General features: G+C 59.0%; 46 protein-coding genes and 1 pseudogene (1 of these 47 cut by a window edge). 16 read left to right on the top strand and 31 right to left on the bottom strand.

Annotated features, from left to right (window positions below):
- Positions 1-87: 87 nt before the first annotated feature.
- From dacB to CK911_RS09970, 8 genes are all read right to left on the bottom strand, one after another.
- Positions 88-1,524 carry a D-alanyl-D-alanine carboxypeptidase/D-alanyl-D-alanine-endopeptidase gene (dacB, locus tag CK911_RS10005; RefSeq protein WP_098969817.1) on the bottom strand — a complete coding sequence of 479 codons (1,437 nt, stop codon included), beginning with the start codon at positions 1,522-1,524 and terminating at the stop codon, positions 88-90.
- Between the two features lie 123 nt (positions 1,525-1,647).
- Complete coding sequence (locus tag CK911_RS10000) at positions 1,648-3,408, bottom strand: DEAD/DEAH box helicase (RefSeq protein ID WP_098972585.1); 1,761 nt, start codon at positions 3,406-3,408, stop codon at positions 1,648-1,650.
- 114 nt (positions 3,409-3,522) lie between these two features.
- Positions 3,523-4,560, bottom strand: coding sequence for an HlyD family secretion protein (locus CK911_RS09995; protein ID WP_098969816.1), 1,038 nt, complete (start codon positions 4,558-4,560; stop codon positions 3,523-3,525).
- 3 nt (positions 4,561-4,563) lie between these two features.
- The gene (locus CK911_RS09990) at positions 4,564-4,902 is read right to left on the bottom strand and encodes a DUF3302 domain-containing protein (protein ID WP_098969815.1); all 339 of its coding nucleotides are present in this window, start codon (positions 4,900-4,902) and stop codon (positions 4,564-4,566) included.
- A gap of 214 nt (positions 4,903-5,116) precedes the next feature.
- Positions 5,117-6,538 carry a carbon starvation protein A gene (locus tag CK911_RS09985; protein WP_098969814.1) on the bottom strand — a complete coding sequence of 474 codons (1,422 nt, stop codon included), beginning with the start codon at positions 6,536-6,538 and terminating at the stop codon, positions 5,117-5,119.
- 140 nt (positions 6,539-6,678) lie between these two features.
- Positions 6,679-7,383 carry a two-component system response regulator BtsR gene (btsR, locus tag CK911_RS09980; RefSeq protein ID WP_098969813.1) on the bottom strand — a complete coding sequence of 235 codons (705 nt, stop codon included), beginning with the start codon at positions 7,381-7,383 and terminating at the stop codon, positions 6,679-6,681.
- Complete coding sequence (locus tag CK911_RS09975) at positions 7,380-9,050, bottom strand: sensor histidine kinase (protein WP_098969812.1); 1,671 nt, start codon at positions 9,048-9,050, stop codon at positions 7,380-7,382. Before CK911_RS09975 ends, btsR begins: the two co-directional genes overlap by 4 nt.
- Before the next feature lie 353 nt (positions 9,051-9,403).
- Positions 9,404-10,639: an HD-GYP domain-containing protein gene (locus CK911_RS09970; RefSeq protein ID WP_098969811.1), complete on the bottom strand. Its 1,236-nt coding sequence runs from the start codon at positions 10,637-10,639 to the stop codon at positions 9,404-9,406.
- A 230-nt stretch (positions 10,640-10,869) separates the two neighbouring features.
- Between CK911_RS09970 and CK911_RS09965 the strand changes: the two genes are divergently transcribed.
- The gene (locus CK911_RS09965; RefSeq protein WP_098969810.1) at positions 10,870-12,486 is read left to right on the top strand and encodes a phosphoethanolamine transferase; all 1,617 of its coding nucleotides are present in this window, start codon (positions 10,870-10,872) and stop codon (positions 12,484-12,486) included.
- Positions 12,487-12,709: 223 nt separating this feature from the next.
- Here the strand turns inward: CK911_RS09965 and CK911_RS09960 are convergent, their stop codons facing one another.
- From CK911_RS09960 to nagB, 3 genes are read right to left on the bottom strand one after another with little or no spacing between them, the layout of a single operon-like run.
- Entirely contained in the window at positions 12,710-13,924 is a 1,215-nt protein-coding gene (locus tag CK911_RS09960; RefSeq protein ID WP_068977550.1) for an ROK family protein, read from the bottom strand.
- 4 nt (positions 13,925-13,928) lie between these two features.
- Positions 13,929-15,074 carry an N-acetylglucosamine-6-phosphate deacetylase gene (gene nagA / locus CK911_RS09955; RefSeq protein ID WP_098969809.1) on the bottom strand — a complete coding sequence of 382 codons (1,146 nt, stop codon included), beginning with the start codon at positions 15,072-15,074 and terminating at the stop codon, positions 13,929-13,931.
- 9 nt (positions 15,075-15,083) lie between these two features.
- Positions 15,084-15,884: a glucosamine-6-phosphate deaminase gene (gene nagB, locus CK911_RS09950; protein ID WP_042018761.1), complete on the bottom strand. Its 801-nt coding sequence runs from the start codon at positions 15,882-15,884 to the stop codon at positions 15,084-15,086.
- A gap of 273 nt (positions 15,885-16,157) precedes the next feature.
- Here nagB and nagE point away from each other — a divergent pair, with 273 nt between their 5' ends.
- From nagE to glnS, 3 genes are all read left to right on the top strand, one after another.
- Positions 16,158-17,636, top strand: coding sequence for an N-acetylglucosamine-specific PTS transporter subunit IIBC (nagE, locus tag CK911_RS09945; RefSeq protein ID WP_042018764.1), 1,479 nt, complete (start codon positions 16,158-16,160; stop codon positions 17,634-17,636).
- 121 nt (positions 17,637-17,757) lie between these two features.
- Positions 17,758-20,421 carry a beta-N-acetylhexosaminidase gene (locus CK911_RS09940; RefSeq protein ID WP_098969808.1) on the top strand — a complete coding sequence of 888 codons (2,664 nt, stop codon included), beginning with the start codon at positions 17,758-17,760 and terminating at the stop codon, positions 20,419-20,421.
- A gap of 348 nt (positions 20,422-20,769) precedes the next feature.
- A complete protein-coding gene (glnS, locus tag CK911_RS09935) occupies positions 20,770-22,431 on the top strand; it encodes a glutamine--tRNA ligase (RefSeq protein ID WP_098969807.1) in 1,662 nt (553 codons plus the stop codon).
- 133 nt (positions 22,432-22,564) lie between these two features.
- On the opposite strand, the gene fur is transcribed toward glnS, so the two are convergent.
- Positions 22,565-22,993, bottom strand: coding sequence for a ferric iron uptake transcriptional regulator (gene fur / locus CK911_RS09930; RefSeq protein WP_042018769.1), 429 nt, complete (start codon positions 22,991-22,993; stop codon positions 22,565-22,567).
- A gap of 242 nt (positions 22,994-23,235) precedes the next feature.
- On the opposite strand from fur, the gene CK911_RS09925 reads away from it, so the two are divergent.
- Complete coding sequence (locus CK911_RS09925; RefSeq protein ID WP_042018770.1) at positions 23,236-23,709, top strand: DUF4442 domain-containing protein; 474 nt, start codon at positions 23,236-23,238, stop codon at positions 23,707-23,709.
- 65 nt (positions 23,710-23,774) lie between these two features.
- Here the strand turns inward: CK911_RS09925 and fldA are convergent, their stop codons facing one another.
- From fldA to CK911_RS09905, 4 genes and pseudogenes are all read right to left on the bottom strand, one after another.
- Entirely contained in the window at positions 23,775-24,299 is a 525-nt protein-coding gene (gene fldA, locus CK911_RS09920) for a flavodoxin FldA (RefSeq protein WP_042018772.1), read from the bottom strand.
- Between the two features lie 39 nt (positions 24,300-24,338).
- Positions 24,339-24,635 (bottom strand): LexA regulated protein, encoded by a 297-nt coding sequence (ybfE, locus tag CK911_RS09915; protein ID WP_042018773.1) that lies wholly within the window; start codon positions 24,633-24,635, stop codon positions 24,339-24,341.
- 20 nt (positions 24,636-24,655) lie between these two features.
- Complete coding sequence (locus tag CK911_RS09910; RefSeq protein ID WP_042018776.1) at positions 24,656-24,877, bottom strand: DUF2788 domain-containing protein; 222 nt, start codon at positions 24,875-24,877, stop codon at positions 24,656-24,658.
- Between the two features lie 55 nt (positions 24,878-24,932).
- A pseudogene (locus CK911_RS09905) lies at positions 24,933-25,696 on the bottom strand (alpha/beta fold hydrolase).
- 292 nt (positions 25,697-25,988) lie between these two features.
- Between CK911_RS09905 and seqA the strand changes: the two are divergent.
- Positions 25,989-26,498, top strand: a complete 510-nt coding sequence (gene seqA, locus CK911_RS09900; protein WP_172953996.1) for a replication initiation negative regulator SeqA — start codon at positions 25,989-25,991, stop codon at positions 26,496-26,498.
- Between the two features lie 58 nt (positions 26,499-26,556).
- Complete coding sequence (gene pgm, locus CK911_RS09895; RefSeq protein ID WP_098969804.1) at positions 26,557-28,206, top strand: phosphoglucomutase (alpha-D-glucose-1,6-bisphosphate-dependent); 1,650 nt, start codon at positions 26,557-26,559, stop codon at positions 28,204-28,206.
- A gap of 144 nt (positions 28,207-28,350) precedes the next feature.
- Here pgm and CK911_RS09890 read toward each other — a convergent pair whose 3' ends face one another.
- Complete coding sequence (locus CK911_RS09890; RefSeq protein WP_098969803.1) at positions 28,351-29,868, bottom strand: HD domain-containing phosphohydrolase; 1,518 nt, start codon at positions 29,866-29,868, stop codon at positions 28,351-28,353.
- 323 nt (positions 29,869-30,191) lie between these two features.
- Here CK911_RS09890 and CK911_RS09885 point away from each other — a divergent pair, with 323 nt between their 5' ends.
- The 6 genes from CK911_RS09885 (at position 30,192) to CK911_RS09860 (ending at position 37,216) form a co-directional block, all read left to right on the top strand.
- A complete protein-coding gene (locus tag CK911_RS09885; protein WP_042018786.1) occupies positions 30,192-30,995 on the top strand; it encodes a siderophore-interacting protein in 804 nt (267 codons plus the stop codon).
- 278 nt (positions 30,996-31,273) lie between these two features.
- A complete protein-coding gene (locus tag CK911_RS09880) occupies positions 31,274-33,241 on the top strand; it encodes a TonB-dependent receptor (protein ID WP_098972583.1) in 1,968 nt (655 codons plus the stop codon).
- Positions 33,242-33,350: 109 nt separating this feature from the next.
- Positions 33,351-34,367, top strand: coding sequence for an iron ABC transporter permease (locus tag CK911_RS09875; RefSeq protein ID WP_098969802.1), 1,017 nt, complete (start codon positions 33,351-33,353; stop codon positions 34,365-34,367).
- Positions 34,368-34,374: 7 nt separating this feature from the next.
- Entirely contained in the window at positions 34,375-35,412 is a 1,038-nt protein-coding gene (locus CK911_RS09870) for an iron chelate uptake ABC transporter family permease subunit (protein WP_098969801.1), read from the top strand.
- A complete protein-coding gene (locus CK911_RS09865; RefSeq protein ID WP_098969800.1) occupies positions 35,412-36,215 on the top strand; it encodes an ABC transporter ATP-binding protein in 804 nt (267 codons plus the stop codon). The genes CK911_RS09870 and CK911_RS09865 overlap by 1 nt, the downstream gene beginning before the upstream one ends.
- Positions 36,216-36,298: 83 nt before the next feature.
- Entirely contained in the window at positions 36,299-37,216 is a 918-nt protein-coding gene (locus tag CK911_RS09860; protein WP_098969799.1) for an iron-siderophore ABC transporter substrate-binding protein, read from the top strand.
- Between the two features lie 119 nt (positions 37,217-37,335).
- On the opposite strand, the gene CK911_RS09855 is transcribed toward CK911_RS09860, so the two are convergent.
- The 4 genes from CK911_RS09855 to CK911_RS09840 form a co-directional block, all read right to left on the bottom strand.
- Positions 37,336-37,698 carry a copper-binding protein gene (locus tag CK911_RS09855; protein ID WP_098969798.1) on the bottom strand — a complete coding sequence of 121 codons (363 nt, stop codon included), beginning with the start codon at positions 37,696-37,698 and terminating at the stop codon, positions 37,336-37,338.
- A 60-nt stretch (positions 37,699-37,758) separates the two neighbouring features.
- Positions 37,759-40,899, bottom strand: a complete 3,141-nt coding sequence (locus tag CK911_RS09850; RefSeq protein ID WP_098969797.1) for an efflux RND transporter permease subunit — start codon at positions 40,897-40,899, stop codon at positions 37,759-37,761.
- Positions 40,900-40,972: 73 nt separating this feature from the next.
- Positions 40,973-42,505, bottom strand: coding sequence for an efflux RND transporter periplasmic adaptor subunit (locus CK911_RS09845; protein ID WP_172953995.1), 1,533 nt, complete (start codon positions 42,503-42,505; stop codon positions 40,973-40,975).
- Between the two features lie 301 nt (positions 42,506-42,806).
- Positions 42,807-43,313, bottom strand: coding sequence for a hypothetical protein (locus CK911_RS09840; protein ID WP_098969796.1), 507 nt, complete (start codon positions 43,311-43,313; stop codon positions 42,807-42,809).
- A gap of 398 nt (positions 43,314-43,711) precedes the next feature.
- Between CK911_RS09840 and CK911_RS09835 the strand changes: the two genes are divergently transcribed.
- From CK911_RS09835 to CK911_RS09825, 3 genes are all read left to right on the top strand, one after another.
- Positions 43,712-44,899, top strand: a complete 1,188-nt coding sequence (locus tag CK911_RS09835; protein WP_098969795.1) for an OmpP1/FadL family transporter — start codon at positions 43,712-43,714, stop codon at positions 44,897-44,899.
- 186 nt (positions 44,900-45,085) lie between these two features.
- A complete protein-coding gene (locus CK911_RS09830) occupies positions 45,086-45,541 on the top strand; it encodes a hypothetical protein (RefSeq protein ID WP_042018803.1) in 456 nt (151 codons plus the stop codon).
- On the top strand, positions 45,538-46,623 hold the full coding sequence (locus CK911_RS09825; RefSeq protein ID WP_042018805.1) for an HlyD family secretion protein: 1,086 nt from the start codon (positions 45,538-45,540) through the stop codon (positions 46,621-46,623). The genes CK911_RS09830 and CK911_RS09825 overlap by 4 nt, the downstream gene beginning before the upstream one ends.
- Before the next feature lie 56 nt (positions 46,624-46,679).
- On the opposite strand, the gene CK911_RS09820 is transcribed toward CK911_RS09825, so the two are convergent.
- The 10 genes from CK911_RS09820 to CK911_RS09775 all read right to left on the bottom strand — a co-directional run.
- Complete coding sequence (locus CK911_RS09820; RefSeq protein ID WP_098969794.1) at positions 46,680-49,784, bottom strand: efflux RND transporter permease subunit; 3,105 nt, start codon at positions 49,782-49,784, stop codon at positions 46,680-46,682.
- A 9-nt stretch (positions 49,785-49,793) separates the two neighbouring features.
- Positions 49,794-50,993 carry an efflux RND transporter periplasmic adaptor subunit gene (locus CK911_RS09815; RefSeq protein ID WP_042018810.1) on the bottom strand — a complete coding sequence of 400 codons (1,200 nt, stop codon included), beginning with the start codon at positions 50,991-50,993 and terminating at the stop codon, positions 49,794-49,796.
- Between the two features lie 205 nt (positions 50,994-51,198).
- A complete protein-coding gene (locus CK911_RS09810) occupies positions 51,199-51,951 on the bottom strand; it encodes an energy-coupling factor ABC transporter ATP-binding protein (RefSeq protein WP_098969793.1) in 753 nt (250 codons plus the stop codon).
- Positions 51,938-52,756: an energy-coupling factor ABC transporter ATP-binding protein gene (locus CK911_RS09805; RefSeq protein ID WP_098972579.1), complete on the bottom strand. Its 819-nt coding sequence runs from the start codon at positions 52,754-52,756 to the stop codon at positions 51,938-51,940. The genes CK911_RS09810 and CK911_RS09805 overlap by 14 nt, the downstream gene beginning before the upstream one ends.
- Entirely contained in the window at positions 52,753-53,454 is a 702-nt protein-coding gene (locus CK911_RS09800) for an energy-coupling factor transporter transmembrane component T (RefSeq protein WP_098969792.1), read from the bottom strand. Before CK911_RS09800 ends, CK911_RS09805 begins: the two co-directional genes overlap by 4 nt.
- Positions 53,454-54,032, bottom strand: a complete 579-nt coding sequence (locus CK911_RS09795) for an ECF transporter S component (RefSeq protein WP_098969791.1) — start codon at positions 54,030-54,032, stop codon at positions 53,454-53,456. The genes CK911_RS09800 and CK911_RS09795 overlap by 1 nt, the downstream gene beginning before the upstream one ends.
- 8 nt (positions 54,033-54,040) lie before the next feature.
- Entirely contained in the window at positions 54,041-54,472 is a 432-nt protein-coding gene (locus CK911_RS09790; RefSeq protein ID WP_098969790.1) for a PPC domain-containing DNA-binding protein, read from the bottom strand.
- Positions 54,473-54,616: 144 nt separating this feature from the next.
- Positions 54,617-55,423, bottom strand: coding sequence for an exodeoxyribonuclease III (gene xthA, locus CK911_RS09785; protein WP_098969789.1), 807 nt, complete (start codon positions 55,421-55,423; stop codon positions 54,617-54,619).
- A 138-nt stretch (positions 55,424-55,561) separates the two neighbouring features.
- Complete coding sequence (locus CK911_RS09780) at positions 55,562-56,524, bottom strand: ion channel (RefSeq protein ID WP_098969788.1); 963 nt, start codon at positions 56,522-56,524, stop codon at positions 55,562-55,564.
- A gap of 66 nt (positions 56,525-56,590) precedes the next feature.
- Positions 56,591-57,671: the 3' portion of a tetratricopeptide repeat-containing response regulator gene (locus CK911_RS09775; protein ID WP_098969787.1), read on the bottom strand. Its footprint extends 566 nt past the window's final position; 1,081 of the gene's 1,647 nt are visible here — the last part of the coding sequence; its start codon lies off the right edge, out of view; the stop codon is at positions 56,591-56,593.

The raw sequence follows: 57,671 nt of genomic DNA, 5'->3' as shown, positions 1-57,671 counted from the left end.
ATGAGGCAGGCAACAGCATAGCCCTGCCTCGTGGCGACTTGAAGCCGAAATTATCGATATCGTGATTCGAGTGGGCCTATTGCGGCGTCACTGCGGCTCGGCAATCTGGATCGGCTGCTGCTGATAGATGCCCTCCAGCACCCCCTTCTCGAATACAGTCCAGGGCCACGGCGCCTTGCTGGCACGGTAGCGCTCATGGGTGGCAGGGTCTTGGGACAGGCCACGCTGGAACATCACGAACGCCTTGCGCTGGCCGCCTGCGGTATCGATAAAGCCGGCCAGATTGGAGGTGCCGGTGATGGTCCCCGTCTTGGCGTGGACCTTGTTCTTCATCATGGGGGCGGTGACGCTGCGGCGCCACGCCAGGGTGCCATCCACCTGAGAGCTTGGCAGCAGCTTGATCAGGCCGAGCTCGGCATCGTTTTTCTGGATGAAGTTCAGCACCGACAGCATCTGACGGGCACTGATGAGATTGTGAGCGGAGAGGCCGGAGCCGTCGGCCAGGGTGGCGTTGCCCAGATCGATCCCGTTCTTGGTCAGGATGGCGCGCACTGCCATGGTGCCGCTGCGATAGCTGCCCGGCTTGTTGTAGTAGTGACGGCCCACGGTTTTGAGGAAGGTGTCGGCGTAGAGGTTGTCCGATTTCTTCAGCATCTTGGCCAGCATCACCGGCAGGGAGACCGAGTAGTGGGTGCCGAGGGTCTCGGCACCGATCGGTGCCTTGTGGGTGACCCGCAGCAGGCCATCATGCTTGATCCCCGCCCGGCTCATGGCCCAGCGGATGTTGTCCCAGCCCCAGGCTTCCACGTCGTGGATGGCAAACCGCAGCCCCTGTGGCTCCTTGTTGGGGGTGATGCAACCCTTGAGCTCGTAGAAGTTGCCCTTGGCCATGTCCACTTCCAGCGCACAGAACTGACGCGCCATGTCGCCGTAACTCATCACTTCCACATTGTCGGCGCCGATGCCGATGGCCACGCCGGTGGCGACATTGCCGGTGGCCGGTTTGCCGATCTGGGTGGCGGTGACGGTGCCGTAGGCGCAGTTTTTGTCGATGATCACCGACGAGACAGGGGCGGCGAAGCAGAGGGTCTGATCCCCCCACGACCAGCCGTTGCCGCGCTCGTAGCCGTTGTAGGCGCCGGTGTTGACGTAGACATTGCCCTTGATGCTGGTGACGCCAAGCTGCTTGAACAGGGCCAGCAGATCCATTCGGGAGAGGGTGGGGTCGCCGACGAAGTTGATCCAGATATCGCCGTTGATGGTGTCACCCTGTTTGGCGCCGGGCTGGGCCTGAATATCGGTGGCGAAGCGGAAGTCGGCACCCAGCTCAAGGCGGGCCGCCAGCGCAGTGAGCACCTTCATGGTGGAGGCGGGGGCGATCATCTGATCGGCATGGCGGGCGAACTCAACGCCGTTATTGCCCTGCACTATGATGGCGTACTGGCCACCCTGCGGGGGCGTCAGCGGGGCGGCCTGAGCCGCCAGAGAAAAGAGAGCACAAAAACCAATCAACAGCCGCTGCATAACATCCTCTAACGTGACGAAGGGGTCTGGCAGTGCTGCCAGTCCTGATAAATCAACCTTGTTTCACCTGTCGATGGAGCATCGACAGTCGTAAAGCAATCCATTCTGTTATGCCGGTCGCCATTACGCCATCGAGTTGGCGGTGCGATAGCGGCCGTCATAATCAAAAATTTTCTCTTTTATCTGCCAAAAACGGCCCGATTTGCGGGCGATGACAAAATCCGGATGACGGAACTGGCTTTGTGCGGCCAGCACGCTCGCCAGGGTGGTGAATTCGGGCTCCAGCCCCGGGGCGGGCCAATGATGACGCACAAAGCGCTGTTGAAACAAGCGTTGTGCGCCCGGGGAGTGAAAACCGAAGTATTCGCTGAGGGTCAGCCCATCCTCATCGTGGTAGGTCACCTCCAGCCGCTCCCCCTGTTTGCCGCGCCCTGCGGTGAGGGTCAGTCCCGCGCAGCGAATGACCATGCAATCCTTGAGATTGAGCGCCTCTTTGAGCTTGTCGTCAGGGTCTACCAGCAGCTGATCGCAGCTCTGGCAGCGGCGGGCTGCAATGTCGTTATCCGCGCCGCAGGCGGGGCAGATCTTGGCGCGAAAGCGGTAGTCACACTCCTCGCGGTTGCCCTCGTCATCTTCAAACAGTCCCTGACAGCGGCGGCCGTAGTGCTCGATCACCTTGCCATCCTCGTCGGTCTTGCCCCAGAAGGTGTTGGCAAAACCGCAGGCGGGGCAGGGCACCTGCACCGGCTCGGTGCCCGCGTGGGGGCGGGGTTCCCCCACCTCGGGGGCAAACAGGTTGAAGTTGTTGCCCGCATAATCGAGCACCAGACAATCCTCTTTGCCCGGTGAGAGGCGCAGACCCCGGCCCACAATCTGCTGATAGAGCGACACCGACTCGGTGGGGCGCAACATCACGATAAGATCGACATGGGGGGCATCAAAACCGGTGGTGAGCACCGCTACGTTGACCAGAAACTTGATCTCGCGGGCCTTGAAGGCGCTGATAAGGGCATCGCGCTCTGGCCCCGGGGTTTCGCCGGTGATCAGGGTTGCACTCTGGGATTGGGCCTGCAGCAGCCCTTGAATTTCCCGGGCGTGCTCGACGGTGGCGGCGAAGATCATCACCCCTTGCCGATCGGCAGCATACTCCAGCACTTGGCTCAAGATATGGGGGGTAACCCGCTGCTGGCGCTTGAGCTCGCCATTGAGATCCGCCTCGCTGAACAGGCCGTTCTCCCGTGCCACCAGCTTGCTGAAGTCGTAGTGGACTATGGGGGCATCCACCATGCGTGGCGGCGTCAGATAGCCGTTTTTGACCATGAAACGCAGGGGCAGTTCGAACACGCAGTCGCCAAACAGCCGCTCGCCGTGACTCTTTACCATGCCGTGGTAGTGGCGCCGGTAGATCCAGCCCAGCCCCAGCCGATAGGGGGTGGCGGTGAGACCGAGGATTTTGAGGGCCGGATTGGTTGCTTTGAGGTGGTCTAACACCTGATGGTACTGGCTGTCGTCATCGAGCGAGACTCGGTGGCACTCGTCGATGATCAGCAGCGAGAAAGCGCCGTCGAAGGCCGCCAGATTGCGGGCGACCGATTGCACCGAGCCGAACACCACCTGGGCACTTGCCTCCTTGCGGGCAAGGCCTGCGGCGAAGATGTCGGCCTTGAGCCCCCACGCCTCGAACTTGCCGTGGTTCTGCTCCACCAGCTCCTTGACGTGGGCCAGCACCAGCACCCGACCACGGGCCTTGCGGGCCAGCTCGGCGATCACCAGACTCTTGCCCGCTCCAGTGGGCAGCACCACCACGGCGGGATCCGGGTGTTTGCGAAAGTGGCTGATCACGGCGTTGACGGCGTCGGTTTGATAGGGTCTGAGAACGAACATGAGGGTGTGGTGTTTGGGCATGGTGCGGCGCAGGATGGCGCCATTATAGGGATCTTGCTGCCACAAAAACAGCGGGCCGGCATGATGCCGGCCCGCTGGGAGGGATTGTGCTGATTAATGGAACGGGAAGATGTAGTTCATCCAGCTTGCCATGCGCAGCAGTATTTTCCGCATGATGGAAACATGGTGGAAGTAGTGGGTATAGACAGCAGCCTGCCCGCTGGAGCCTGCAATCACCTGATACTTGGCCCACTCGGGGTCGGTGATGGAGATCAGCACCGGCATGCGACCCGGACGCACCGCGGTCATCTGATCCAGCAGACCGGCGTTGGCCTGCACGTTACCGGCGGCAATGGCCGGGATCACCGCGGTTACCTTGCCTTTGAAGATCTTGCCGGGTACGCCATCGATCACCACTTCGGCCTCATCGCCCACCGCCAGTCGCTGCATGCTGTTCTGCCAGAACCAGCCGACGTAGGCGGTGTCATCCTTGTGAACAAAGGTCATCACCGGACGGAACATGAAAGGGGTCGCAATCATGCCCGGGCGCAGGGCCAGCTGCACCACATGACCATCTGTCGGGGCATAAACCACGGTTTGGGCCTGCTGATATTTGGCTTCCTGCAGTTGGGATTGCAGATCGTTCAGGTTGGCTTTCTGCTGGTCAATCTGGGCTACGATGTCGTCCACATTGGCCTGGCTCACGTCCAGATCACGCTGTTTACCGACACCGCGCTGCATCAGTTCTCTGGCGCGATCCCGATCCAGCTTGGCGGAGCGCAGTCTCGCCTCGATAGATTTGAGGTGTTCGCGGTTTGACTCGAGTCGTGCGGTGAGGCTGTCCGCTTTCAGGCGGAACGGTTCATCATCGATACGAAACAGCACATCCCCTTTCTTCACCGGCTGGTTTGGCTGCACCGGGACTTCGGTAACCCGGCCCTTGACCAGCGGTACTATGGGGGTGGAGACGTAGTAATTACGCGCCATCTCTGAGTAGGGGTGGTTGTAGTTCATCAGCATGATCAGGGTGCCGATGAGGATGATGCCACCCAGTGCTGCGGTCGGCACTGTCCACTTGTTGAGCGGGATACGGAAGATTTTAAATACGGCTACGCACAGTGCCGTATAGGTCAGGATCAATAGCAGGTCCATGGTTTACCCCTGTTGCTCACTCTGTTCGATAGTGTTGATACGGCTCTTCAAATCGGCCAGTTCATGCTTGAGGGCTGCCAAATCCTCTTCATCTTTTTGCAGCCGCTGGCTAAAGCCCCAGCCACGATCGGGACGGTAGAGAGTGGCCCAGATCCAGAGGAATGGCCACAGCACATGAAGGGTAAACAGGCTGACCCAACCGGCGACGTGAATGGCATCCTGATGAGGATGGTCGCGATGTTTGGCAATCTCGTAAGGAATATCGTGGATCACGATAACCCCATAAAAAATGACCAGCCCGACAAAGACGAGCAGGCCAAGAGCAAAATATTCAAGGGCCATATATAACCTCCACTGGCTTGTTGCGCAGCTTGTTCATGGGTATTAGCAAGGTCTAAAGTGACTAATAATCACATGTTTATCGTCAATTCGCACCAAATCTTAAGGCTTTTGGCTGTATCAGGGCTGAAGGGAGTAAATGGTTATTTTGTTTGTGGTTTTATTATTAAAGAAAAGGCGCCATAAGGCGCCTTTTCTTTTATTTTTGCATGCAATATCACCCTTCACTGGTACTGCTGACCAGCGGCTGGCGGAATTTCACCAGGAAGGCCACGGTAATCGCTGCTGTTGCAGTCAGACCTATGATGGTGGAGATCCCCATCTCCAGCCCGAACCCGATGGGGGCGTTGGCCAGATAGGTGAATACCACGGCAGTCATAAACATGGCGGGGATGGTGCAGACCCAGTGCAGCTTGCCCTCTTTGATGAGGTAGGCGGCGGCGGCCCACAGCATGATGACGGCGGTGGTCTGGTTGGCCCAGCCGAAGTAGCGCCAGATCACCCCGAACTCGGCCTTGGAGATGATGAAACCAAGGATGAACATGGGGATGGCGATCAGCAGACGCTTCATCAGCGGCTTCTGGGTCATCTTCAGGAAGTCCGCCACGATCAGGCGGGCACTGCGAAACGCGGTGTCGCCAGAGGTGATGGGCAGGATCACCACGCCGAGGATGGCCAGAATGCCGCCCACGGTGCCGAGCAGGCTGGTGGAGACTTCGTGTACCACAGCGGCCGGGCCGCCGTTGGCCATGGTGGCGTTGAGCGCTTCGGTGCTGTCGTAGAAGGAGAGACCCAGAGTGCACCAGATAAGCGCGATAACACCTTCACCGATCATTGCGCCGTAGAAGATGAAACGGCCGGATTTCTCGTTTTGCATGCAGCGCGCCATCAGCGGTGACTGGGTAGCGTGGAAGCCCGATACCGCGCCACAGGCGATGGTGATAAACAGCAGCGGCCAGAGCGGCAGCTCGGTCGGGTGCAGGTTGGAGAAATCCATCCCGGTGTTGTAGAAGCCTTTACCGGAGACGATAAGGCCAATGATCAGGCCAACTGACATGAACACCAGCAGGGCACCGAAAATGGGATAGAAGCGGCCGATGATCTTGTCGATGGGAACTATGGTCGCGAGGATGTAGTAGGCAAAAATCGCCATGATCCAGTAGACCAGATCGGTAGAGGTGAGGTTGGCCAGCAGGCCTGCCGGGCTGAGCACGAACACCACGCCCACCAGCATCAGCAGCACCACGGCGAACAGGTTCATGAAGTGCTTGGCAACCGTGCCAAGATGCTCACCGACCACGGTCGGTACCGAGGCACCTTTGGCGCGTACCGACAGCATGCCGGAGAAGTAGTCGTGCACCGCGCCAGCGAAGATGCAGCCGAAGACGATCCACAGCATGGCGACCGGGCCGTAGAGGGCGCCCAGAATGGGGCCAAAGATGGGGCCGACGCCAGCGATGTTGAGCAGTTGCACCAGATAGACTTTCTTGTCCGACATGGGGACATAGTCCACCCCGTCAGCCATGGTGATGGCGGGGGTTTTCAGCTCAGGTTTCGGGCCGAATATCCGTTCGATGAACTTGCCATAGATGAAATAGCCAGCGACAAGTAAGCCGACACAGAGGAAGAACCAGATCATTGCTACGCTCCTGCATTGTTATTTTTTGATTTGCGCAGCGAGTCTAAAACGATTGCTCTGCTCTGGCAGGTGAAACGGCCCGAGCGGCGGCATGGCGCGCCGAGTGGTCGGCGGCTGTGATCCGGCGCACACTCCACGGCTCAGTCCAGCCCCAGCTGATCCTTCAGCTCCTTGAGATAACGACGGCTGACCGGCACCCTGGCTCCGCTTGGGGTGACGATCTCCGCCAGCTGGTTATCCAGCAGCTGGATCTCGAAGATGGCGTTGGGGGAGACCAGATACTGGCGATGGCAGCGCAGCAACGGGCTCTTCTCCTCCAGGGATTTGAGGGTGAGCTGGGTGTGGAACAGCTCCCCCTGACTGGCCACATGGACGCCGCCAAGATCGGAGAAGGCATACTCCACCTGTGCGATGGGCAGCAGCCTGACCCGGTTGTGCAGATAGCCCGGAATATGTTCGATGGCGGGGGCCAGCCGCTCGACCGGCTGCGGGGAGATATCCTGCTTGAGGCGGGCGAGGGTCTTGGCCAGCCGGGCGGGCTCCACCGGCTTGAGCAGGTAGTCGAAGGCATTCTCCTCGAAGGCCTGAATGGCGTACTCGTCAAAGGCGGTGACAAAGACGATGCGGGGCAGGGGGTCGAGCATGGCCACCAGCGCCATACCGCTCAGCTTGGGCATCTGGATATCGAGGAATACCACGTCGGGCTTGAGCCGCTGGATCAGCGGCAGCGCCTCGATGGCGTTGGCCGCTTCCCCCACGATCTCGATGGCGGGATCGCAGGCCAGGTGCAGCTTCAGCTCTTCGCGGGCGTAGTGTTCGTCATCGACAATCAGGGTGCGGATCATGGTTGCTCCTTGGGGATGGTGAACGACACCCGGGTCCACTGCTCCGGTTCGCACGCAATGGTCACGCCGTAGCGTTCGCCAAAGGCGCTCTTCAGTCGCCGGTCGACGATGGTCATGCCAAGACCGTCACCGGCCGGGCGCGCTTGCCAGGTGCCGGCATTATCTTCCACATGGATGGTGACGCTGGCGGGCTGCTCCTCGGTATAGAGGCGAATACGCCCCTGCTCCAGCAGGGTTGAGGTGCCGTGCTTGATGGCATTCTCGATCAGCGGCTGCAGGGTGAAGCTGGGTAACCGGAGTGTGGCCAGATGGGGCGGGATCTCGTTGATCACCGTCAATCGGTCGCCAAAACGGGCCAGTTCGATCTCCAGATAGGATTGGCAGTGCTCCTGCTCCTCCTGCAGGGTGGCAAGGCCGCTCTGGCGCTTGAGGTTCTTGCGAAAGAACAGCGACAGGTGCAGCAGCAGGTCTCGCGCCTTGTCCGGATCGCGCCGGGTGATGGCACTGATGGTATTGAGGGTGTTGAACAGGAAGTGGGGGTTGATCTGCGCCTGGATCAGCTTGAGTTCGGATTGCACCAGCAGCCGCTGATGCTGCTCCAGCCGACCGGCCAGCAACTGCTGTGACAGCAGGTTGGCAATCCCTTCCCCCAGGGTGTGGTTGATCTTGAGAAACAGCCGCTTCTTCGGCTCGTAGAGCTTGATGGTGCCGATCACCCCCTTGTCACCCTGCAGCGGGATCACCAGCACCGAGCCCAGCTGGCAAGCGGGTGAGAGGCTGCAGCGATAGGGCTGGCTGTTGCCATCGGCAAACAGCACCTTGTTGCGGGCGATGGCCTGCATGGTGATGGCCGACGCAATGGGGGTCCCCGGCAGGTGGTGATCTTCCCCGGTGCCGATAAAGGCGAGGATCTTCTCGGTGTCCGTGATGGCGACCGCACCCACGCCGGTCTCTTCCTGAATGATGCGGGCAATCTTGCTGCTCGCCTCTGGCGTAAAGCCCTGACTCATTATCCCTACGGTGCGGTTGGCGATGTTGAGCGCCTTGGCGGAGAAGACCCGGGAGAACTTCTCATACATCTGCTGCTGATCGCGGATCATGCTGATAAAGAGCGCGGCGCCGCAGGAGTTGGCCAAAATCATCGGGGTGGCGATGGTGCGCACCAGCAGCAGGGATTTATCGAACGGGGTGGCCACCAGCAGGATGATCACCATCTGCATGATCTCGGCATAGAGGGTGGTAAAGAAGGCGATGCGGGGTTGAAACAGGGCATCTGTTCGCCCCGCGCGCATCAGCCGCCAGTGCACCACTCCGCCGAGTAAGCCCTCGCAGGTGGTGGAGATGGCGCAGGCGAGATCGGTAAATCCTCCCAGCGTGTAGCGGTGCAGGCCACCGGTCAATCCCACCAGAAATCCCACCAGCGGGCCCCCCAACAGCCCTCCCAACACGGCGCCGACCGCCCGGGTGTTGGCGATGGCATCGTCGATATCGAGGCCGACATAGGTGCCGAGGATGCAAAAGCTGGAAAAGATGATGTATATCAGTATCTTGTGAGGTAGTCTCACCGAATAGTTGGCAAGCGGGCGCAGCAGCGGACTTTTCGAGAAGAGATAGGCGATCACCAGGCTGACGCTCATCTGTTGCAGCAAGGAGAGGACCAACTGCATAAAAAACGTTCCTCATAAGGCGGGTGAAAAAATAACCAGCCCGTGAATAAGTGTGATCAAGATCTTGTTCTGTTGGCCAAAAGGGCTGCAACGGGCCGTCAGTTTGCCAGAACAGGTGGATAAAACCATATTAAATCAGCATGTTAAATTGATATTTGTGTAAGCGGCCGCAGGTTGATATTGATGGGTAGAGCATGGAAGTATCCGCTGGATACGCCACACGGAGGTGGCATGCTCCGCCCAGCCCCATGGCTGGGCGTTTTTTATACATGGTCAGATGGCAACCTTGGGATAGGGATTCGAGCAATTATTCCGGTTTGTCCAATGAGTTATCCCCAGCTTCTGGGGATAACTCAGAATGCAAAGTAGTAGCAGAAGCGGCGGGTCAGGTTGAAGAACTGCCGTTGTCCCTCATCCAGCTCTTCCTGTTTGATAAAGGCGGTGATGGTGCGCTCGTCTTCCCGCAGGTCGATCATCGCTACCGCTTCCGGGCGCTGGGCCTTGATATAGGGCAGGATCTTCGGCTTGAGGGGCATGGTGGGCTCGGTGGAGAGCACCAGCGCTATGCTCTCATCGGAGAGTTTCACCAGAGATCCCGGCGGATAGACCCCCAGCACCTTGATCAGCAATTTGACCAGATTCTGGTCGAATTTTTTCTGGGATAGTTTGTAGAGCTGGCTGATGGCCTGGCTCGGTGCTGCCGGGTTGCCGCTGCTGCGGGGGTGCAGTAGCTCATCGTAGTAATCCACCAGTCCTATGATCCGTGCCAGCGGCGGGATCTCTCCCCCCTTGATCCCCAGTGGATAACCGCTGCCATCGAGCCGCTCGTGGTGCTGATGGGCGACCTGACGGATTTTCGGTTCAAAGGCGTTGAGATGGGTCAGCATCTCCAGCCCGTACTGGGGGTGCATATTGAGGAAGTTCTGCTCTGCCTTGCTGAGATCCCCGCGCTTCTGGGTGATCTGGCTCGGGATTTTAAGCTCGCCGATGTCGTGGATAAGTCCGGCAAGCCCGGTCTCCTCCAGTTCGATGGGGTTCATGCCCAGTTCGCGCGCCATCAGCATAGAGATAAAGGCGACGTTGAGGCTGTGCTGCAGCAGGATATCGGTGTGAGGGCTGCGAATAAGGTGCAGCCCGAGGGGGCCTTCGTGTTGACTGAGGGCGGCTGCTGCGTTTCGGACAATCTGCGCCGTATTGGCCAGCCCCTCATCCGGTTTGAGGTTCAGGGCTCCAAGCGCATCGCGCAGCTCGCTCATGGACTGGCCAAAGGCCTTGTCGGCAGCGCGCATGGATCGGCGAAAGGCTTTCTCGTCAAAAGGGGGCGGGCCCGAGGCAATCAGCTCTTCCAGCTCTTCGAGATCAGGGCCCGCATCCGGCATATCCCCGCGCAGCAGCGGCTCGATCGGCAGATCGCTCTTGTCGGGGTCAACCATTAACAGGGTGAGATCAAGATGACGGATAATGTCGAGTTGCTGCTGATCCTTGATTTTGAACGTATTGAACATGAACGGATGGTTGGTCCAGCCGGTCGGAAGGTGGATAAAGTGGCCTACTCTCAGCTGCTCTATCGAGGCTTGGATCAGTGCCATCAGTGAACCTGCATTTCGTGAATGCCTACTCAACAAGCTAGCAAAATCCAAGGGATAGACAACTAAAAATCCATTGTAAGTGAGGTGATTACCCCACGCTGTGATGGCGCGCACTAGCACCACGCTTCCCTTATTAATTCGCTCTTAAGTTTTACTTCCTACGCTGGCCCCGTCGTTTCTGTTGGCTTGACCGGGTCCTCTCTCTGTAGGCCGGTATGTAGGAGTTGTTTATGCGTATAACGCTCGGTGTACTGCAGACCAATCTGTTGCTGGTGCTCTTTTTCGCTCTGGTACTGAACTGGCCAATCTTTTTGCATTTCTATACGGTGCTCAGTGGTCTGACCCATGTCAAAGCCGGGTTTGCCATCTCGATCCCGTTGGTACTTGTCGCGGCACTTAATGCCGTGTTTATCCCTTTTACGTTCCGTTTTTTGCTCAAGCCATTTTTCACCGTGCTGATCCTGAGCGGCTCCATCGTCAGCTACGCCATGCTCAAGTACGGCGTCATCTTCGATGCCGGCATGATGCAGAACATAGTGGAGACCAACAGTGGCGAAGCTGGGGCCTATTTGAATGGCTCGGTTGCGCTCTGGTTTCTGCTGACCGGGCTGCTACCCGTGCTGGTGCTTTGGTCGATCAAGATCCGTTATCCAGCTCGCTGGTATCAGGGGCTGGCGTTGCGGGCAGGTGCGCTGGCCATCTCCCTGCTGTTTATCGGGGGCGTTGCCGCACTTTACTATCAGGATTACGCCTCGGTCGGGCGTAACAACAAGCCGCTGGCGAAAGAGATTGTGCCCGCCAACTATGTCCACGGCCTCTACAAATATGGGCGGGATGTGCTGTTTGCCACCCCGATCCCCTACCAGCATCTGGGGACCGACGCCAGGGTGGTGGCCCGGGGAGGCAAGCCGACCCTGATGTTTCTGGTGGTGGGGGAAACCGCGCGCAGCCAGAACTACTCCCTCAATGGCTATGGCAAGGCAACCAACAGCTTCACCTCGAAAGAGCAGGGGGTGGTGTCGTTCAAGGATGTGCGCTCCTGCGGCACGGCCACTGCCGTCTCGGTGCCCTGCATGTTCTCCAACCTCACCCGCCGCGGCTACGATGATCAGCTCGCCAGCTCCCGTGATGGCCTGCTCGATGTGCTGCAACATGCCGGAGTGTCGGTGCTGTGGAAAGAGAACGATGGTGGCTGCAAAGGGGTGTGCCGCAATGTGCCGACCATCGAGATCCTCCCCAAATCCTATCCGGCGCTCTGTCAGGGGGAGTCTTGCTATGACGAGGTGTTGCTGGAGGGGCTGGATCAGCAGATTGCCGGGATGAAGGGCAACAAGCTGGTGGCTTTTCACCTGATGGGCAGTCATGGCCCGACCTATTTCCGTCGTTATCCCGCCAGTGAGCGCGCCTTTGTGCCGGACTGCCCGCGCAGCGACATCGAAAACTGCAGCAACGAAGAGCTGGTCAACACCTATGACAACACCATTCGCTACACCGACAAGGTAGTGAGGCAGCTGATCGACAAGCTCAAGTCGCTGGAGAGCCAGTACGATGTGGGACTGGTCTATCTCTCCGATCACGGCGAATCCCTCGGTGCCATGGGGCTCTATCTGCACGGCACCCCCTACAAGTTTGCGCCGGATGACCAAACCCGGGTGCCGCTGCTGACCTGGTTCTCACCCCAGTTGCAGGCCGATCGCCAGCTGGATATGGGCTGTCTGGCGGCGGAGGCGGGCAGCAAGCGTTTTTCACACGACAACCTGTTCCACTCCATGTTAGGGATCATGGATGTGCAGACCCGTGTCTACAACGGCGCGCTGGATCTGTTCAAGCCGTGTCGGGCGGGGTGAATGGGTAAGCAAGGTTGAACAAACGCGACAACCTGTTGCCCCGCGCCATGCTGGGCATCATGGACGTGCAGACCCGCGTCTACGACGGCGCGCTGGATTTGTTCAAGCCGTGCCGTGCGGGGTGAATGGGCAAGAGACGCACCATGCAGACTAAGCCTCCAGCGAATACACAATAGAAAACGGCAGCCACTGGCTGCCGTTTTGTTATTCGCAAGGGGGAGTCTTACCGCTGTTCCATGATGATCTGCAGCAGATCCCCTTCCAGCAGGGCGCGCTTGACCAGCGCAAAACCGCCGTAGGTCGGCTGATTCTGGAAGCGGGCTTTCACGATGGGCAGGCCACGGTGGAAGCTCGGCAGGGATTGATGCTCGACGCAGCGGCGGATCGCCGGGAACAGGATCTCTTCTGCTGCGGTGATTTCGCCAGCGATCAGCACCTTCTGCGGGTTGAACAGGTTAACCGTGATGGCCACCGCTCGTCCCAGATGCTCACCTACGTTCTCGATCACGCTGCGAGCCAGTTCGTCCCCAGCCATTGCGGCCTTGCACACCTCCTGGATGGTGATGTGCTTCTCCTGCAACGCGCTCTGGTGGCCGCGGCTGATGAGCTCCTTCACCTTGTCAACGATGGCTTCGTTGGAGGCGATGGTCTCGAGGCAGCCGAAGTTGCCGCAGTGGCAGCGTTTGCCGAGCGGCTCGACCTGGATATGGCCGATCTCGCCGACGTTGCGGTTCTGACCGAGGAATACTTGCCCCTTGGTGATGATCCCCGAGCCCGTGCCCTGATGGACACTCACCAGAATGGAGTCCATGCAGTCGCGGGATTCGCCGAAGAAGTGTTCGGCCAGCGCCAGCGAACGTATGTCGTTGCCCACGTAGCAGGGGAGGTTGAAGTGATTTTCCAACAGCTTCGCCAGCCCCAGATTGCGGATCTGGTATTTGGGGGTGTAGATAACCATGCCGGATTCCGGGTTGACCAGACCCGGCATGGTCAATGCGATGCTGATCAGGTTGCGGCTACGCTCACGGTTGGCATCGATAAAGGCGCCAATTTCACGCAGCAGCATGTCAACCACCGGTTGCTGGTCGATTTCACTCACCTGAATGACGTGCTGGTCGAGCTCCTTGCCATCGAGATCATAAAGACTCAGTTGCAGGTAGCCGCGGCCCAGCTTGGCGGAGACAAACTGAAAGCGCTGTTTGATGGTGGTCAACGAGATGGCGCGCCGCCCGCCAGTGGAGGCTTGCGGAGAGGTCTCCTTGATCAGGCCATGCTCGATCAGTTGCCGGGTTATTTTGGTCACGCTGGCCGGGGCCAGCTGACTCAACTCGGCAATTTTGACCCGAGAGATGGGGCCCTGCAGGTCGATGAGCCGATATACGGCTGCACAATTGACCTGCTTGATAAGATCTACGTTTGCTATTTGTCCGCCAGTCATGATGTCACTGTTGTGTGTAGTGTCCGTTAACCACGGTCCCTTGGACCGTGAAGTCCTGATCGAAGACAGTGAGGTTGGCTATTTTACCGACCTGGATACTACCGAGACGTGAGTCCCATCCAATGGCGCGCGCAGGGTAGAGGCTGGCCATTCTCAGTGCTTCATCGAGCGGTAATCCGACCTGCTTGACCAGATTCTCTACCCCCTCAATCATGGTGAGGGAAGAGCCGCCGAGTGTACCATTCTCGTCGATACACTGACCATCGCGTAAAAACACGGTGGTGCCACAAAAATCAAATTTCTCAAAGCCTTCTGGCGCACCAGCCGCTGCGGTGGCATCGGTGACCAGCACCAGTCGTTCCCCCAGCATCTTGTGAGCCAGCCGCACATTGGCCCAGTGCACATGGTGGCCATCGACGATGATGCCCGCATAGACATCCTTGCGGTCATAGATGGCGCCCACCACGCCCGGCTCGCGACCGTTGAGGGTCGGAGTCATGGCGTTGTAGAGGTGGGTGGCAAAGCGGATGCCATTGTCAAAGCCCGTCATCGCCTGATCGTAACTGGCGGCGGTGTGACCGGCCGAGACCAGAATGCCCGCTTCCACCAGACGGCGGATATGGGCCGGGTCGTTGCGCTCCGGTGCCAGGGTGATCTTGGTGATGGCATCCGCGTTGGCGCAGAAGAAGTCGATCATCTCGTCCGCTGGCTGGCGAATTTGCGCAGCAGGGTGGATCCCCTTGCGCTTGAGGTTGGTGTAAGGCCCTTCCAGATGGACGCCCAGCACCTCATTGGGATTGGCCGCCATATAATCACGCGTCACCGCAACGGCCTGCTTCATGTCGGCATCCGGACTGGTGATCAGGGTCGGCAGGAAGCTGGTAGTACCGGATTTGAGGTTGGCGGCCTGCATGGTTGCCAGGGTCTCGGCCGTAATGTCGGTGTTGAACATCACCCCGCCACAGCCGTTGAGCTGCACGTCGATAAAACCGGCGGTCAGGTTGGCGCCCTTGAGGTCAATCAGCTCAATGCCCGCTGGCAGCTCGGCCAGATGAGAGATGGCGACAATCTGGTCGCCCTCGATCAGCACCCCGAAGCCGGTCAGCACGCAGCTGCCGGTGTAGAGGGTGCAGTTGGTCAATGCGTACATGACGACTCCTTACAGACGGCCGATGTTGGCGGCTTCCAACTGCTGGAAGTAGCGAACGGTCTTGACCTTGAGCTCCATGGTGGAGGGCTCGTCGCACACCATCATTCCCTTCGGATGCAGTTGCAGGGTGGAGATGGTCCACATGTGGTTGACGCTGCCTTCCACGGCGGCTTGCAGGGCCAGTGCCTTGCCGTGACCGGTGACCAGGATCATGATCTCTTCAGCATCCATCAGGGTACCGACACCCACGGTCAGGGCCAGTTTGGGCACCTGCTCCATGTCGCCGCCAAAGAAGCGGGAGTTGGCGATGCGGGTATCTTCGGTCAGGGTCTTGATCCGGGTGCGGGAAGCAAGAGAAGAGGCCGGTTCGTTGAACGCGATGTGGCCATCATTGCCCACGCCACCCATGAACAGCTGGATCTTGCCATAGGACTTGATTTTGTCTTCGTAACGCTTGCATTCGGCCAGCAGATCCTCGGCGTTGCCGTTGAGGATATTGATATTTTCCGGACGGATGTCGATGTGAGAGAAGAAGTTGTTGTGCATGAAGCTGTGGTAGCTCTCCGGGTGATCTTCCGGCAGGCCGACGTACTCGTCCATGTTGAAGGTAACCACGTTCTGGAAGCTCACTTCACCGGCTTTGTGCAACTCGATCAGGCGCTTGTAGGTATTGAGCGGGGTGCCACCGGTGGGCAGGCCCAGCACGAAAGGGCGATCGCTAGTCGGCTTGAACGCGTTGATGCGGTCAACGATGTAACGGGCAGACCACAGGCCTACTTGGCTGGCAGATTTCAACGGGATCAGGCGCATGAAGGATACCTCTGTTTCGGGTTGCTACCGGTTTGGCGGTGGCAATGGGCTAAGACGGATTCAAGTTGTTTTATAGCGTAAATAAAGATTGCGAACTAAGCCACATCTATCCACCACCTTTATCTTGTTTGGGTGATAACGATCACGATTATTGGTTTATTAATTTGCGCAGCGAAATAAAAGCCCTAGACTGCCAATCAAGCCTTGATGGCTTATGCGTCAAACGTGATAAGCACTTAATTTCTAGAAAAACATTAACTAAGGAGAGGAACCGTGAACATTCTCGGTTATTTGCAAAAGATCGGCCGTGCCCTGATGGTGCCGGTAGCGGTATTGCCTGCCGCAGCGATCCTGATGGGGGTTGGCTACTGGATTGACCCGAATGGTTGGGGTGGTGACAGCGCGCTGGCTGCCTTCCTGATTAAAGCGGGTGCAGCCATTATCGATAACATGTCCGTACTGTTCGCAGTCGGTGTTGCTTACGGTATGTCCAAGGATAAAGACGGTTCTGCTGCGCTGGCAGGTCTGGTCGGCTTCCTGGTCGTTACCACCCTGCTGAGCCCGGGTGCAGTTGCCCAGATCAAGAGCATCCCGCTGGAAGAAGTTCCTGCCGCGTTTGCCAAGATCAGCAACCAGTTCGTGGGTATCCTGTGTGGTGTTATCGCCGCTGAGCTGTACAACCGCTTCAGCAGCGTCGAGCTGCACAAGGCACTCTCCTTCTTCTCCGGTCGCCGTCTGGTACCGATCGTAACCTCCGTCGTGATGATCGTCGTCTCCTTCATCCTGATGGCGGTATGGCCAGCCATTTACGGTGGTCTGGTCTCCTTCGGTGAATCCATCGTGAGCCTGGGCTCCACTGGCGCCGGTATCTACGCCTTCTTCAACCGTCTGCTGATCCCGATTGGTCTGCACCACGCCCTGAACTCCGTGTTCTGGTTCAACGTGGCCGGTATCAACGACATCCCGAACTTCCTGGGTGGTCAGGCTACCATCGATGCCGCTCTGGCTGCTGGCAAGAGCCTGGATCAGGTGAAAGGCGTGGTCGGTATGTACCAGGCTGGCTTCTTCCCAATCATGATGTTCGGTCTGCCGGGTGCAGCGCTGGCCATCTACCACTCCGCCAAGAAAGAGAACAAAGAGAAAGTTGCTTCCATCATGATCGCAGCTGCCTTTGCCTCCTTCTTCACCGGGGTAACCGAGCCGCTTGAATTCTCCTTCATGTTCGTAGCTCCGGTACTGTATGTCATCCACGCTGTGCTGACCGGTATCTCTGTGTTCATCGCTTCCTCCATGCACTGGATGGCTGGCTTCGGCTTCAGTGCCGGCCTGGTGGATATGGTGCTCTCCAGCCGTAACCCGCTGGCGACCAACTGGTACATGCTGATTGCTCAGGGTCTGGTGTTCTTCGGTATCTACTACTCAGTGTTCCGTGTAGTGATTGCCAAGCTGAACCTGAAAACCCCGGGTCGTGAAGATGACGAAGACACAGCTCCGGCAGTGGCTCAATCTACCAACCGTACCGAGCTGGCCAAGCAATACCTGGACGTGCTGGGTGGTCAAGAGAACCTGGTCTCCATCGATGCCTGCATCACCCGTCTGCGTCTGACTCTGAAAGATCGCAGCATCGTCGATGAGCGCAAGCTGAAAGCCCTGGGTGCGGCCGGTGTGGTCAAACTCGGTGAGCAGAACCTGCAGGTGATTCTGGGCCCATTGGCCGAAATCATCGCCGGTGAGATGAAAGCCCTGCGTTAATCGAGCGACTCGCTCACCTCAAGTCTAAGTCCATTGTTGACATAATTAAGGGCCCCGCTCAGGGGCCCAATATAAAAAAGCCAAGAAAATCCAACCTTTACTTCAAATGAGAGCAGCAGTTATGAACTTGAAACATTCTCTGTTAGCCATTGCCATGTCTACCGTTTTTGCAGGCCCCGCACTGGCAGCTGATGCCGCCAAGCAAGCCGTGGTTGACTCCCTCGCCAGCAATCTGGTGGTCAAGTATGAAGTGGTCACCAACGACGGTGCCGGTGCCAGCCTCGATTGCCAGGCGCTCGGTTCCGAGTGGGCAAGCTGTGGCGTTGCCAAGCTGCATCTGACCAATACCGGTGCGGATGTGGATTCCAAAGACTGGAGCATCTACATCTCCTCCATTCGTCGTATCCAGCGCGTGGATAATGACCAGTTCACCATCACCCCCATGACTGGCGACCTATATCGTTTGACGCCAACCGATAAGTTCCAGGGTTTTGCCAAGGATACCACCGTCGAAGTGCCGCTGGTGGTGGAGTACTGGGTATTGTTCGAATCTGACATCATGCCGAACTGGTATGTTGCCAGCGAAGGTGCCGAGCCGAAAGTACTGGCCAGCATGAGCAATATCAATGATGCCAGCACCTACGAGAAGCCGATGCCGGCCGATGGCTGGAAGCGCACCAAGGATGACAAGAACATCCTGATGAACAGCGAAACCCGTTTCGCTGCCAACCAGACCAGCACCCTGCTGCCCGCTGGCAAGATTGACAACCAGATCCTGCCGACCCCGCTCAAGCAAGTGGTCAAGGCTGGCCCGCAGGTTGACTTCTCTACCATCAAACTCAATGCCCTGGACTTGCCGAGCGATCGCGCCGAGGTTTTGAAGGCTGAACTGACCAAGCTGGGTGTTACCCTCTCCGACACCGGCTATCCAGTCACCATCAAACTTGGTAGCAAGCTCAAGCAGGCCGAAGGGTATGACATGACCATCGGCAAAAAAGGCACTGTGATCCAGGGTCATGATATCGACGGGGCTTACTGGGGTGCGCAATCCCTGATCTCCCTGCTGGGTGTTGATGACAAGCTGGTGAGCCAGATGACCGTCGAGGATGCGCCGCGCTTTGAATACCGTGGCATGCAGACCGACGTGGCCCGTCACTTCCGCAGCCTGGAGACCATGAAGAAGCTGGTGGATCAGATGTCTGCCACCAAGCTCAACGTGCTGCACCTGGGGCTGACCAACGATGAAGGCTGGCGTCTGGAGATCCCGGGTCTGCCGGAGCTGACTCAAGTCGGTAGCCAGCGTTGCCACGACGAATCCGAAACCAAGTGCCTGATGCCGCAACTGGGTTCCGGCCCGACCAGCGACAACCAGGGTTCCGGTTTCTACAGCAAGTCTGACTACGTGGATCTGGTGCGTTATGCCAAGGCCCGCGGTGTGACCGTGGTGCCCGAGATCAACATGCCGGCTCATGCCCGTGCTGCCGTGGTCTCCATGGAAGCGCGCTACAAGCGTCTGATGGCGGAAGGCAAAGAAGCCGAAGCCAACCAGTTCCGTCTGACTGACCCGGCTGACACCTCCAACGTTACCTCGGTCCAGTTCTACGACAAGATGTCCTTCATCAACCCTTGCCAGCCGGGTGCTGCCACCTTCGTGGCCAAGGTGATGGATGAAGTGGCCCAGATGCACCAGGCCGCCGGCCAGCCGCTGACCGCATGGCACTACGGTGGTGACGAGGCGAAGAACATCATGCAGGGCGGTGGCTATCAGGATCCGGCCGTCACCAAGAAAGAAGAGCTGGTCGCCTGGAAAGGCAACGTCGACTCCAGCAAGCAGGACAAGCCGTTTGGCAAGTCCCCGATGTGCCAGAAGATGATCGACGATGGCAAGATCAAGGAAGTGGGCGAGCTGCCGGTTTACTTCGCCAAGGAAGTGGGCCAGATGGTCAAGGACCGCGGCCTGTCAACCCTGCAGGCATGGGAAGATGGTCTGAAGTACGCGGCCAATTCCAAAGATTTTGCGACCGACAATACTCGAGTCAACTTCTGGGAGACCCTCTATTGGGGTGGTTTCAACGAAGCGATGAAGTGGGCGCACAAGGGTTACGAAGTGGTGCTGTCCAACCCGGATTACCTCTACTTCGACTTCCCGAACGAAGTACACCCGGCTGAGCGTGGCTACTACTGGGCAACCCGTTTCAACGACACGCGCAAGGTGTTCGCCTTCGCCCCGGAAAACCTGCCGCAGAACGCCGAGACCTCGGTTGACCGCGACGGCAACGCCTTCGTGGCCAAGGGTGACCAGGATCCGGTCAAGTTCAAGGGGATCTCCGGTCAGCAGTGGAGTGAAACCGTGCGTACTGATGCTCAGTACGAGTACATGGTCTACCCGCGTATCTTCTCCGTGGCCGAGCGTGCCTGGCACAAAGGTGGCTTCGAGCTGAACTATGTGAAGGGTCGCGAGTTCTCCGGCGAGACCAAGCATGTCAACAAGGCCACCCTCAACAAAGAGTGGAACCAGTTTGCCAACCTGCTGGGTCAGCGCGTGCTGCCGAAGCTGGATCAGAGCGGTGTTGAATACCGTCTCTCTGTACCGGGTGCCAAGGTAGTCAACGGTGTGCTGGAAGCTAACGTGGATCTGCCGGGTCTGCCTATCCAGTACAGCATGGATGGCACCACCTGGACTGCCTACGATGCTGCGGCCAAGCCGAGCGTAAATGGCAAGGTCTACCTGCGTACCACCAGCTTCGATGGCAAGCGCACCAGCCGCGTCACCGAACTGAACTGATAGCCGTCAACCGTTAACATGAGGTGGGTCGCAAGACCCGCCTTTCCCAAGGGCGATGGATGATGTATCGGGTTTGGGAAAGGTTGACTGTGCGTGTGAGCCTTTGTTGTGTGTGTGTATTGTCTGTTTGTTTTTCATCACTTTCTGCCCCGCCTTGTGCGGGGCTTTTTTATGATGGCTGCTTAAAATTGGGCAAACCTCGGTTTTTTTAGCTGCTCAATGGCTGGTAACGGCCAAATTCAGGTTGAGGCAGGGCGCGTAATGAGGGATCATATCCGGCTTGACGGCGGGGGTATGAGGGTGCCAACCGGCACGACTTCCGCCAGTGACGCATTTTTGAGGTGAGCCATGACTCAGGCGAACAGCCCAACTAACTTTATTCGTCAGATCATTGATGAAGATCTGGCCAGTGGTAAGCACAGCAGCGTGCATACCCGTTTCCCGCCCGAGCCGAACGGTTATCTCCATATCGGCCATGCCAAGTCCATATGCCTGAACTTCGGCATTGCCCGTGACTATCAGGGCCAGTGCAACCTGCGTTTCGATGACACCAATCCGGTGAAAGAAGACATCGAATACGTCGAGTCCATCAAACAGGACGTACAGTGGCTTGGCTTCGAGTGGAGCGGCGAGATCTGCTACTCCTCCGACTATTTCGACAAGCTGCACGGTTATGCCATCGAGCTGATTGAAAAGGGTCTGGCCTATGTGGACGAGCTGACCGCCGAGCAGATGCGCGAGTATCGCGGTACCCTGACTGCGCCGGGCAAAAATAGCCCGTTCCGCGATCGCAGCGTGGCCGAGAACCTGGCGCTGTTTGCCAAGATGAAGAACGGTGAGTGTGCCGAAGGCACCGCTTGCCTGCGTGCCAAGATCGACATGGCGTCCCCTTTCATGGTGATGCGTGATCCGGTTATCTACCGCATCAAGTTTGCTCACCACCACCAGACCGGTGACAAGTGGTGCATCTACCCGATGTATGACTTCACCCACTGCATCTCGGACGCGCTGGAAGGGATCACCCACTCCATCTGTACCCTGGAGTTCCAGGACAACCGCCGTCTGTATGACTGGGTGCTGGACAACATCAGCATCGAGTGCCACCCCCGTCAGTACGAGTTCTCTCGTCTGAACCTCGAATACACAGTGATGTCCAAGCGCAAGCTGAACCTGCTGGTGACCGAGCAGCACGTTAATGGCTGGGATGACCCGCGCATGCTGACCGTCTCCGGTCTGCGCCGCCGTGGCTACACCCCGGCCTCCATCCGCGAGTTCTGCAAGCGCATCGGCGTGACCAAGCAGGACAACATCGTCGAGATGAGCATGCTGGAAGCCTGCATTCGCGAAGATCTCAACGAGCATGCCCCGCGCGCCATGGCCGTGCTGCATCCGGTGAAAGTGGTGATCGAGAACTTGGCCACTGATGAAGTACTGACTGCCCCGGCCCACCCGAGCAATGCCGAGATGGGAACCCGCGAGCTGAACTTTACCCGCGAAATCTTCATCGACGAAGCGGACTTCAAAGAAGAAGCCAACAAGCAGTTCAAGCGTCTGGTGCTGGGCAAGGAAGTGCGTCTGCGCAATGCCTATGTGGTCAAGGCTGAGCGCATCGAGAAAGATGCCGATGGCAAGGTCACCTGCATCTACTGCTCTTACGATCCCGAGACCCTGGGCAAGGATCCGGCCGATGGCCGCAAGGTGAAAGGGGTGATCCACTGGGTCAGCGCCACTCACTCCCTGCCAGCCGAAGTGCGTCTCTATGACCGCTTGTTCAAGGTGCCGAACCCGGGTGCCGAGGATGACTTCGAAGCCGCGCTGAACCCGGATTCGCTGGTGATCATTGAGGGTGCCCGTGTCGAGGCCTCTCTGAAGAGCGCCAAGCCGGAGCAAGCTTACCAGTTCGAGCGTGAAGGCTACTTCTGCGCCGACAACAAGCTCTCCAGCCCGCAGCATCTGGTGTTCAACCGCACCGTTGCCCTGCGCGATGTTTGGGGTAAGGCCGAAGGCTAAGTGGCGACAAGGGCAGGGGAGACCCTGCTCTTCTCTGCTGCCAATCGGACAACAAAAAAGCCAGCTGATGCTGGCTTTTTTGTTGTCCGTCTATTGCCCGTCTATTGTCTGTTATCGAGTGTGATAGCCCGATTTAATGGTCGTGCTTGCAATCACCTGCCGCGCAATGACCGTAGAGGTAGAGGCTGTGGTTGGTGAGACGGATATTGAATCTCTTGGCGATCTCACGCTGGCGCTGCTCGATCACTTCGTCGGAAAACTCGATCACCTTGCCGCAGTCGAGGCAAACCAGATGGTCGTGGTGCTCCTGAGTCGCCAGTTCGAATACCGATTTGCCACCTTCGAAGTGGTGACGGGTCACGATACCAGCATCATCAAACTGGTTCAGAACGCGATAGACGGTGGCGAGACCAATCTCTTCACCCAGGTCGATCAGTCGTTTATAGAGATCTTCGGCGCTGGTGTGCTGGCAGTCCGGCTGTTGCAGGATTTCCAGGATTTTGACCCGGGGCAAGGTGATCTTGAGCCCGGCCTTTTTTAACGCTTGGTTGTTGTCTGCCATATTCTACTTATTCGCATTCTCGAAGGTGAGGTTATTCTGATGGACTGCCACTGGAATGGCAACCTTGAACTCGCTTGGCTTGTCATTATAGGTCGCACCATCCCTAAAAATAAACCCAGTAATTCAAAGGCTTTAGCCATGAATGGGGGGCTGGATTGAAATAATCTATCGTGTGATCCGACTTGCTGGTATTGGATATGTTGATAGTATGTAACTTTCACACATCTGGTCGGATGAGAATCATGGATTGGCTTTTTGGCAATGCGGCCTGGGTGCGCCGTGCACTCAATGCCTGGCCCCCCTTCTGGGGCGCCGGTATCAAGATAGAGACCCTGAGCGATGACTTTCGCTACTGCCGGGTGACCCTGAAATCCCGTTGGTGGAACAAGAATGCCAACCGCACCCAGTTTGGCGGCAGCATGTTTGCCATGACGGACCCTATCTATCCGCTGATGTTGATGGGCTACTTCAAGAATCGCTATTACGTTTGGGACAAGGCGGGCAGCATCAACTACATCAAACCGGGCAAGGGCAAGCTGGTGGCTGAGTTCAATCTGACCGAGGGCAAGCTGGCCGAGATAGTGGCGGCGACCGAGGGGGGTAACAAGCACTTCCCCGAGTTCGAGGTGACGGTACAGGACAAGAGTGGTGAGTTGGTAGCACAGGTGAAACGGACGCTGTATGTCAGATCCAAACCGGAGCACAGGGGTGGATAAGCGGCCACATTACAGATACAACAAGGGCCCCATCGGGGCCCTTAAGAGAGGTAAGGGTGAGCGGATTACTCCAGCTCGCCCAGGCACATCTCTTCGTGTAACAGCTTGCACCAGCCTTTGACGCGTTCGGCGGTCAGCTCGGGTTGACGATCTTCATCGATACCCAGACCGACAAAGTGCTTGTCATCGACCAGCGCTTTGGAAGCTTCAAACTCGTAACCGGCAGTAGGCCAGTGACCGATGATGATGGCGCCTTTGGCTTCGACGATGTCACGCAGAGTGCCCATCGCGTCGAGGAAGTACTCGGAGTAATCTTCCTGATCACCGCAACCAAAGATGGCAACCAGCTTGTTGGTGAAGTCGATTTCACCCATATCAGGGAAGAAGTCGTCCCAGTCGGCCTGAGCTTCACCGTAGTACCATGTCGGGATACCGAACATCAGCAGGTCAAAGCTCTCGATATCGGCCTTGCTACTCTTGGCAATATCTCGGACTTCAATCAGTTGCTTGCCCAGCTCTTTCTGGATCATCTTGGCGACAGCTTCGGTGTTACCGGTATCGCTGCCAAAAAACAGACCTACACTTGCCATAGTGTTTAGTTACCCGTATTTGGTGTTAATGCTTAACGCTCAGACTGAGGTCTCCACCGCAAAGGCGGATTCAGTCTGTTGTTTCAGAATAGATTGGATCAGCTCGGCTCGGCTGATGTTCTGTTGTAACGCAAGTTGGTTCAGGCGCTCCAGCAACTCGGCCTCCACCTTTAACTCTACCCTTTTGAGCCCATTGTCTCGATCGCGCTTAAGCTGATTGCGCTTGTTGATCTTGAGCTGGGTCTCGCGGGGGAGTGGATTGGTTTTTGGCCTGCCGGGGCGCTTCTCAGTTGCGAACAGATCCAGTGTTGTTCGATCAGTTTGCTGTTTGGCCATACATCACAGATGAAAATAAGTTAGCCGAGTCCTGAGCCTTCCCAGCCCAGTTCGATCAGCCCCTTGGCGACAAAACCCGCACAACCCAGAAACAGTACCAACCAGACGACAAAACGGCCAAAACGGGGCACATTGCCGCGCTTGAGTACGTCATGAATGGCAAGACCAATCAAGATGAAGATGGCCAGAAAAAATAATTTCAGGCCCACACTTTCGATCAGGTCGATATGTTCACTTAGCATGGATTGCGCACACTCCTTATGACCGGCGCACTATATCACAAAGGATTTGAAACTGTTAACCGCCTATCGACAGGAAATCCACAACCAATTTGTTGAACAAGGCCGGTTTTTCCGCATGTAGCCAGTGGCCCGTACCCGCGATGATTCGCACCTTTGCCGCCGGGAATTGGGCCAGCGCCGTTGCGCTGTATTGCGGCTGCATATAGTCAGAATCCCCCCTTTGATAAAGAGCACCGGGCCCTCGAAGCGGTGTTCATCCGCTGGCCAACCCATGATGTTGGCGTAGTTTTGCTCAAGGGCGGGGACGTTGAAGCGCCAGCCCCAGCCATGTTCGCCTTTGGCGAAGGATTTGAGCAGGAACTGGCGCACCCCAGGGATTTCGATGTGCTGCGCCAGCATGGCTTCAGCTTCGCTGCGGCTTTGCGGCGGCGTGTTCAGGGTGGCATTCAGCCCGGCAAAGACATTCTGGTGGCGGGAGTGGGGATAGGCGACCGGCGCCATATCGGCCACCACCAGCCTGGTCACCCGTTCTGGCGCCAGCTTGGCGACCTGCATCGCGACTTTGCCCCCCATCGAGTGACCAATCAGGATGGCTTCGGCAATTTCCAGCCGATCCATCAGGGTCAGGATATCGGCCGCCTGGGCCGGATAGCTCATCTCGCTGCTATGAAAGGAGGCGCCGTGGTTGCGCAGATCGACGCTGATGACCCGGTACTGCTCGCAGAGGGGGCGGGCCAGCAGGCCGAGGTTGTCGAGGCTGCCAAACAGGCCGTGGATCAGAATGACCGCCGGGCCCTGACCCTGCTCCTTGAAGTTCAATATGCTGTTTTGTTGCAAAATGACACCTTGTCGGTCGTGGGTGCGTATCGCTGTTTTATTTAACGCACTGGAAAGAAAAGGATTTCGTCCAACGGATGAGAAATTTATGTGGTTTTTTTTCTAAAAAATCCCGTCCAGATCGGCTATCAGTGCGGCTGATCACACACTTGGCCCGCTATTATGCCGTATTCTCGATGAGATTCATGTACATCTGCCAGCCCCTTGCTTGGGCTGTCGGGTTTGCCTATGTATAATCGCCGCATCCGAATTTCGACGAGTCCAGCGCATCCCTATGAAAACCATCGAGCTTGATGACGATCTCTACTTCTATATCGCCAGCCAGACCCGGCACATTGGTGAGAGTGCCTCCGATATCCTGCGTCGCCTGCTGGAACAGCCTGCTCACGCACGTGTGCCGGTTGCCGAGCCAGTGGCTGTCGCACAGCCCAAGGCGGTAACCGCGCAGCAGGGGCTGCAACTCCTGCTCGATTCTGGTGAGCTAGAAAAAGAAGAGAAGTCTATCAACCGCTTTATGCGGGTGCTCAGCACCCTCTATGGGGATGACCCCGCCGGGTTTACCCAAGCGACCGAAATCAAGGGCCGTACTCGGGTCTATTTCTCGCGGGATCCTGAGGCTCTGCGCGCCAGTGGCAGTACCACCAAGCCCAAGCCGGTACCGGAAACCCCATTCTGGGTGATCACCAATACCAACACTCGTCGCAAGCAAAACATGGTGGCTCAGATGATGGCCAGCATGAGCTATGGCGAAGAGGTGATCGCGCAGGTGTGTGGCGCTATTTAACGACTTCTCAAGACTCAGGCCTTGCCCGCCAAGGCCGCCATTACGCAAGGAACACGCTATGGCTCAGCATTCCCACGCCGGTCAACCGGCCCGTTTAAGCGACCTGACCAATATCCCCCGTCTGGTCAGCGCCTACTACCTCAACAAGCCGGACATGAGCCGCCCCGAACAGCGGGTTGCCTTCGGTACCTCTGGCCACCGTGGCAGTGCCTTGCACAACGCCTTTACCGAATCTCACATTCTGGCGGTGACCCAGGCACTGGTGGAGTATCGCCAGCAGGCCGGTATCACTGGCCCGCTGTTTGTCGGCATGGATACCCACGCCCTGTCCGAATCCGCCTTTGCCAGCGCAGTCGAAGTGCTGGCGGCCAACGGCGTCGAAACCCGCATTCAAGTCGGTATGGGCTTTACCCCGACCCCGGTTATCTCCCACGCCATCCTGCGCTACAACTCAGGCAAACCTGCTGCGCGCGCTGATGGTGTGGTGATCACCCCGTCTCACAACCCGCCGGAAGATGGTGGCTTCAAGTACAACCCGCCCCACGGTGGCCCCGCTGAAGGGGAGATCACCAAGTGGGTGGAAGACCGTGCCAACGCCATTCTGGAAGCGGGTCTGGCTGGCGTGAAACGCATGCCGTTCGCCGAAGCCCTCAAGAGCCCGTTCGTGGTCGAGCACGATTATGTCACCCCTTACGTGGATGATCTGAAGAACGTGCTGGACATGGATGCCATCAAGAACGCGGGCATCAAGATCGGTGTCGACCCGCTGGGCGGCTCCGGCGTCGCCTACTGGGACGTCATCGCCAAGACCTATGGTCTGAACATTGAGGTGGTGAACTACAAGGTCGACCCGACTTTCTCCTTCATGACCCTGGATAAAGACGGCAAGATCCGGATGGACTGCTCCAGCCCGTTCGCCATGGCGAGCCTGATTGCGCTTAAAGACAAGTTCGACATCGCCCTTGGCAACGACCCTGACTACGACCGTCACGGTATCGTCACCAAGTCCGGCCTGATGAATCCGAACCACTATCTGGCGGTGGCGATCCAGTATCTGTTCACCCATCGCACCGGCTGGTCCAAAGAGTCAGCCGTCGGCAAGACGCTGGTCTCTTCTTCGATGATTGACCGGGTTGCCGGTGAGATTGGCCGCACCCTGAAAGAGGTGCCGGTTGGCTTCAAGTGGTTCGTGGATGGTCTCTACAGCGGCGAGTTCGGCTTTGGTGGTGAAGAGAGTGCGGGTGCCTCCTTCCTGCGCAAAGATGGCACCGTCTGGACCACTGACAAGGATGGTTTCATTCTGGCGCTGCTGGCGGCCGAAATTCTGGCGGTGACCGGCAAGGATCCCCAGGCCCACTACGACGCACTGGAAGCCAAGTTTGGCCATTCCAGCTACCGTCGTATCGACGCCCCGGCCAACAGCGCCCAGAAAGCGGTGCTCTCCAAACTGGATCCGGCACTGGTGGAAGCCTCAACGCTCGCCGGTGAGCCCATCATTGCCAAGCTGACCAAGGCACCGGGCAACGATGCCGCCATCGGCGGTCTCAAGGTGGTGACCGAGAACGGCTGGTTCGCGGCTCGTCCCTCTGGCACTGAGTCCATCTACAAGATCTACATGGAGAGCTTCAAGGGTGAGGCACACCTGGATCTGATCCAGCAAGAAGCCCAGCAGATCGTCTCTGCCGCGCTGGCCAAGGCTGGCGTCTAATTAGTAGCCTTGCCTCCAGAACGAGGCAGGGCTCAATATGTTAGTTATGGGCAGACATTAGCTCATCTTTGTTAGATAAAAAAACCGAAACCCATCAATGGGTTTCGGTTTTTTTATTGAGCTATCGCTGGCAACGATCCAGCTTTAGTGTTCGCCAATATAGACGTCTTTGTGCTGTTCACGGATCTCTAAAAACTTGTCCAAATTGCTCATCATCAGCTCGACCAGCTGGGGATCGAAGTGTTGCCCTTTCTCTTCTTCTATCAGGGCCAGCACCTTGTCCAGCGGCCAGGCTTTTTTGTAGCAGCGATCCGAGCCCAAGGCATCGAACACATCTGCTAGCGCCACAACCCTTCCCTCCAGCGGTATATCATCTCCTTTCAGACCACGAGGGTAGCCGCCACCATTCCACTTCTCATGGTGATTGCCTGCGATGGTGGCGCCAATCTGAAATAGCGCCAGATCACTGCCGGAGAGCATATCCTGCCCGAGCTGGGCATGAGTTTTCATTACCTCCCACTCTTCAGGTGTTAATTTACCCGGCTTGTGCAAGATGGCATCAGGAATGCCAACTTTGCCAATATCGTGCAAAGGGGACGCCCGTTTAATCAATTCGCTTTGTTCTTCACTCATGCCAAGCAGCTGACAAAAGAGCTCGGTATAGAGCGCCACACGTTTGACGTGCAGGCCCGATTCCTTGGATCGGGTTTCAACCAACTCACCGATGCGGTAGATAATTTCCCGCTGGTTATCGGCGATCACCTCGTTAAGACGGATGTTCTCAAGCGCCACTATGATGTTTTCGGTGAACAGGGTCAGCAGCCCGGTATCCATCTGGCTGAGTTGCCGAGTGGTCTCGATATGGAACAGCAGATGGTGGCGTGGGTTCTGGCAATAGAGCACCATCTGGTTGATGCCATAGATATTGCATTGCATGTGCATGGCTTGACGGAGGATCTCGGGCGCTTCCGTCAGCAACATGGCTGAATGGCCCGGCAGCAGTGGCTCCAGCAGTTGATCCCTGACCTCATAGGCGTACTGTTTGACGTCGTATATCTGGGTCTCGCCAAGATGGAGCAGGGCGCTAAGCTGTTCTTGTGCACCCTCGACAAACTGGCGTAACGCCCGTTTCTCAAATATCCCCTTGGAGGCTTCGATGACTTTTTCCAGCCCCTGACGGTTGCTCTCCAGGGTGCGGATATCACGATAGGATCGCAGGCTGGCCCGCAGCAGAGTGCGCAGCTTCTGGGAGGTTAGCTCGGTTTTATCTTTGTAATCGTTGATGTCGTAGTTGGTGACCACATCATCTTCCGGCGCCTGGCCGGGCTGGCCAGTACGCAACACGATGCGTACCATCTTGTTTTGCAGCTCTTCACGGACATATTTCACGACATCGAGACCTGCGTGGTCAACTTCCATCACTACATCCAGCAGCAGCAATGCCACGTCCGGTGTCACGGCAAGTAACTCTTTGGCCTGGGCCGCAGAATAAGCATGCAGAAAATCGATGGGACGATTGTCAAACTCGAATTTGTTCAAGGTGATTTTGGTGATGCGATGCACTTCGGGCTCATCGTCAACAATCATCACCTTCCAGCCTGCTTGCTGCGTGCTTGGAAGCGCGAGATCATCATCATCAATAATCAGGATTTGGTCATCCATCATACAATCCTGTTTGGCATCCTGTGCTTACATTAACTGCTTAACTAAGGATAGGAAACTTATTGAGAAATTATATTTGATCTCGAAAATCTATGGTCGAAATAAGCAAATGGAACCCTTTGTGACCGTGGTGTTGTCCGGCCGCTTTCTTTGCCCAATCATGGGGCTAGCGTGCATAAAGCCCATTTCTGTGTTCGGGTGTTAGCGGTAGTGGTTGGTGATGTTTGAATCCATATTGGACCTATTAGACGAGAAATAATCTTATTTGATAGTGATTCCTATTTGCGTGTAGCATGGCGACACACTCAACGAGGAGCCTCATCGTGTCCCCATCTCTGCCTCCCAATCGTCCCCGTCTGCTGACTGTCAAAGCCATTACCCAGATCACCCCCCATTTGCGTCGCATCACCTTTGGTGGCAGCGAACTGGCTGATTATCCCTTTACCTGCGGTGGGGCCCATATCAAGGTGATGCTGGCCCAGCCTCATCAGGTAGAGCCGGTGCTGCCTGCCATGACCCCGAGCGGCCCGCGCTGGAGCAATCCTGCGGACAAGCCGGTGATCCGCACCTACACCATCTGCGCGTTTCGCCGTGATGAGCAGGAAATTGATATCGACTTCGTACTGCACGGTGACGGTGGGCCCGCCAGCGCCTTTGCTACCCATGCCAAGCCGGGAGAGAAGGTGATCCTCTCCGGGCCGGGTGGCCCCAACCCCATGCTGCAACTGGCCGATCACTACTGTCTGGTGGGGGATCTCACTGCCTTGCCCGCCATCATGGCGATGTGTGAGGTGATGCCTGCCGAGGCCAGAGGGGAGATCGCCATACTGCTGCCGGATCAGGCCGATGCTCAGCCGTTGACGCTGCCGGTCGGGGTGCGCTGTCACTGGTTTGTCGGCGAGCCCGAATCCAGCGGCCTGCTGGAGCATGTGATTGCTCTGCCGTTGGTGCGCGATGGCGGCTTCTTCTGGCTGGGTGGTGAAGAGGCGCTAGTGTTGCCGCTGCGCCGCCATTTTAGGTCAGTGCTCGAGGTGGATCGCCAGTCGCTCTACGCTGTGCCGTACTGGCGCCGGGGCAAGAGTGAAGAGGCCTATCACCAGACCCGTCACGATGTGATGGATAATTAAGCGGATGCGAAAGAATATCTGATTCACGCTTGCAAATAAAAATGATTTGCATTTAGTATTGCGCCGTCCCGATGTCAGTCGGTACGGCGCTTTTGTTATTGATTGCTACGAGTGGCATCGCACAACGCAGGGCCTGCCGTAATGCGCTGATGTTCTGGGCGATGGGGCATGGACGACTGTTCATGCCAATGAACTCCATCACTTTTCACCGGGTCTGGCGAGGTCAGACAGGGATGTCGGTGGTGTTGGCTTCGGTTGTTTTATGTGGAGTGTTGATGATGCGTACATCATCCCGACGATTTGCAGTGCATCCGCTGGTGTTGTCTCTTTTTGCCCTGCCAGTTCTGGCCCAGGGGACTGCGCCTTCCGCCGCTCATGAAACCATGGTGGTAACGGCGAGTAAAACCCGGCACAGCGAGCTGACCGCCCCGGCCAGCGTCTCTGTGGTGACCCGGGCCGAGCTCGACAAGCTCAATGTCAATGATCTCACCGGCGCCCTGAAACAGCTGCCGGGGGTCAATATCAGCCCTGCTACCAGTTATGGCCGCAGCGAGATCAAGTTGCGCGGGCTGGAGGGGGATTACACCCTGTTGCTGGTCAATGGCCGGCGTATTAGCTCCCGCGATGCCCTTACCTCCGGTTATGGCAATGATTTCGATCTCTCCGCCATCCCCATGGCGGCCATCGAGCGTATCGAAGTGATCCGCGGCCCCATCTCCTCCCTCTACGGTGCAGATGCGCTGGGTGGGGTGGTCAACGTCATCTTGCGTCAACCCGGGCAGAAGACCGAAGCGGCGGCCACCTATACCTTCAGCGACCCCACCGATGGTCACGGCGGGGATATCAACAAGGCGAGTGCCTATGTGGGCGGGGCACTGATCGACAACAAACTGCTGGCCAACCTGGTGGTAGAAGGGAATCACCGGGACGCCTGGCAGAGCGAGCAGAGCATCAACCCCAAGGCCGATGCCATCGAGCAGCGTGAAAAGTTGGGGATCCTCTCCAACGTCAAATGGCTGATCGACGATCGTCAGGATCTGGATGTGGGGATGAACTACGCCAAAGACGATCGGGAGGCCCACTGGAACAACTACGGCCAGACGCCGCGCAATATCCAGCAGATGGAGCGACTGGGGCTCAATGCCACCCACGTCGGCCGTTGGGATCAGTTCGACAGCCGGGTCGGCTATGCCTTCGAGCAGGTTGATCTGTTTGACGACTCCGAACTGATGACGGCGCTGAGCAAGACCAGCGGCGATGTGAGCCAGACCAACCACACCTTCGATGGCCAGCTGAGCGGTAATCTGGGCAGCCACCTGCTGACCAGCGGTGCCGAGTACCGCATCACCGAACTCAAACATAACGTCAACCTCAAGGGGGGCGATGTCAGCGTCAACCAGAGCGCGCTCTATCTGCAGGATGAGTTTGGCTTTGGCGATCTGGCGTTGACCCTGAGTGGCCGGGTCGATCACCACGAGACCTATGGCACCGAGTTCAGCCCCCGCGGTTATGCCCTCTACAGCCTGACTGACAACTGGGTGGTCAAGGGCGGCATTGGCAAGGCATTCAAGGCGCCGACCATTGCCCAGTCCAACCCGGACTATGCGGTAGCCGCCTGTCGCGGTCGCTGCGCCGTGGTGGGCAACCCGGATCTGAAGCCGGAAACCGCCGTCAGCTACGAGCTGGGCACCGCCTATGATGGTTCGTTCTGGGGCGCCGGGGTTACCGCCTTCCACAACGATATCAAGGACAAGATCCAGAGCGAGGCATGGACCGCCACCTGGCGTCCGGCGGTGATGACCTATCAGAACGTCAGCAAGGCCCGCATCAAGGGGGTGGAGCTGAGCGGCTGGTTTGATATCACCGATGCCCTGACTCTCTCCAGCAACGTCACCCTGATCGACGGGGAGGACAAGACCAGTGGCAAGGATCTCTATCGGACGCCGGAGCATACTGCCAACGCCAAGCTGGAGTGGCAGATCATCGAGAGCCTGAGTACCCAGCTCGGCTGGAACTACACCGGCAGCCAGATCCTCCCGGTTCCGCGCATGAGCGGCACCACCTATGAGACCACCGCCGGATTCCACACCCTGGATGTCGGGGCAGTCTGGAACGCCACCCGGGCACTGGATCTGAAGTTCGGACTCAACAACCTGACCAATACCAAGCGTGACTGGGTTGCCACCGAGGCCGATCAGATCCTCGACGGGCGCACTGTCTATGCAGGTGTGGCCTACAAGCTGTAATGGCTGAGCGGGAGCCCGCACTGGCGGGCTTCCATTGTTGCCACCGCATCACCTCGGGTGATGGCTTTTATTTCAACCACATGGCATTGCAATCATAAGGAGTTAAAGGGTGTTTAGAGACCAGACCTCGCTGTTCTGGCTGGGATTGTTCCTCCTGTTCGTACTGCTTTCTCTTTCGCTCGCCACCGGTGCGGGCGTCTATGGTGCCCGCGAGGTACTCGGCTACCTGATGGGGGATGCCCGCTGGGTTGGCGACGAGAAGCTCGCCATGGTGCTCAATACCTTGCGACTGCCGCGCACCCTCTGCGCCATGGTGGTCGGCGCCTCTTTATCTCTGGCTGCCTCCTTGTTGCAGAGCGCGACCCGCAACCCGCTGGCGGAACCCGGCCTGCTCGGGGTCAACGCCGGGGCCGTTTTTGCATTAGTCGTGGGGCTCACCTGGTTCGGGGTGGAGTCCGCCTACGGCTATCTGCTCTGGGCCGGACTCGGCGCGCTGCTCGGCAACGTGATTGTGCTGGGACTCGGCATGATGATTGGCCGCTCCAACCCCCTCAAGCTGATTCTGGTCGGGGTGGCGCTCTCCGCCACCTTCGGCGGGCTCTCCAGCTTTCTGCTGCTCTCCAACAAGATGGTGCTGGAGCAGTACCGCTTCTGGAACCTCGGCTCCCTGTCGGCGGCCAATCTCGATGCCATCATAGCCGTACTGCCCTTCGTGCTGGCGGCGTTTGTCATCACCTTGCTGCTCTGTCGCCAGCTGACCCTGATGCAGATGGGGGACAGTCAGGCCCAGGCGCTGGGGATCCGCCCAAACCGGGTGCGAATTGGCGTGCTGCTGGCCGCCACCCTGTTTACTGCCAGTGCCATCGCCATCGCCGGACCTATCGGCTTTGTCGGCTTTCTGGCTGCCTACTGTGGCCGATTGGTGGAGCCGGTGAAGCTGTCGGTGCAGGTCTGTTTCTCCGCCCTGTTCGGCATGCTGTTTCTGCTGTTGGCCGACATTCTGGCGCGCTGGCTGATCCAGCCGTTCGAGCTGCCCAATGGGGTCATTCTGGCCCTGATCGGTGCACCTGTGCTGATCGCCATCGTCCACCGCGGGGGCTTTCGTACCCTGCTGACCGTCAAGTGAGGGGCTGATGCGCACACCTACCGATATGCTCTGCCTGCGGGCCGGCAACCGCTCTTTGCTGATCCATCTGCCAAGCTGGCGCTGGCTGGCTCTGCTGGCCATGGCGTTGCTGGCGCTGGCTCTGCTGGCCCTGAGCGTTGGCGGCGGCAAGCTTGGCTTGGCCGGGGTGGTCAACACCTTGCTGGGGGAGGGGACGCGGCTTGAGCAGCTCACCCTGTTCAAGATCCGGCTGCCGCGCATCCTTGGGGTCGTGGTGGCGGGGGCGGCCATGGGGCTCTCGGGCTGTCTGGTGCAGACGCTGGTGCGCAATCGGCTGGCCACACCCGACATGGTGGGGGTCAACAACGGCGCCTCTCTGGCCATCATCGTCTTCTCCCTCTACCTGACGGTAGGCAGCTGGCCCTGGTGGGCTGCCCCCATCGGCGCCATCTTCGCGGCGCTGGTGCTCTATGCCCTCTGCCGCAAACCGGGTGAGCAAGGCTATCTGTTCGTGGTGATCGGCATCGGCCTCTCCGAGCTGTTCGAGGCGCTCGGCCAGTTTGTGATGTCCACTCAGGCCCTGCTGCACCTGAGCTCCCTCTATCTGTGGAATATGGGCAGCTTTATCGCCGTGGGTTACAGCACCATCACCCCCATCGCCATTCTGTTGCTGGTGCTCTGCCCCTGGATCGTCTATCTCTCCCGCGCGCTGGCGGTGCTGCGCTTTGGTCCCGAGATGGCCAGAGGGCTTGGCGTCAACGGCGATCGGGTACAACTGGGCATTCTGGCCCAGGCCATTCTGGTGGCGGCGCTCGGCACCGCCATCGGCGGCCCCGTGGTCTTTATCGCCATGGCGGCCCCCATTCTTGCCTCCTGGCTGGTGAAAGACCGAGTGGTGCCGCTCTGGCTGGCGGCACTCAGCGGCGCCTTGCTGCTGCTTGCCAGCGATACCCTGGTTCGGGTGCTGGCCAGCCCTCACGAGGTGGCGACCGGCATCATGACCCGCATTCTCGGCGGCCTGTTGCTGCTGTTTCTTCTCGTTAACGATCGCCAGAGGGCTGACTGATGACGCTCACCGTAAATCGCCTCCACTTCGCCTATCAGCAGACCCCCATTTTGCGGGACATCTCTTTCAGCGTGCCGAGAGGCAAGCTGGTGGGGATCGTCGGCCCCAACGGCTGCGGCAAATCGACCCTGCTCAAGCTGCTTTCCGGCCAGATGAAAGCTCAAAGCGGCGAGATCCTGCTCAAGGGCAAGCCGCTTGCCAGCTACCCCATGAAGGGGCTGGCGCGGGAGCTCGCCTATCTGCCCCAGCGGCCGACCCTGCCTGCCGGCATTCTGGTGGAGCAGCTGGTGCAGTATGGCCGCCACCCTCATCAGGGCTGGTTCAATCAGTGGGGCGAGGAGGATGCCCGCATGGTGCGTAGCGCCTGCGAGCGAATGCAGCTTGAGGGGATCTGGCAGCAGAGCGCTGCGTCCCTCTCCGGCGGGCAGGCACAGCGGGCCTGGCTTGCGATGATCCTGGCACAGGACAGCGACATGGTGCTGCTCGACGAGCCCACCAGTGCCCTCGATATCGGTCACCAGACCGAGGTGATGGAGGCGATCCATCGCATCACCGCCGAAGGCAAAACAGTGCTGCTGGTGATCCACGATCTGGCGATGGCGGCCCGCTACTGTGACGAGTTGATCGCCATCGGCGAGGGCACCATCGCCGCCATGGGCCCGGCCCGGGAGGTGGTGACCAAGGATCTAATCGACCGGCTCTACCAGACCAGTGTCGACATTCTGCATGCCCCCGGCGACGGGGCGCCCATTATCGTGCCCCGTCGTCACGAACATGGCCGTTCCCTGCGTTCGGTGAGTTGAGTCATATGGGCCTGTTCTGTGGGCCCACCGAGTGTATTCACGCGGCCGATTATCCGGGTCGCGCAACGAGAAGGAGTGAGATGATGAAGCGTTTTGCCGCCCTGGCAGCAGCCATCCTGATGCTGGCCGCGCCGCTGGTTCAGGCGCAGGAGATGCGTGAAGTGACTGATGCGTTTGGCCAGAAGGTGCAGGTGCCAGTCCAGCCACAGCGGGTGGTGGTGCTGAGCGAGCTCGAACTCGACAGCACCCTGACCCTGGGGCTGATCCCCATCGGCGCCGTCAATGGCCGTGGTCAACCCACCTTGCCTCGCTATTTGCTGAACAAGGCGGGCATGGGGATCCAGGTGATCGGTGATCTCGACAGCCCCAATCTGGAGTCGCTGATTGCGCTGGAGCCTGACCTTATCCTGACCGGCCAGACCCGTCCCGAACTGCTTACCTTGCTGGGGGAGATCGCGCCGACCGTGGTGACCAGCAAGTGGGGGGAGCCGTGGCAGGATAGCTTCCGCCGCACCGCCCACACCCTTAACCGCGACCAGCAAGCTGATGCCTTCTTGCTGCAGTATGCCGAGCGGCTGACTCAGGCCCGCAGCAAGCTGGCCAAGCATCAGGGGGAGAGCATCAGCATAGTGCGCTGGAACCCCAAGGGGCCGAGCTTTATGTATCAGGGCACCTTTGCCAGCAGCGTAGTGGAGTCGATGGGGCTGGTGCGTCCGGGTAAACAACAGGGCACGGGTGCGCCTCACTCACCGGCGCTCAGTCTGGAGTCCCTCAACCTGCTGGACGCCGACTGGCTGGTGATCGGCACCCTGAGCGCCACCGGCGATGCGGTGGATGCCATGCGTCAGGCGGAGCAGACCCCGGCGTTCCAGCAGTTGCCGGTGATCAAGGCCAAGCGCTTTGGTGCCGTGGATGGGTCACTCTGGACCTCCAGCGGCGGCCCGCAGGCGGCCCTCAAGGTGATTGAGGATGTGGAGCAGTTGCTGGAAACCCGCAGCTGAGTGCTATCGCGCGCCAGAGGTTGACCACACGAACAGGTTGATCAAAAGAAGAGGGAGGCTGATGCCTCCCTCTTGCGTTGTCACTATCTGCCGCGACTTCTTCGGCGAGCCAGAGCCGTTTATTGCGGTTGGATGGCTGTCACTGTGAGCTTGCCGCTCTGGCTTTCCGCATGAAAGTGGATGGCATCCCCCACCTTAAGCCCTTTGAGCTGGGCCGGATCTGCCACTCGAAAGACCATGGTCATGGCGGGCATCTTGAGATTCTCGATCGCCTCATGCTTGATGCCGACCTTGCCGCTCCCCTCATCGAGGCGGGTAATGACTCCCTTGGTCATCATCATGTCGCCCATCTCGCTCATACCCTCCATTTGCCCCATCTGGCTCATATCGTGGTCCTGATGGTTCATCATCTCGGCAGCCTGCAGGCTGGTGTGGGTAGCGAGGCCCATTAGCAGGGTCAGTGTCAGCGTCTTGTAGTTCATCCTGAGTTCCTTGTCTGGCTTATGGGGTTGCTGTTTGTCTGGTTGAAAATGTTCTGTTCATCAGAGTGATGACTCCTGCTGAACCTCGGTGGTCAGCTGCAGCAGGGTGCGGCTGCGCCACAGGTAGTAGGCGGCGGGCAGCACTAATAGGGTCAGCACCAGTGCGCTCACCATGCCGCCGATCATCGGGGCGGCGATGCGCTGCATCACCTCGGAGCCAGTGCCGTGGCTCCACATGATGGGCAACAGGCCGGCGATAATGGTCACCACCGTCATCATCTTGGGGCGAAGGCGCAGGGCGGCGCCGTGGATCACCGCCCGGTGCAGCCCCGCCTGGTCCGGCTTGCCGCTGGCCACGAGCTCATCCCAAGCGTGGTTGAGGTAGACCAGCATCAAGACGCCTGTCTCCACCGCGACGCCAGCCAGGGCGATAAAGCCCACTCCGACCGCCACTGAGAGGTTGAAGTCGAGCAGCCAGAGGGTCCAGATCCCGCCCACTACCGCCAGCGGCAAAGTGATGAGAATGAGCAGCACCTCCTGGAAGCGGCGAAACGCCAGATAGAGCAGCAACACGATAATGGCGACGGTTAATGGCACCACGTAGGCGAGGCGCGCCTTGGCCCGCTCCATGTACTCGTATTGACCCGACCAGGTGAGGGCGTAACCCGCCGGCAGTACCAGCTGCCTGTTCACCTCGGCCTTTGCTTGCTCAACGAAGGAGCCGATATCGCGGCCGCGGATATCGACGTAGACCCAGCCGTTGAGCCGCGCGTTTTCACTGCGCAGCATGGGGGCCTCGTCGCTGATGTAGACCCTGGCAACGTCCGCCAGCGCGATGCGTGCACCGCTCGGGGTCACCACCGGCAGCAGCTCGAGGCTCGCCACCGAATCGCGATAGCTCTGGGGATAGCGCAGGTTGATGGGGTAGCGCTCGCGCCCCTCGATGGTCTGCCCCACCTCCATGCCGCCCACTGCGGTGGCGAGCACCGCCTGCACATCGGCGATGTTGAGGCCGTAGCGAGCCGCTTTCAGCCGGTCGATATCCACCTTGACGTAGCGGCCACCGGCCACCCGCTCGGCGTAGACCGATGACGCGCCCTCCACCTTGCCGACGATCTGCTCAAGCTGTTGGCCGAGCTGCTGGATCACCTTGAGATCCGGCCCCGCTATCTTGATACCGACCGGGGTCTTGATGCCGGTAGCCAGCATGTCGATGCGGGTCTTGATGGGGGGCACCCAGGCGTTGGTGAGGCCTGGGAAGCGGATGAGGGAGTCGAGCTCCTCTTTCAGCTTCTCCGGGGTCATGCCGGGGCGCCACTGATCCCGGGGTTTAAGCTGGATGCTGGTCTCCATCATCACCAGATCGGCGGGGTCGGTGGCGGTCTCGGCGCGACCCGCCTTGCCGAACACGTTCTGCACTTCGGGCACGGTGTGAATGAGCTTGTCGGTTTGCTGCAAAATCTCCCGCGCCTTGCCCACCGAGATATTGGCTGCGGTGGTGGGCATATACATGATGTCCCCCTCATCGAGCGGCGGAATAAACTCGGAGCCCAAGTATTTGAGCGGCCAGAAGCCCGCCACCGTGACAATGGCGGCCACCATCAGGGTGGTTTTCGGGCGTGCCAGCACGGCCTTGAGCAGCGGAATATAGCCGCGGGTCAGCATCCGGTTGAGGGGGTTGGCCTGCTCCGCCAGCACCTTGCCACGGATAAAGTAACCCATGATCACCGGCACCAGCGTGATGGCGAGCGCTGCCGCGGCGGCCATGGCGTAGGTCTTGGTGAAGGCGAGCGGGTGGAACATTCGTCCCTCCTGCGCCTCCAGCGCGAACACCGGCAAAAAGCTCATGGTGATGATCAGCAGGGAGAAGAAGATGGCGGGCCCCACCTCGATGCTCGCCTCGGTGATGATGCGCCAGCGATTCTTGTCGGTGAGCGCCTCCCGCTCCATATGTTTGTGGACGTTTTCGATCATCACGATGGCGCCATCCACCATGGCGCCGATGGCGATGGCAATGCCCCCCAGCGACATGATGTTGGCGTTGATCCCCTGCAGGTGCATCACGATAAAGGCCACCAGAATGGCGATGGGCAAGGTGATGACCACCACCAGCGACGAGCGCAGGTGGAACAGGAAGGCGAGGCAGACCAGCACCACCACCGCAAACTCCTCCAGCAGCTTGCCGGAAAGGTTGTCGATGGCGCGCTGGATAAGATCGGATCGGTCGTAGACGGTGACCACTTCCACCCCCTGTGGCAGGCTGCTTTTCAGCTCCGCCAGTCGCGCCTTGACCCTGTCGATGGTGTGCTGGGCATTCTCGCCATAGCGCATGACGATGATGCCGCCCACCACTTCCCCTTCGCCGTTGAGCTCGGCGATGCCGCGCCGCATCTGGGGACCGGTGACCACATCTGCCACATCCCCCAGCAGCAGGGGCGCGCCGCGTACCGTGGTGCCGAGCGGGATCTGCTTCAGATCCTCCACGCTCTTCAGATAGCCATTCGAGCGCACCATGTACTCCGCTTCCGCCATCTCGATGACGGAGGCGCCGGTCTCCTGATTGCCCTGTTTGATGGCGGTTTCGATAAGGGAGAGCGGGATGCCGTAGGCGCGCAGCTTGTCCGGGTCGACCCGCACCTGATACTGGCGCACCATGCCGCCCACGGTGGCGACCTCGGAGACGCCATTCACCGTCTGCAGCTCGTACTTGAGGAACCAGTTTTGCAGCGAGGTGAGCTCGCTGAGATCATGCTTGCCGGTTCTGTCCACCAATGCGTATTGATAGACCCAGCCCACCCCGGTGGCATCGGGGCCGAGCTGGGGGCGGGCAGAGGCGGGCAGATTGGGGGCCACCTGACTCAAATACTCCAGCACCCGGGCGCGGGCCCAGTAAAGATCTGTGCTGTCGTCAAACAGCACATAGACGAAGGAGTCGCCGAAGAAGGAGTAGCCGCGTACCGTGGTCGCCCCCGGCACCGCCAGCATGGCGGTGGTGAGCGGGTAGGTGACCTGATCCTCCACCACCTGGGGCGCCTGACCCGGATAGGAGGTCTTGATGATCACCTGCACGTCAGAGAGATCCGGCAGGGCATCCACCGGGGTCTGCTTGACTGACCAGAGCCCCCAGGCGGTGAGCATGACGGTCAGCAGCAGCACCAGAAAGCGGTTGCCCACTGACCAGCGAATAATCGAGGGGATCATGATTTGGCTCCTTGCTCATTTGGTGCAGAGAGCGGGGAGCGGTAGCCTGCTAGGTGGCAAATGATGGAAGGGATCATGATTTCTTCTCCACCTCGGGCATCGCCATCTGATGCTGGCTATGGTCCATACCTTCCATCTTGTCCATCTCGCCCGTCGCGGGTTTGGTTGCGTCACCAGTAGCGGGTGCGCTTTCCTGATGAATGGTGGTGATGCGGTACTCATCCCCCTGCTGCATCACCTGCAGATGGAGGGTTTGCCCGTCGGCCAGCTTGCTCATATCGACCCCTTCGGCGACGGTGAACTCCATCTCCATGGCAGGCCACTGCCACTCGGGGATGGGCTGGTGTGCCACCATCAGGGTGCGGCTGGCCAGATCGATGCTCTGTACCGTCCCTTGCGTCCACACCTGGGCAGGGCGCACCGCCGTCATGCGCTGGAAGTCCGAATCGATGGCCGACTCGGAGTCGAGCAGGAACTGGGCAGAGCTGACTATGCTGTCCCCTGCTTCGACTCCCGCCTTGATGGCAACCTTGTCGCCAAACTGGGGGCCGAGAGTGACGGCGACCGACTTGAAGTTGCCATCCCCCAACGCCAGCACCAGCCTGTTCTGACTGCCGGTGCGGATCACCGCTTCGCTCGGCACCACCAACTGCGGTTCTCCTTTGCCAGTGCGAATGGCCACCTTGGCGAACATATTGGGTTTCAAAAACTCGTCCGGGTTGTCAAAGCGCAGCCGCACCTTGAGGGTACGAGTAGCGGCATCCAGTGTCGGGTAGAGGTAATCGACCCGGCCCTGCCAGTGGCGGCCCGGGGCATAGTCGAGGGTCATGGTGACCGGATCGCCGACTCTCAGCTGGGCGGCCTGACGTTCGAACACCTCGGCACTGACCCACACCTGCTTGAGGGTGCTGATGTTGAACAGGGCTGCGGCGGGCTCCACATACTGGCCTTCCCGCACCTTGAGCTCCGAGACATAACCGCTGCTGGGGGCGTAAATGCTGATGGTTTCGCGCACCTGACGGCTGCGTTTGAGGGCGGCGATTTGATCTGCCGGCACCTGCAGGGACTTGAGCTTGCCCTCGGCGGCGCGCAGCAGCAGCGGGTTGGCGGTGTTGAGAGCGAGCAGGTATTCGTGCTGGGCGTTGACCAGATCCGGCGCGTAGAGCTCATAGATGAGGCTTCCCTTGGTGACCCTCTGCCCCTCGCTCTTGATGGCGAGGGTGCGGATCCAGCCTGCCATGCGGGCGTTGATCGCCTCCAGCCGATCCTCGTCATAACCGACATAGCCCACCGTCTCGATCTGCTGGTGGATAGGCAGTCGCTCGACCTTGGCCAGTCTTACCCCCAGGTTCTGCTGGATCTCGGGGCTGATGGTGACTGTGCCCGGCGAGCCGCTTTTCTGCTCCTCATAGACGGGGATAAAGTCCATCCCCATGTTGTCTTTGGCAGGGGCATCGCGCTTGTCGCGGGGATCCATGGGGTTGACCCAGTAAAGGGGGGTCTTTGCTTTGGCACTGGTGCCATCGGAGGTCTGTTTGGCGGCCCAGTAGCCGCCACCGGCGCCGAGGGCCAGCAGCAGGGCCGACATCAGGATGGTCTTGTTCATGACTGGCCTCCGGCGCGGATCTGCATGCAGAAAGTGCAGGAGGATAAGGCGCCCGCGAAGGCAGCAACCTTGGACGGTGAACAGTTGGCTGGTGACATGATACGTCTTCTCTTGTGCAGGCCGCCGGGCGGGTGAGGTGCAAGGCATCACCAAAGGGGCTGGCGGCAAACGGGCGTTGCTGACGAGTCAGCGGACGCACGGCTCCCTGTTGCTGGCGGCGCCAGTGGTCACAGGGTCAAGCGATAAAGGTGTGCAGATAGTGGCAAGGTGAGACTTGCCCTATGCACGGGAGAAGATCGTTCTAGTGGCGTAGCACCGACAGCATCAGGTGTCGGCGCGGCCAGGAGGGTGGGTGAGAGCCACGGCTGCGCAGGAAGGGATCCCGCAGCCAGAGATCGAGCCTATGGCTGGCAGCCCCCAGAGAGGGGAGCAGCAACAGTGGCAAGATAAACAGGGAGAGCAGCATGCCAAACAGCGGCAGAGCGCTGGCGGCTGCCGAGATGCCGGTCTGCATCTGGCACTCACCGCTCATGGCGGCATCGTCTCCCATCCCCTGATGGCAGGAGAGGGGGACGCTACTGTTTTGGTGATCCATGATTGCCATCGGCTCGCCCATCTCGCTACCACTCATCACCATCTTGTGTGACTGAGAGGCCATTTGTCGGGGCGAGGTGTCGAGCGCTGGTTGCGCCCCATGCCAGCTGATGCAGAGGGTCAGATTGCAGATAAGCAGCAGCGCCAGCAATAGCCGGGCCAACGCAACTGAGGGCAATCTTGCAGCGAGCTGGGTGAGTGACAATCCGGGCATCCTTCGGGATCAGATAGTTGGACTGTAAACCTTACTTTGAGGTGAAGGTCAATGTCGCAAAATGTACTAGAAGGGCGGGCTATTACGGTCTTATCGTTAAGTAATGCTTAATCATTACGTATCCCCAACTCTAATGACGTTACTGCATCCTGCCTTTAGGATGCGGGCCTGTCAGTTTTCGCTATTGAGTGATGTCCCGTTATCTCCTTGTTGGCGCTTATCGCAGCAGGACGGGTCAACACAACATGCTTGCCAAGCCTTGCAATGGCGGGGAGCCAGGAACGAGCCGCATAACGCCGTCAGGTTTCCGGATGCTGATAGCCAAATACGTTAGATGTGATTGTTGATACGCACTCCCTGTCGGGTGCCCCTTTTGTTCATTATTCAGGAGTATCGAAATGCAGCAACGACTGCTGTCGCTGATGCTTGCTGCCTTGCTGAGCCCATCAGCAATGGCTGGCGGCCTTGCCCTCTACGAAACCAGCACCTCCAACAGTGCACTGGCCAACGCAGGGGCTGCTGCCCGTGCCCAGGGAGCAGAGACCATCGCAAGCAACCCGGCCGGTATGACCAAGCTGGAAGGCACCCAGCTGCAGGTCAATGGCGGTGTGGTATACGGCGATCTCGAGCTGGATCTGGACAATGGTGGCAATAACGGCGGCAATGCCCTGCAGACTGCCCCGCTGGGCAGCGTCTATATGACCCATGCCCTCAATGATCAGTGGGTTGTCGGTTTCGGTATGTTTGGTAGCCACGGTCTGGGTATCGATTATGGTGATGGCTGGGATGGTCGTGGTTATGCCCAGTCCGCCAAGCTGACCGGTATCGCCTTGGCACCGAGCCTGGCGTATCGCATCGACTCCAACTGGTCAGTGGGGGCCAGCCTGATCGCGATGCATGGTGCGCTGGAGTCTTCTCTGGATCTAACGCCGGGCATGGGCGATGGTCGCGAGTTTTCCGATAGCGACTGGGCCTATGGCGCCTCCTTCGGGGTGCTTTACGAGCTGGATCAGCACTCCCGTATCGGCCTGAGCTACTTCTCCGAACTGAAGTGGGAGCTGGAAGATCAGCTGTTCAGTCGCGTCAATCTCGCAGGTCTTGGTGTGGATATGATGATCCCGCAGACCGTCACCCTGAGTGGCTATCACCAGCTCAACGACCAGTGGGCCTTGCTGGCCAGCGCCAATTGGCAGCAGTGGTCCCGTTTTGGCGATATCGATGTTGCATCAGTGCTTGGTAGCCAGACCATTGATATGCACTACAAGGACACCTGGCACGTCAGCCTGGGTACCCAGTTCGATGTGACCCCAGCCCTTCGTCTGAGCAGCGGTATTGCCTATGACAGCAGCGCTGTTGACGATGTTCATCGTACCGTCACCCTGCCGATGGGAGAGGGGTGGCGCTGGGGTCTGGGCGCCAGCTATCAGCTGAGCCCTGCCACCAAGCTGGAAGCCAGTTATACCCTGGCCTGGCTGGGGGATATGGCGGTTCATCACGATGGCGGGCTGATCCGCCCGGAAATATCCGGCACCTACAACAACAGCTACCTCAATTTCTTCAATATCGGTGTGCAACACCAGTTCTAAATCGTCCGTTAAGCAAGCCCCCACTGGTTGGGGGCTTGCGCATGATACTCAGGTGTCAGCCCGCAACGCGTGAGCATTCGCACTGTGCAGATTGCTGGCTCGCTTGTTAGTGGCTATCTGCCGATTTAAATCTGCCGTCACCAATACGTGCTTGTTGGATACCCTGTTTACGAGGAGCAACAGATAATGTCATCCCCTCACTCATCCCTGTTCGTTCGCTGGCTCTGGCGTCTGGCGTTCATCCTGGTCACGGTCGCACTGGTGCTGTTCTTCTCAAAAGGGGCTCAGATCTATCCGGTGGATGCGGCTCAGTTCAATCACGGCGTGCCAGCCATCATGGTGTTACTTGATTCCGAGCTGTTTATGGGGGTGATCACCGTCATTACTCTCTATGTGGTGCTCTATCTGGTCTATCTGTTGTGGCAACTGCATGAAATTGCGGTACATCGCGCCAAATTGTCCGAGTCGGTGCATATCACGCTAGTGTTTGCCTTGTCGCTGTGCGGCCTGTTTATCGACAAGACCTGGTGGGTGCTGGCCATCATCATCGCCTTTGCCCGCTGGGATGTGCTGGCTGAGCGGGTGAGCCAGATCATTGGTCATGGCATTCGTCGTGGTCGTCAGCAGGGGGAGACATCATGAAAGAGATACTGTTGCCCTATATCCTGATTGTCTGGCTGCTGGTGAAGTTGAATGTGCTGCCCTGGAACCTCAAGACCGGCTTCTGGAGCACTGCCATTGGTGCCTTGTTGGCGCTTGGTTTGCTGACGACCTCCCGCCATTTGGCACCGGTAGATTTTACCGATTCGGCGACGGTCAAGGCACCCCATGCCGTACTGGGCCCTTTGTTGGGTACCAATCAGTTTCATCAGATAGATCAAATCCATGTTGTTCATAACCAGCAGGTGAAGCGGGGACAGCCCATCTATACCCTCGCCAACTGGGAGAGTGACGGCAAGGCGCAGGCCCTGAGTCACCAGATTACCGCCCAGCAGGCCCAGAGCGTTGCCGAGCTCAGTCAGCAACAGGCGATCCAGTCGCGGCTGACCCTCAATCGCAAGGAGTTGGCGCGGCTGACCCAGCTGGGTAACTACTCCAGCATCCAGAGTCGCGACCAGTTGCAGGCCCAGATCGATGGTGATGTGGCGCAGTTGAGTGCCAGTGAGGCCAAGCTGAAAATCATCGGCTCCCAGGTGTTGAACCTTGAAACCGAGCTGGCGTTGCAGGAGCGCCGCAACGAAGAGAAGGTGATCCGCGCGCCGTTCGACGGCCAGGTGTCGGTGGTCAATCTGGCCAATGGTTCACGCACTGGCAACATGCACCTCTACGATACCTCGCGCAAGTTCCTCGAGTTCCGGATACCGGATCAGAGCTACCGCGCCATTGAGCCGGGCCAGTTTGCCGAGTTCTATGTGGATGCCTATCCGGGGCGCATCTTCCGGGCGCGAGTGCATTCAGTGCGAACCGGTACCGGTGAAGCCCAGCTGACGGCGATGCAAGGGGATCAGCATGTGCGCCAGCATGTGGGCAACAACATGTCCAGCCATGGTCGCACCGTGATCCTCGATATGCTGGAGCCTGATGGTGTGGTGCTGCCCATCGGGGCCACCGGTTCGGCCTGGATCTCGGCACACAAGCCTCATCCATTACTCGGTTTTATTGACATCATCGGCGGGGCGACCGTGCGGCTCAAGGCGATGAAGGCCTATCTGTTTGCTATGTGATTTGTAAAAAAAAGCCCCTCCGTGAAGGAGGGGCCTGGTCAGGGTAAACGGGCAGGTCAGGTCTGTTTTTCCGAGCGGCCCATGATGAGCCGGAAGAACAGCGGGATAAAGAAGATGGCGATAAAGGTGGCCGCCAGCATGCCGCCGATGACCGGCCAGCCAAGGGCGTGACGGCTTGCCGCACCTGCTCCGCTGGAGGTGACCAGCGGCACACAGCCGAGGATGAAGGCGAGCGAGGTCATCACGATGGGGCGAAAACGCAGGCGCGCCGCCTCCAGTGCCGACTCGATGAGGCTCATCCCCTCTTCGTGTTTCATCACCGCAAACTCCACGATCAGGATGGCGTTCTTGGCCGCCAGCCCGACGAGCGTCACCAGCCCGATCTGGAAGTAGACGTTGTTGGTCAGCCCCACCGCCCAGGTGGCGAGCAGGGCGCCGAACAGGGCGAACGGCACCGCGGTGATCACCGCAAACGGCAGGCTCCAGCGTTCATACTGGGCAGCCAGGATGAGGAAGATCATCACGATACCAAAGCCGAATGCGGTGCCGGCGCTGCCTGCGGCCGCTTTCTCCTGATAGGCGGAACCGGTCCACTCCAGCTTGGCGTCGTTGCCCAGGGTGTCGTTGGCTACCACCTCCAGCGCTGCGATGGCTTGACCCGAGCTGTAGCCGGGGGCGGGCTGGGCCATGATCTTGGCGGCTTGGAAGATGTTGAAGCGCTCCACCAGTTCGGGGCCGGTGGCATCACGCACAGTGACCAGACTGCTGAGCGGGATCATCTCCCCCTTGTCGGAGCGGACATAGACGTTGCGGATGTCGCTCTTCTTGGCGCGGTAGTCTGCCTCGGACTGCAACTGTACCCGGTAGGTGCGGCCGAACTGGTTGAAGTCGTTGACATAGACCTGACCGAAGGTGGCCTGCATTGTGTCAAACACCGCATTGATCGGCAGCCCCAGTGCCTTGGCCTTTTCGCGATCCAGGTCCAGATAGACCTGAGGTACGTTGGCGCGGTAGGTGGTGGTGACGCTGGCAAACTCCGGTCGTTGTTTGGCTGCCTCCAGGAAGCGCTCCACTTCGCCGGAGAAGGCTTGGGCGTTGCCGGTGCCACGGTTTTGCAGATAGGCTTCGAGGCCACCGGTGGTGGACATTCCCTGAATGGGTGGCGGGTTGAATGAGGCGACAAAGCCATCAGCCAGCCCGAATGCGCTATAGCCTTGGAACTTCTTGGCCAGATCGAACGAGCTTTGTCCCGCCTCGCTCCGCTCTGCCCAATCTTTCAAAGGAATGAAAGAGAGTCCCCGGTTGCTGACAATGGAGTTGGAGAGAATATCGAAACCCGAGAAGGTCACCACATCCTGCACGTTCGGGTTGTTCATGATGATCTTGTCGAAATTCTTGGCCACTGCCTGTGTACGGGTCAATGACGCCGCATCTGGCAACATGATGGAGGAGATGAGGTAACCCTGATCTTCATTGGGCACCAATTCACCCGGCACCTTCATCAGTAGAATGCCGATCGATCCGACGATCACCGCAATGATGCAAAAGGCCACGCCAACCCGGCGGTTGAGGAAGGCCACACCGCGCACGTAGCGGCTGGTCAGCTTGTCAAAACTGTTGTTGAACCAGACAAAGAAGCGGGCCGGTTTGTGGTGTCCCTCTTTCAATAGTACGGCGCACAGGGCAGGAGAGAGGGTCAGTGCCACCAGACCGGAGATAGCGACCGAGACCGCGACTGTGATGGCGAACTGCTTGTACATCACCCCCGTCATGCCGCCCATAAAGGCGACCGGCAGGAACACAGCGCAGAGCACCAGCACGATGGCGATCACCGGGCCGGAGACCTCCTGCATGGCGAGGATGGCGGCCTCTTTGGGCGAGCACTTCTTCTCGCTCATGATCCGCTCGACGTTTTCGAGCACCACGATGGCGTCATCCACCACGATACCGATGGCGAGCACCATGCCGAACAGGGTCAGCAGGTTGATGGAGAAGCCGAGCACCAGCATGCCGGCGAAGGTCCCGATCAAGGATACCGGCACGGCGATACAGGGGATCAGGGTGGCACGGAAGTTCTGCAGGAACAGGTAGACCACCACGAACACCAGAGCGATCGCCTCGAACAGGGTGTGGACCACCTCTTCGATGGAGATTTTCACGAATTCGGTGGTGTCATAGGGAATACGGTATTCCAGTCCCTGCGGGAAGCGCTCCTGCAGGCGGGTCATGGTTTTTTCCACATCCTCTGCCACTTGCACCGCATTGGCGCCCGGTTGCAGGTAGGTGAAAATACCGATGGCCGACTTGCCATTTACGCTGGCGGTCACATCGTAATCCTTGCCGCCCAGCTCGACCCGAGCGACATCCCGTACCCGGATCTTGGAGCCATCGGGCATGGAGCGGACGATGATGTTCTGGAACTCGGTGACATCCTCAAGGCGCCCTTTTGTTTGCACCGTGTAGGTGAAATCGATGGGGGCACTGGTGGGCTGAGCGCCGATCTTGCCTGCTGCAAACTGGGTGTTTTGCTCACGAATGGCGCCGATCACATCGCTTGGTGTGAGCTGCAGCTGGGCCAATCGATCCGGTCGCAACCAGATCCGCATGGCATAGTCAGTACCGCCAAACAGGGTCGCATCACCCAGCCCGGGAATCCGCTTTAGCTCGTCAATGATATTGAGCAGGGCGTAGTTCGACAGGTAGGTGGTATCAAATTCCCCGTCCGGAGACTGCAGTGTGACTACCTGCAGGATCGAGGTAGATTTTTTGCGAACCGTTACCCCCTGTTTTTTCACCTCATCCGGCAGCTGAGCCATGGCGGCCGAGACCCGGTTGTTGACGTTGATGGTGGCCTGGTCCGGATCGGTGCCAATATCGAAATAGATATTGAGGTTCATCTGGCCATTGGAGGCTGATCCCGACTGCATGTAGATCATGTTTTCTACACCGTTGATCTGCTGCTCCAGTGGCGCCGCCACTGTCTGGGAGATCACTTCTGGAGTCGCGCCCGAGTAATAGGCTGTGACTTGCACTACGGGTGGGGTGATCTGGGGATACTGCTCGATGGGGAGCGCGCGCATCGCCGCCAACCCGCCCAGCACGATAATGATCGAAATTACGCTGGCGAAGATGGGGCGTTCTATGAAGAACTTGGAAAACATACGAGCTCCTTACTTGGCCGCAGACTGGCCGATCACCTTGGTGGTGATGGCGTTCATTTCATCGGCAGAGACCGGCTTGACCACGGCGCCGGGGCGCGCTTTCATCAGACCTTCGACGATGTAACGATCACCGGCATTGAGGCCGCTGTCGATCAGCACACCACTGTCAACGTTCTGGCCGAGCATAACCGGGCGTGGCACCACCTTGTTGTCGGCATCGACCACCATCACCATGCGATCAGCCTGGGATTGAACAATTGCGCGTTGGGGAACCACGATGGCATTTTTGCGCAAACCGAGATCAATGGTCATACGGACAAACTGGCCAGGCAGCAGCGCCCCCTCTTTATTGTCGAAGATGGCGCGGGCACGGATGGTGCCGGTCTGGGGATCGACCCGGCTGTCGGAGAAGTTGAGCTTGCCTGCATGGGGATAGAGGGAGCCATCGGCCAGACGAATATGGGTGCGCCAGGTGGTTGCATCTTTGGCTTCAATCAATCCCTTTTTTATCGCATGGTCAAACTTGAGGCGATCCTGCTCCGAGTAGGAGAAGTTGACGTAGAGGGGATCAAATTGGGTGATGGTGGTGAGCAGACCATTATCACCACTGGTGGCGATCAGGCTCCCTTCTGACTGGGAGCTCTTGCTCGCCATACCGTTGATGGGGGCAGTCACCTGGGTATAGCTGAGGTTGAGCTCTGCCTCTTTCACCTTGGCCTGCACCGCTTGCAGGCTGGCGATAGCACCTTCGTAATTGGCGATGGTGTCATCATAATCTTTGCGGCTCACCACCTGACGTTTGAACAACGGAATGATGCGATCCCGATCGGCGCGGGCCTTGTTGAGACGGGCCTGCTCCTGTGCCAGAGAACCCTTGGCCTGCTCCAGCGCCACCTTGTAGGGCTCGGGGTCGATCACAAACAGCTCCTGACCAGCGGTGACCGGCTGACCTTCCACATAAGTGCGCTTAAGCAGGATGCCACTGACCCGGGAGCGCACATCAATCTCGCGAAAACCGGCGGTCTCTCCCACCATCTCGGTGGTGAGCGGAACATCGGTCAGGGTGGCTTCGGCGACCACCACCGGCACGGCAGGCATGGACTGGGCTGTCTGGGTTGCGTCATCGCCGCAGGCGCTCAGTCCGCCAATCAGCGCCAGGGTCAGCAAGCTGCGTTTGTAATTATTTCGTCCTGCATTAGGCACTTGCATCATCAAACTCCTGTTGGGTCTATCCCGGTGGCTGCGTTCAGCGCGTTGTTCCATACACATCATTAACTTCATGATAAAAAAAACAACTTATTTATTAAGGGAATCAAGGATGATAGGGGGGGAACCTGAACCCAAGCTGCTCGGCATGGCAATTGGGGTTGACGATTGACGAGCGATTCATGTCTTTTTCCGAGCCCGGAGTAAGTCAGCGGGGATGTTCGGCCTGGGCGAGGGCTGCCAGCAGCAGGGCGCTGCTCTTCTCGTGTTGGTTATAGCCATTAAGGGCTGAGAGTCGTTCGGCTGCGGGGCCGTGGGCCACCAGACGGCCAGCGTTCAGCTCGATCAGCGTGGTGAAGTTGCGTCTGACAAATTCGGCATCGTGACTGATGGCCACTATGGTGGTGCCCTTCGCCCGTTCACTGGCCAGCCAGCGTTCCATAATGGCCAGCCAGCGGGGATCGAAATCCCGGCTCGGCTCGTCGAGCAGCAGCAAGTCGGGCTGCATGGCATGGAGGCAGGCCACCGCCACCATCCGCCGCTGGCCGGCATCGAGATCCAGCGGGTGGGATGCCGCCCACTGTGTCAGCTCGCACTGCGCCAGCGCTGCCGCCACCCGCTGGCGGGTCTCCTCTCGCGGCAGTTTTTGCAGGCGCAGGCCAAAGGCGATTTCATCGTCGACCCGGCTGTGAAACAGCTGGCGCTCCGATTCCTGAAACAGAAAGCCGATCTGACTGGCGCGCGCCAGTGCCCGCTGCTCGCAGAGCCCCTGTTGTTGCCAGCTCACCGTACCGGAGGTGGGGGCCAGCAGGCCCGCCGCCAGTCGCAGCAGGGTCGACTTGCCTGCGCCGTTATCCCCGACGATTGCCACCTGTTCCCCGCTGGCAATCTGCAACGTGATGTCGTGCAGGCAGGGATTGTCCGGCGCCCATGAGAAGCAGAGGCGGTCAAAGCTCAGCATAAAACTCCCGCAAAATGGCCAAAGGGTAGGGATGGTGGTGCGGGTCGCGCGCCTGCAACGCCTCGCGCAGGGAGTCCGGCAGGATCACCCGCCCGGGCAGATGGGGCAGCACCTCGCCCAGCTCGCCGCAGGCCAACTGGCGGCCATGGTCGAGCAGTACGAACTGTTCGCAATAGTGCGCGGCCGGAAAGAGCCGTTGTTCCAGCAAGATGACGCTGCAGCCGCTCTGCTGGCTGTAGCGGCGGATCTGCCGCAGCAGGGTGTGGCTCGCCTCCGGGGTCAGACGGCTGAAGGCTTGATCCAGGATCAGCAGCTTGGGCGCCATCGCCAGGGCACTGGCCAGCACTACTCTCTGGGCCTGCCCTCCTGACAGGGAGAGGGGATGTTGCGTCGCCAGCTCCTCGCAGTGACAGCAAGTCATGGCGTCAGCTACCCGCCGGGTGATCTCGGTCACCGGTAGCGCCAGATTGGCCGGGCCGAAGGCCACCTCATCCGCCACCGAAAAGCAGCAGCCGGAAAATTGCAGATAGGGGGATTGCTGTACCCATTGGCGTTGGGCCGCCTGTTCATTGAGCTGCCCCCCGTCGTGGGGAGTTCCGAGGATTGTGCCACTCCCGGCCAGGGTGCTGAGGTGCAGCTGCGACCAGCCTCCCGCCAGCAGTTGGGCCAGCAGGGATTTTCCCGCCCCGTTGCCGCCGAGGATGGTGAGCCACTCGCCAGCGCCCAATTCAATATCGAGGGGCCCCAGCTGAAAGTGGTCAGGGTGGGCCGCATGGCCGATGGTCAACCCTCGTAGCGAGATCATGGCCACCACCTCCAGACGATCTCCAGCAGCACCAGCATCAGCAACAGATAGCGCAGCAGCGGCTCATAACGCTGCTGCGGGATCTCGACCACGCGGGTGCGGGTCGGCTGGCTGCGAAAGCCGCGCAGGTCCAGCGCCATGCTGCGGGTCGCCAGCTCGCTCAACGCCTGTCCGACCAGCGGCGAGAGCAGCGGGATGGTGGCGCGCAACCGGGCCAGCGGATGGCCGTCAAAGGGGACGCCACGGGCCAGTTGTGCCTCCTTGATGGCCTGCAGCTGGTGGCCTAGTTGTTCTTTGAGCAGCAGCGGGCTACAGCAGAGGTAGGAGAGGGCGATGGGCAGCCGGCTGGCAAACAGCGCATGGACAAACCGCTCGGTCGAGACCGCCCACAGCCAGAGCTGGGCACTGGCCAGGCAGGCGAGCAGGCGACACCAGAGGGGCAGAATGGGGAACGCTTCGCTGGCAGGAGCCTCTGGCATGCCGAGCAGGATCCGCAACCAGGGGCCGTGCACCAGATAGAGCCCCAGTCCCAGCGGCAGCATTACTGCCAACACCAGCTTGACCCGGGAGCGGGCTCCTGGCAGCAGCACCAAGACGAGCAGCGGCAGCAGGCTCCAGCCCCAGAGCCAAGGGGGCGGCAGCACGCTGGCCGTGACCGAAAACCACAGCCAGAGAGCGAGGGAGGTAAACGGGTGCATTAGCGCACGGCGGCCATCTGCGGGAAGTGGCGCAGGGTGCGCTGCGGCAGGCGGCGTACCAGCCCCCAGGCGATCAGCACGGTTAGCAGCTTGTCCAGCAGGTTGGTGCCGAGCACAGTGACGGCGACCGACTCTTGCAGATCGCTGCCCATGGCGTGCAGGTAGGCAACCATAAAGTCAGCACCGCTGCCGGTGGCGCCACCAAACAGGTAGGAGCGGATGGGAATAGCCACCAGGGTGAGCGCCAGGGTGATCACCACACTGCTCACCACTACCTTGGGCAGATTGTTGAACCAGCCAGCGCGCGCCATCAGTCCGGCACTGAGGCCAATCATCATGGCGACCGGCGCAAAGGCTGCGGCGATGGGGCCGGTGAGCAGTCCCCACAGCAGGTTGGTGAGCAGACCGCTGGCTATAGCCATCCAGGGGCCCGCCAGAATGGCGCAGAGCACAGTCCCGATGGAGTCGAGGAAGATGGGCAGCTTGAGCATGGAGACCGCCTGTCCCGCCACCATGTTGATGGCGATGCAGATGACCATAAAGGCCAGGTTGTAGCTGGAAAGTTTACTGACGGACATAGGGATCCTCACAAGGTTCTGGGGGTAATGAGCAGCTCTTCATAGCCGGATTGGGGGCAGGGGGCGCGGGTAAAACGGTACTCTTGCAGCTCCCCTATAACAAGCTCTAGGGTTGTGCGCACCCGGCAACCGGGCAGCACATGGCCGCCGCGCATCAACCCCTGCTCGTCAGAGATGGAGAGGTGCAGGTGTTCGCACTCGGGATCCAGCGTGCCGCCGAGGGCGATCACCTCGAAGGCCCCTTCCAGCAGGGTGCCATCGGGCTGGGCGGCATAGCGCAGGTTGGCGTGGGTCAGGCTACCGACCGCCCCGGCGATCCAGGCCGCCTGTATGCCGTGCCGGGCAATATGCGCGCGTAATCCGGCGATCAGATCTTCACCCGGCAACAGGCGCAGTGCCAGAAAGCGGGCGGTAGAGAGGGGAAGTTGCGTGGTGGTCACGTCAGGCGCTCCTTGCTGCAAAAAGAAGGTGCCCTGAGGCACCTTGTCTGGATAGGCGTGTTTACGCCCTTTTATCGCGGGCAACCGCGAGCCGCTTCACAGTTTGCAAACTCGCAGCGGCTCATTGGTTAACCTTGCGCCGCATCAGGCGAAGCAGGCCCAGATAGGGGCGTGGTCGGAGGGTTTCTCGATGCCGCGCAGCTCGTAGTCGATGCCGGTCTCGGTCACAGTGTCCTTGAGGGCATCGGAGGCCATGATGAGGTCGATGCGCAGGCCGCGGTTCTCGTCAAAGCCCTTGGAGCGGTAGTCAAACCAGGAGAAGCGCTCGCACTCGGTGGGATTGGCTGCGCGGAAGGTGTCGGTGAGGCCGAACCCTTTCAGGCGCTCCATCCATTCGCGCTCGATGGGCAGGAAGGAGCACTTGCCATCCCGCAGCCAGCGCTTGCGATTTGCCTCGCCGATGCCAATATCGAGATCGGTGGGGGAGATATTCACATCTCCGATCAACACCAGGGGGTCATCCGGGGTGTGGTTGGTCTCCAGATAGTGCTGCAAATCTTCATAGAATTTCTGCTTGGCCGGAAACTTGGTCTCGTGATCCTGGCTTTCTCCCTGCGGGAAGTAGCCATTCATCACCTTGATGAGGGAGCCGTCTTCTCGCTCGAAGGTGGCCATGATCATCCGGCGCTGGGCATCGTCGTCATCGGTGGGAAAGCCCTTTTCCACCTTGACCGGCTTCTTTTTACTCATGATTGCCACCCCGTAGTGGGCTTTCTGGCCGTGAAACTCGACGTGGTAACCCATGGCCTCCACATCGGCGAGCGGGAAGGCTTCATCGTGTACTTTTATCTCTTGCAGGCCGATCACATCGGGCTGGTGCTTGTCGATGATGGCTTGCAATTGATGAAGGCGTGCGCGCAGGCCGTTGATATTGAAAGAGATGATTTTCATGTTCGGGATGCTCATGTCATTTTTATAAGCCGCTATTGGACTCGGAATCTGCGGTGGATGCAAGTTCCGGGGCACAAGGGCCAGCGCTGAAATAGCGCCGACCCAACCGGCATGTGTATCGGCAATGCTCCCTTTGACTTAGCGGGTCATCTTCTTGACAAACACCACCACAAACAATGCCAGCGTGAAGCTGCCGGTGAAGGCTTCGAAGGCGGCGAAGATCCTGGAGAGGCCGACCGGAGTGAAGTCGCCATAGCCCAGGGTGGTGAAGGTGACCACGCTGTAGTAGAGGCATTCGAGCAGGAAAATGGCATTTTGCTCGAAGGGCGCGTTGGGTTGATAGATGAGGTACTCGCCCTGAAAGTTCAGGCCAAAGAAGAAGTAAAAAATGCTGCAGATGAAGATAAGCAGCAGAGAGAACAGCACCACCCGCATCGGGGCCTCGCCATAGCCGCAGAACAGGTCAACGATCCAGGAGGTGAAGCGCTGGGCCGACCAGAACGGCAGTTGCAGCCGGCGCATGGTGAGCTCCTGCTGGATATAGTTGCCGGACATGGTGAAGATCCCCTGCGCCTCGGAGGCTTTGCGCAGATCCCGGTAGGTCTCTTCCGCCTCCTTGAACCAGACACGCGCCTGTTTGGGGTCCCGCTCACGTCGCCCCTTGCGATCCTGCATCACCCGTTTGCCGGTTTGCATGTTGTCGAGTCGGGTGTTGTGCCAGCGGATGCCGAGCAGGTTGACGTCATCGAGGGCGGCGCACTGGAGGTTGGCATCGCTGAGATCGGCTTTCATCATGCTGCCTCCCTTCATGCGCAGGCCGTAGAGGTGACTGCCTCGCAGGTTGGCGCGATAGAGGTTGCACTGCTCTAGCAGGAAGCCCTGATCGGTATCCTTGCTCACCAGATTGAGGCCGGTCAAGTTGGCCTTTGCCAGTTGCAGGCCATGGCAGAGACCGCCAGCGCGAACGTACTGTTCTAGCGCCTCGGCGGTGTGAGTTTCCTGATGGACTCTGTGGGGATCATGCCAGTGGCAGAGATCGTGCTCACCGGCTTCTTCACTGCAGTGGCGGCCATCGGCCACCAGATAACGACACATTCCCATCTTCGTTTCCCTCGGATTGCCGAACTGGTTTCAGCATAGGCGGGGAAAAGAGGGCGTGGTGGCGACTTAGCTGAGCTGGGTAAACTCCTGCCGCAGCTTGCGAAAACGCTCTTGCTGGGCCGGGTTGAGGGGGATGCCGTCGAGCACGTCCAGGGTCTCTTTGCACTCGGCGCCAAACTCCGGGCTCTTGCGGTTTTTCTGCATCAGTTGCAGTAACACCTGGATCTTGTTGAGGGCCGCGCCGGTATTGGCCGGGGCGCGGCGCAGGGCTTCGCGGAAATGGCCGAGCGCCTGTTCCAGCTCACCGGCTTGATAGGCCTTGATCCCCAGCTCGTTGAGCTGCTGATAGCGCTGACGCCGTTCCAGTACCGTCTTGTCATCCCGGGTCGCCTGAATGCAGGTAGTGAGTAATCGATCTTCATCCTCTGCCAGCAGACTCTGCAGGCTTTCGGCGTACTCAAACTCGCCGAGCTGGTAGAGGGCGAGAATAGTTTCACCGAGCAGGGCAGGGGGCATGGTGGCCGGTTCATCGAGCCAGTTCTGGTTGGCGCGATAGAGCATCTTCTTGCCCTTGAGCAGCTCTCCCAGCGCAATCTGTACCCGCGCCTGACAGATCTGTTCGAACACCGGGTAGTTGAACTCCGACATCATCAGCGAATCGCGGATCCGCGACAGGGCCGAGTTGACCTGTTTTTGCAGGTTGGCGATGTGATAGCTGTCGTTGCTGTTGAGGGCATAGAGGGTCAGGGTCTGGATATAGGCCCCCAGATAGTGGGGGGTGCGGTGGATGGAGTTGCGCGACAAATCGATCAGCGAAAGCAGTACATCTTTAGCCTGGGCGTAGTCGTGGCGCTGCAGGCACACTTCCGCCAGACGGCGGGAAAGTTGTACCGACTGGGGGGAGATATCCACTGCCCGCCTGAGCTCCTGCTGCGCCTGCTCGTCATTGCCAAGGGCGAGCAGAGATTCCGCCAGCCAGCGGTGAGCTTCCACCATCAGCGGGGTATTTTTGAGGGTTGCCTGCAGGTGGCTGACCGCCTCTTCATGGAGCCCCAGAGTGTTGCACGCCTTGCCCAGTGTCAGGCGGGCCCAGCTGTTCTCCTGCCCGGCCAGCAACTGGCGCATCAAAGAGCGCGCCTCCTGCGCC

It is taken from the genome of Aeromonas sp. CU5, assembly GCF_002586745.1.
Classification (GTDB): domain Bacteria; phylum Pseudomonadota; class Gammaproteobacteria; order Enterobacterales; family Aeromonadaceae; genus Aeromonas; species Aeromonas sobria.
This window is presented reverse-complemented; position numbering and strand designations above follow the sequence as displayed.

Excerpts from the sequence above, each read along its gene's own strand:
- dacB (WP_098969817.1), bottom strand. The coding sequence starts at position 1,524 with ATGCAGCGGCTGTTGATTGGTTTTTGTGCTCTCTTTTCTCTGGCGGCT.
- CK911_RS10000 (WP_098972585.1), bottom strand. The coding sequence starts at position 3,408 with ATGTTCGTTCTCAGACCCTATCAAACCGACGCCGTCAACGCCGTGATC.
- CK911_RS09995 (WP_098969816.1), bottom strand. The coding sequence starts at position 4,560 with ATGGACCTGCTATTGATCCTGACCTATACGGCACTGTGCGTAGCCGTA.
- CK911_RS09990 (WP_098969815.1), bottom strand. The coding sequence starts at position 4,902 with ATGGCCCTTGAATATTTTGCTCTTGGCCTGCTCGTCTTTGTCGGGCTG.
- CK911_RS09985 (WP_098969814.1), bottom strand. The coding sequence starts at position 6,538 with ATGATCTGGTTCTTCCTCTGTGTCGGCTTACTTGTCGCTGGCTATTTC.
- btsR (WP_098969813.1), bottom strand. The coding sequence starts at position 7,383 with ATGATCCGCACCCTGATTGTCGATGACGAACACTACGCCCGCGAAGAG.
- CK911_RS09975 (WP_098969812.1), bottom strand. The coding sequence starts at position 9,050 with ATGCAGTTGGTCCTCTCCTTGCTGCAACAGATGAGCGTCAGCCTGGTG.
- CK911_RS09970 (WP_098969811.1), bottom strand. The coding sequence starts at position 10,639 with ATGGCACTGATCCAAGCCTCGATAGAGCAGCTGAGAGTAGGCCACTTT.
- CK911_RS09965 (WP_098969810.1), top strand. The coding sequence starts at position 10,870 with ATGCGTATAACGCTCGGTGTACTGCAGACCAATCTGTTGCTGGTGCTC.
- CK911_RS09960 (WP_068977550.1), bottom strand. The coding sequence starts at position 13,924 with ATGACTGGCGGACAAATAGCAAACGTAGATCTTATCAAGCAGGTCAAT.
- nagA (WP_098969809.1), bottom strand. The coding sequence starts at position 15,074 with ATGTACGCATTGACCAACTGCACCCTCTACACCGGCAGCTGCGTGCTG.
- nagB (WP_042018761.1), bottom strand. The coding sequence starts at position 15,884 with ATGCGCCTGATCCCGTTGAAATCTGCCAGCCAAGTAGGCCTGTGGTCT.
- CK911_RS09940 (WP_098969808.1), top strand. The coding sequence starts at position 17,758 with ATGAACTTGAAACATTCTCTGTTAGCCATTGCCATGTCTACCGTTTTT.
- glnS (WP_098969807.1), top strand. The coding sequence starts at position 20,770 with ATGACTCAGGCGAACAGCCCAACTAACTTTATTCGTCAGATCATTGAT.
- fur (WP_042018769.1), bottom strand. The coding sequence starts at position 22,993 with ATGGCAGACAACAACCAAGCGTTAAAAAAGGCCGGGCTCAAGATCACC.
- CK911_RS09925 (WP_042018770.1), top strand. The coding sequence starts at position 23,236 with ATGGATTGGCTTTTTGGCAATGCGGCCTGGGTGCGCCGTGCACTCAAT.
- fldA (WP_042018772.1), bottom strand. The coding sequence starts at position 24,299 with ATGGCAAGTGTAGGTCTGTTTTTTGGCAGCGATACCGGTAACACCGAA.
- ybfE (WP_042018773.1), bottom strand. The coding sequence starts at position 24,635 with ATGGCCAAACAGCAAACTGATCGAACAACACTGGATCTGTTCGCAACT.
- CK911_RS09910 (WP_042018776.1), bottom strand. The coding sequence starts at position 24,877 with ATGCTAAGTGAACATATCGACCTGATCGAAAGTGTGGGCCTGAAATTA.
- seqA (WP_172953996.1), top strand. The coding sequence starts at position 25,989 with ATGAAAACCATCGAGCTTGATGACGATCTCTACTTCTATATCGCCAGC.
- pgm (WP_098969804.1), top strand. The coding sequence starts at position 26,557 with ATGGCTCAGCATTCCCACGCCGGTCAACCGGCCCGTTTAAGCGACCTG.
- CK911_RS09890 (WP_098969803.1), bottom strand. The coding sequence starts at position 29,868 with ATGGATGACCAAATCCTGATTATTGATGATGATGATCTCGCGCTTCCA.
- CK911_RS09880 (WP_098972583.1), top strand. The coding sequence starts at position 31,274 with ATGCGTACATCATCCCGACGATTTGCAGTGCATCCGCTGGTGTTGTCT.
- CK911_RS09870 (WP_098969801.1), top strand. The coding sequence starts at position 34,375 with ATGCGCACACCTACCGATATGCTCTGCCTGCGGGCCGGCAACCGCTCT.
- CK911_RS09865 (WP_098969800.1), top strand. The coding sequence starts at position 35,412 with ATGACGCTCACCGTAAATCGCCTCCACTTCGCCTATCAGCAGACCCCC.
- CK911_RS09860 (WP_098969799.1), top strand. The coding sequence starts at position 36,299 with ATGAAGCGTTTTGCCGCCCTGGCAGCAGCCATCCTGATGCTGGCCGCG.
- CK911_RS09855 (WP_098969798.1), bottom strand. The coding sequence starts at position 37,698 with ATGAACTACAAGACGCTGACACTGACCCTGCTAATGGGCCTCGCTACC.
- CK911_RS09850 (WP_098969797.1), bottom strand. The coding sequence starts at position 40,899 with ATGATCCCCTCGATTATTCGCTGGTCAGTGGGCAACCGCTTTCTGGTG.
- CK911_RS09845 (WP_172953995.1), bottom strand. The coding sequence starts at position 42,505 with ATGAACAAGACCATCCTGATGTCGGCCCTGCTGCTGGCCCTCGGCGCC.
- CK911_RS09840 (WP_098969796.1), bottom strand. The coding sequence starts at position 43,313 with ATGCCCGGATTGTCACTCACCCAGCTCGCTGCAAGATTGCCCTCAGTT.
- CK911_RS09835 (WP_098969795.1), top strand. The coding sequence starts at position 43,712 with ATGCAGCAACGACTGCTGTCGCTGATGCTTGCTGCCTTGCTGAGCCCA.
- CK911_RS09830 (WP_042018803.1), top strand. The coding sequence starts at position 45,086 with ATGTCATCCCCTCACTCATCCCTGTTCGTTCGCTGGCTCTGGCGTCTG.
- CK911_RS09825 (WP_042018805.1), top strand. The coding sequence starts at position 45,538 with ATGAAAGAGATACTGTTGCCCTATATCCTGATTGTCTGGCTGCTGGTG.
- CK911_RS09820 (WP_098969794.1), bottom strand. The coding sequence starts at position 49,784 with ATGTTTTCCAAGTTCTTCATAGAACGCCCCATCTTCGCCAGCGTAATT.
- CK911_RS09815 (WP_042018810.1), bottom strand. The coding sequence starts at position 50,993 with ATGCAAGTGCCTAATGCAGGACGAAATAATTACAAACGCAGCTTGCTG.
- CK911_RS09810 (WP_098969793.1), bottom strand. The coding sequence starts at position 51,951 with ATGCTGAGCTTTGACCGCCTCTGCTTCTCATGGGCGCCGGACAATCCC.
- CK911_RS09805 (WP_098972579.1), bottom strand. The coding sequence starts at position 52,756 with ATGATCTCGCTACGAGGGTTGACCATCGGCCATGCGGCCCACCCTGAC.
- CK911_RS09800 (WP_098969792.1), bottom strand. The coding sequence starts at position 53,454 with ATGCACCCGTTTACCTCCCTCGCTCTCTGGCTGTGGTTTTCGGTCACG.
- CK911_RS09795 (WP_098969791.1), bottom strand. The coding sequence starts at position 54,032 with ATGTCCGTCAGTAAACTTTCCAGCTACAACCTGGCCTTTATGGTCATC.
- xthA (WP_098969789.1), bottom strand. The coding sequence starts at position 55,423 with ATGAAAATCATCTCTTTCAATATCAACGGCCTGCGCGCACGCCTTCAT.
- CK911_RS09780 (WP_098969788.1), bottom strand. The coding sequence starts at position 56,524 with ATGGGAATGTGTCGTTATCTGGTGGCCGATGGCCGCCACTGCAGTGAA.